This window comes from Shewanella hanedai (assembly GCF_007197645.1).
Classification (GTDB): Bacteria; Pseudomonadota; Gammaproteobacteria; order Enterobacterales; family Shewanellaceae; genus Shewanella; species Shewanella hanedai.
Genome location: NZ_VKGK01000039.1, coordinates 1 through 47054, shown reverse-complemented (window position 1 = coordinate 47054; position 47054 = coordinate 1). Strand labels below are relative to the sequence as shown.

General features: G+C 42.6%; 33 protein-coding genes, 1 rRNA gene and 1 pseudogene. 19 read left to right on the top strand and 16 right to left on the bottom strand.

Translation table 11 applies throughout. The features are described 5' to 3' along the window. Window positions 1–783 precede the first annotated feature (783 nt). From FN961_RS22220 to ampD, 9 genes are all read right to left on the bottom strand, one after another. Window positions 784–2838, bottom strand: coding sequence for a M13 family metallopeptidase (locus FN961_RS22220; RefSeq protein WP_144042354.1), 2055 nt, complete (start codon window positions 2836–2838; stop codon window positions 784–786). 126 nt (window positions 2839–2964) lie between these two features. Beyond that, a complete protein-coding gene (locus FN961_RS22215; RefSeq protein WP_144042353.1) occupies window positions 2965–5181 on the bottom strand; it encodes a patatin-like phospholipase family protein in 2217 nt (738 codons plus the stop codon). A 109-nt stretch (window positions 5182–5290) separates the two neighbouring features. Next, window positions 5291–9748 (bottom strand): EAL domain-containing protein, encoded by a 4458-nt coding sequence (locus FN961_RS22210; protein WP_144042352.1) that lies wholly within the window; start codon window positions 9746–9748, stop codon window positions 5291–5293. A gap of 202 nt (window positions 9749–9950) precedes the next feature. Continuing rightward, window positions 9951–11381 carry a dihydrolipoyl dehydrogenase gene (gene lpdA, locus FN961_RS22205; protein WP_144042351.1) on the bottom strand — a complete coding sequence of 477 codons (1431 nt, stop codon included), beginning with the start codon at window positions 11379–11381 and terminating at the stop codon, window positions 9951–9953. A gap of 180 nt (window positions 11382–11561) precedes the next feature. After that, a complete protein-coding gene (gene aceF, locus FN961_RS22200) occupies window positions 11562–13433 on the bottom strand; it encodes a pyruvate dehydrogenase complex dihydrolipoyllysine-residue acetyltransferase (RefSeq protein ID WP_144042350.1) in 1872 nt (623 codons plus the stop codon). Window positions 13434–13446: 13 nt separating this feature from the next. Then, window positions 13447–16107 carry a pyruvate dehydrogenase (acetyl-transferring), homodimeric type gene (gene aceE / locus FN961_RS22195; protein WP_144042349.1) on the bottom strand — a complete coding sequence of 887 codons (2661 nt, stop codon included), beginning with the start codon at window positions 16105–16107 and terminating at the stop codon, window positions 13447–13449. Window positions 16108–16183: 76 nt separating this feature from the next. After that, the gene (gene pdhR, locus FN961_RS22190; protein ID WP_144042348.1) at window positions 16184–16936 is read right to left on the bottom strand and encodes a pyruvate dehydrogenase complex transcriptional repressor PdhR; all 753 of its coding nucleotides are present in this window, start codon (window positions 16934–16936) and stop codon (window positions 16184–16186) included. Window positions 16937–17241: 305 nt separating this feature from the next. After that, a complete protein-coding gene (ampE, locus tag FN961_RS22185) occupies window positions 17242–18093 on the bottom strand; it encodes a beta-lactamase regulator AmpE (protein WP_144042347.1) in 852 nt (283 codons plus the stop codon). A 72-nt stretch (window positions 18094–18165) separates the two neighbouring features. After that, on the bottom strand, window positions 18166–18720 hold the full coding sequence (gene ampD / locus FN961_RS22180) for a 1,6-anhydro-N-acetylmuramyl-L-alanine amidase AmpD (RefSeq protein ID WP_144042356.1): 555 nt from the start codon (window positions 18718–18720) through the stop codon (window positions 18166–18168). 365 nt (window positions 18721–19085) lie between these two features. Between ampD and nadC the strand changes: the two genes are divergently transcribed. The 9 genes from nadC to mutT all read left to right on the top strand — a co-directional run bounded on the left by nadC (window position 19086) and on the right by mutT (window position 27477). Continuing rightward, a complete protein-coding gene (gene nadC / locus FN961_RS22175; RefSeq protein ID WP_144042346.1) occupies window positions 19086–19976 on the top strand; it encodes a carboxylating nicotinate-nucleotide diphosphorylase in 891 nt (296 codons plus the stop codon). A gap of 883 nt (window positions 19977–20859) precedes the next feature. Continuing rightward, window positions 20860–21273 (top strand): pilin, encoded by a 414-nt coding sequence (locus FN961_RS22170; RefSeq protein WP_185972870.1) that lies wholly within the window; start codon window positions 20860–20862, stop codon window positions 21271–21273. An 88-nt stretch (window positions 21274–21361) separates the two neighbouring features. Further along, on the top strand, window positions 21362–23065 hold the full coding sequence (pilB, locus tag FN961_RS22165; RefSeq protein ID WP_144042344.1) for a type IV-A pilus assembly ATPase PilB: 1704 nt from the start codon (window positions 21362–21364) through the stop codon (window positions 23063–23065). Between the two features lie 53 nt (window positions 23066–23118). Then, a complete protein-coding gene (locus FN961_RS22160) occupies window positions 23119–24387 on the top strand; it encodes a type II secretion system F family protein (RefSeq protein ID WP_144042343.1) in 1269 nt (422 codons plus the stop codon). 109 nt (window positions 24388–24496) lie between these two features. Beyond that, window positions 24497–25408 carry a prepilin peptidase gene (locus FN961_RS22155; protein ID WP_144042342.1) on the top strand — a complete coding sequence of 304 codons (912 nt, stop codon included), beginning with the start codon at window positions 24497–24499 and terminating at the stop codon, window positions 25406–25408. 27 nt (window positions 25409–25435) lie between these two features. Further along, complete coding sequence (coaE, locus tag FN961_RS22150) at window positions 25436–26041, top strand: dephospho-CoA kinase (RefSeq protein WP_144042341.1); 606 nt, start codon at window positions 25436–25438, stop codon at window positions 26039–26041. Between the two features lie 8 nt (window positions 26042–26049). Then, on the top strand, window positions 26050–26784 hold the full coding sequence (zapD, locus tag FN961_RS22145; RefSeq protein ID WP_144042340.1) for a cell division protein ZapD: 735 nt from the start codon (window positions 26050–26052) through the stop codon (window positions 26782–26784). Between the two features lie 72 nt (window positions 26785–26856). Then, a complete protein-coding gene (yacG, locus tag FN961_RS22140; protein WP_144042339.1) occupies window positions 26857–27069 on the top strand; it encodes a DNA gyrase inhibitor YacG in 213 nt (70 codons plus the stop codon). Between the two features lie 3 nt (window positions 27070–27072). Further along, window positions 27073–27477, top strand: a complete 405-nt coding sequence (gene mutT, locus FN961_RS22135; protein ID WP_144042338.1) for an 8-oxo-dGTP diphosphatase MutT — start codon at window positions 27073–27075, stop codon at window positions 27475–27477. Window positions 27478–27554: 77 nt separating this feature from the next. On the opposite strand, the gene FN961_RS22130 is transcribed toward mutT, so the two are convergent. Together FN961_RS22130 and zntR are read right to left on the bottom strand one after the other, a co-directional pair. Next, a complete protein-coding gene (locus FN961_RS22130; protein WP_144042337.1) occupies window positions 27555–28898 on the bottom strand; it encodes an SO_0444 family Cu/Zn efflux transporter in 1344 nt (447 codons plus the stop codon). Between the two features lie 3 nt (window positions 28899–28901). Continuing rightward, the gene (gene zntR, locus FN961_RS22125; protein ID WP_144042355.1) at window positions 28902–29381 is read right to left on the bottom strand and encodes a Zn(2+)-responsive transcriptional regulator; all 480 of its coding nucleotides are present in this window, start codon (window positions 29379–29381) and stop codon (window positions 28902–28904) included. A 417-nt stretch (window positions 29382–29798) separates the two neighbouring features. Here zntR and purH point away from each other — a divergent pair, with 417 nt between their 5' ends. The 3 genes from purH (at window position 29799) to FN961_RS22110 (ending at window position 33277) form a co-directional block, all read left to right on the top strand. After that, window positions 29799–31388: a bifunctional phosphoribosylaminoimidazolecarboxamide formyltransferase/IMP cyclohydrolase gene (purH, locus tag FN961_RS22120; protein WP_144042336.1), complete on the top strand. Its 1590-nt coding sequence runs from the start codon at window positions 29799–29801 to the stop codon at window positions 31386–31388. 178 nt (window positions 31389–31566) lie between these two features. Continuing rightward, entirely contained in the window at window positions 31567–32859 is a 1293-nt protein-coding gene (gene purD / locus FN961_RS22115; protein ID WP_144042335.1) for a phosphoribosylamine--glycine ligase, read from the top strand. A gap of 196 nt (window positions 32860–33055) precedes the next feature. After that, entirely contained in the window at window positions 33056–33277 is a 222-nt protein-coding gene (locus tag FN961_RS22110; RefSeq protein WP_144042334.1) for a hypothetical protein, read from the top strand. 133 nt (window positions 33278–33410) lie between these two features. Here FN961_RS22110 and FN961_RS22105 read toward each other — a convergent pair. Together FN961_RS22105 and FN961_RS22100 are read right to left on the bottom strand one after the other, a co-directional pair. Continuing rightward, a pseudogene (locus FN961_RS22105) lies at window positions 33411–33554 on the bottom strand (SDR family NAD(P)-dependent oxidoreductase); the annotation flags it as partial. A 69-nt stretch (window positions 33555–33623) separates the two neighbouring features. Then, window positions 33624–36236 carry a putative bifunctional diguanylate cyclase/phosphodiesterase gene (locus FN961_RS22100; protein WP_144042333.1) on the bottom strand — a complete coding sequence of 871 codons (2613 nt, stop codon included), beginning with the start codon at window positions 36234–36236 and terminating at the stop codon, window positions 33624–33626. 340 nt (window positions 36237–36576) lie between these two features. On the opposite strand from FN961_RS22100, the gene FN961_RS22095 reads away from it, so the two are divergent. From FN961_RS22095 to FN961_RS22080, 4 genes are all read left to right on the top strand, one after another. Next, window positions 36577–37278: a spondin domain-containing protein gene (locus FN961_RS22095; protein ID WP_144042332.1), complete on the top strand. Its 702-nt coding sequence runs from the start codon at window positions 36577–36579 to the stop codon at window positions 37276–37278. 10 nt (window positions 37279–37288) lie between these two features. Beyond that, window positions 37289–38014, top strand: a complete 726-nt coding sequence (locus tag FN961_RS22090) for a spondin domain-containing protein (protein WP_144042331.1) — start codon at window positions 37289–37291, stop codon at window positions 38012–38014. Window positions 38015–38089: 75 nt separating this feature from the next. Continuing rightward, the gene (locus tag FN961_RS22085; RefSeq protein WP_144042330.1) at window positions 38090–38821 is read left to right on the top strand and encodes a response regulator transcription factor; all 732 of its coding nucleotides are present in this window, start codon (window positions 38090–38092) and stop codon (window positions 38819–38821) included. Then, window positions 38821–40302, top strand: a complete 1482-nt coding sequence (locus FN961_RS22080) for a sensor histidine kinase (protein ID WP_144042329.1) — start codon at window positions 38821–38823, stop codon at window positions 40300–40302. Before FN961_RS22085 ends, FN961_RS22080 begins: the two co-directional genes overlap by 1 nt. A gap of 90 nt (window positions 40303–40392) precedes the next feature. Here the strand turns inward: FN961_RS22080 and hemE are convergent, their stop codons facing one another. Beyond that, on the bottom strand, window positions 40393–41457 hold the full coding sequence (gene hemE, locus FN961_RS22075; protein ID WP_144042328.1) for a uroporphyrinogen decarboxylase: 1065 nt from the start codon (window positions 41455–41457) through the stop codon (window positions 40393–40395). A gap of 501 nt (window positions 41458–41958) precedes the next feature. Between hemE and rsd the strand changes: the two genes are divergently transcribed. Continuing rightward, the gene (gene rsd / locus FN961_RS22065) at window positions 41959–42426 is read left to right on the top strand and encodes a sigma D regulator (RefSeq protein ID WP_144042327.1); all 468 of its coding nucleotides are present in this window, start codon (window positions 41959–41961) and stop codon (window positions 42424–42426) included. A 164-nt stretch (window positions 42427–42590) separates the two neighbouring features. Here rsd and acnB read toward each other — a convergent pair whose 3' ends face one another. After that, window positions 42591–45188 carry a bifunctional aconitate hydratase 2/2-methylisocitrate dehydratase gene (gene acnB, locus FN961_RS22060; RefSeq protein ID WP_144042326.1) on the bottom strand — a complete coding sequence of 866 codons (2598 nt, stop codon included), beginning with the start codon at window positions 45186–45188 and terminating at the stop codon, window positions 42591–42593. 415 nt (window positions 45189–45603) lie between these two features. Here acnB and hxpB point away from each other — a divergent pair, with 415 nt between their 5' ends. Further along, window positions 45604–46353, top strand: a complete 750-nt coding sequence (gene hxpB / locus FN961_RS22055) for a hexitol phosphatase HxpB (protein ID WP_144042325.1) — start codon at window positions 45604–45606, stop codon at window positions 46351–46353. A gap of 182 nt (window positions 46354–46535) precedes the next feature. Further along, the gene (locus FN961_RS26220) at window positions 46536–46667 is read left to right on the top strand and encodes a hypothetical protein (RefSeq protein ID WP_280525072.1); all 132 of its coding nucleotides are present in this window, start codon (window positions 46536–46538) and stop codon (window positions 46665–46667) included. A gap of 275 nt (window positions 46668–46942) precedes the next feature. Here the strand turns inward: FN961_RS26220 and rrf are convergent. After that, window positions 46943–47054 (bottom strand): 5S ribosomal RNA (gene rrf / locus FN961_RS22050); the annotation flags it as partial.

The following is a 47054-nucleotide window of genomic DNA, read 5'->3' as shown; positions in this document are numbered from 1 at the left end:
TTAGGCCTGCCGCCAGCGTTCAATCTGAGCCATGATCAAACTCTTCAATTAAAGTTTTTTTGTTCTACTCCGTTAGAAGTAAAACGGCTCAACGAATTATACTGTTTTTCACAAACCCGAAGATTAATGAAGTTTACATATTTCTATGGTCACTCAGTGGTTCATTGAGATAATTTTTGATTGCCTCAAAAGAGACAATTTCGAATAACTCAACACCTGTGAGTGTCCACACAGATTTCTTGTTTTGAATTGTTAAAGAGCGTTAGCATCAATCTTTCAGATGCTGCCGTTAGACGCTAGGTCGTTGGCTTGAGGAGGCGTATTCTACACTCTCCAGTGTCGGCGTCAAGCGCTTATTTTATCAAGTTTTTCGAGTGGTGATTTCTTAATCACTCTCGTGATAAAGAAGCAAACTCAAAGCTCGTAAAGCGGTTCTCACCTGAATCAAATCTCCGAGGAGTCTTAACTCTCACTTCTTACTGAAAAGAAGTACTGATTAAGCTGCAAGTCCCGTATTATCTAAGCTTTCGTTTAGGTAAGTGGCCTGCTGTGCCGTGTCAGTGGATGCGCATTATAGGGATATCGGCCCAGAGCACAAGCGCTTTTTAGCTAAAAATCGCTATTTTTTGAAATGATTGAATTAACCACATCATACGCACTAGTTACCCCCGAACTTATCCACAACTTCTTATGAATCCGCCTATTTTAGCCGTAATTCATAGGTATAAAAAAGCCAGTTGACGCTTCAACTGGCTTAGATAGAAATTGAGTAAGAAGTGTAACTTACCAGATCTTCACTCTGTCTTCCGGAGCGAGGAACATCTTGTCTCCCTCTTTCAGATCGAAAGCTTGGTAGAACGCTGGAATGTTTCTTGGTGTTCCCATTGCACGAAAATGACTTGGTGAATGTGAATCCGTCATTAAACGACGTCCTAGCTCTTCATCACGGTAGTTACGACGCCACACTTGTGACCAGCCAACGAATAACCTCTGCTCACCTGTTAATCCATCGATCACTGGTGCTGGTTTACCATTAAGACTCAGATGGTATGAACGAGCTGCAACGGTAAGTCCACCAAGATCACCGATATTCTCCCCTAAGGTCAGATCGCCATTTACATGCTTACCAGGTAATGCTTCATATTTTGAGTATTGGGCAGATAGCTGAGCACCGCGTTTTTGGAACTCTTCACGATCGGCATCCGTCCACCAGTCACGTAAGTTACCATCTCCATCATATTTTGCACCTTGGTCATCGAAGCCATGACTAATCTCGTGACCAATCACCGCGCCAATCCCACCAAAGTTAACCGCATCATCAGCATCCATATTGAAAAATGGTGGTTGAAGGATGGCGGCTGGAAATACAATTTCGTTCATGACTGGGTTGTAATATGCATTCACCGTTTGTGGTGTCATATGCCATTCGGTTCGATCGATAGGCTTACCCAGCTTATCCAACATCGTCTTGTATTCGAATTTGGCATAGCGTTGATAGTTACCCACCAGCTCATCAGGTTTAATGCTTAGCTCTGTGTAGTCTCTCCATTTATCCGGATAGCCAATTTTATAGGTAAACTTAGATAGCTTTTCTTGCGCTGCCACCTTAGTTTCAGGAGTCATCCACTCAAGTTCATTGATGCTCACCTCAAAACCTTTAATCAGATCTTGGATAAGTAACTCCATCTTCTCTTTCGCTTCAGGCTGAAAGTGCTCCTTCACATACTCTTTACCCACCAGCTCACCAATAACTTGATCTGCTGAATCAACGGCTCTTTTCCATCGTGGCTTCTGAGCTTCAATTCCCATCAGGGTTTTACTGTGGAAATCAAAATGCAGATCCACAAAATTCTGACTTAGAAGTTCTGCGTAACTGTCAACTAAATGAAATGATAAGTAGTCCTGCCACTCCTCAACAGTAAAGTCATCGAAGTGAGCGCCGAATTTTTCAAAATAGGACTTTTGACGAACAATAACCTCTTTAACTTCGCTGATATCAGCACTTGCGGCAAATTGCACAAAATCAAACTCAGGTGTGTTTGCCTGCAGTTCAGCCCTGTTCATCTTGTTATAACTCTTATTCGCATCGCGAGATTCAACGCGGCTCCATTGGCTCTGGGCAATGAAGTGTTCAATAAGGGCAACGCTCGCCGCTACACGCTTAGCATCTTTGCTGCCAGCCTGAGTCATAATATCAGTCACGTAGGCATCGAGTGCTGCTCGATTAGCAACGAATTTTTCATCATCTTTCAGGTAATAGTCACGATCTGGCAGGGTAAGACCTGATTGGTATAGATAAACAGCGTATTCTGTCGAGTTCTTAGCATCGTTATTGACATAGAAGCCAAATGGGATCTGCACACCACTTAATAGTAAACTCCCCATCAAACTTGCAATGTCATCATGATCTTTTGCTAGTGAAATATCAGAGAGCTGTTCACTCAATGGCGACACACCTAACTGTTCAACAATATCGGTATTCATATAGCTAGCATAGAAATCACCGACCTTTTGCTCACTTGAACCGTTCACTTTATTTGGTTTTGCTGCCGCGTCATCGATGATTTTTTTCAGTGCATTCTGACTACGCTCATAAAGAACTGAAAAGGCGCCATAGTTAGATTTATCATCAGGGATGGGAGTATTGGCTAGCCAGTGACCGTTGACACTGAAGTAGAAGTCATCTTGATGTCGTACTGAGGTATCGAAGTTCGCTTTCTCAACACCTGAAATCTTAGTTTCAATCTGGACTGTAGGCACATTAGCTTCATTGTTACTGCATGCTGTCAGCCCTAGACTTAAGGCAATACTAACTGCCAGCTTACTTACTCTTTTCATTATCATCCCCGTTATTATTATGATTTAGCTAATGAGCTCTCTACTAGCCTGGAGCTTATTTAGTCTGGGTTTACTTTATCATTGAGCCTACAAGCACTATAGCCAGTTTTTGTAACTGTCTATGACTTACCAGCTTTTACCTAAGAATAAAAATAATGTCATTTCACCATCATCGGCCCAACCAAAACCTAATGCCGCTGGCCCCATTGTTGTATCGGTGCCAAAGAAGACACTCCCTGAGTAGATAAGATCATTTAAGTCTATATTGTCTTTGTTCTGCCATACGTTACCCGCCTCTAAACTCCCACCAAGATACAGTGGATAATCAGTCATCCCCAGCACATCGCGGCCGAGATCATATTGATATACGAAAGCTCCAAAAATTTTATGAGCACCCACCAGAGAATTTTTATGGTAACCAGATAAATTCAGGAAACCACCCAGTTCAGCCAAATGAGGATTGAAGATATCTTCTGTATCAATCGTAGATAAAGAAGCAATGCCGACTAAAGCATGATTTCCTAGACTTAGCGCCCCCCGCCAATCAGCTTCTATTTGAAAAGAGTACTTCGAATTAGTCTGTGGCATCAATCCATCAGATTGGTCGCTATCGTCTCTTCTATAAAACATATTTAAAGTGAAACGATTACCTGATGTCGGAAAATTCATACTATTAAGGCTATCGAAACCTAGCTTTAAGTAACCACCATAAGAGTCATAATGATTTGTATCCTTCAAAAACTTAAACTCACCTAGCTCATTTGTGAATCCCAGTTCAATTAGGCCTTCCAAGGTAAAGTTATACCCTATCCCTATATCCCCTCGGTACACGGTTTGAGAAAACTCGATAAACTTGGCATTACTTTCATATAGTTCAAAACTTTTAAGCTCGTAAGCCAGCTCGGTTCTGGCGTAAAAACCTTGGTCATAATCCAACGGTAAATAAAACTCGCTTGAAATTAACTTTTCAAAGCCTATTCTCAGCTCATTACGCCACTCACCGCCGGTATCGGTTAAGTCCGTCATCGTATAAGAGAAATCCAATGACATGCTTGAGTCTTCAGTAAGGTCATCCTCCCAGCTAAAACCTAAACCGAAATAATTAGGGCCCCATGACTTAGCTCTAGTATTTAACGTCAGTATTCGCCCTTTATCTGTATCAACAAACTCTGCATTAACTCGCTCGAACTTATCCAGAGAGTAAACATTAGCAATGGCTTGCTCTAACGCCTCTTGAGTTACAACCTCGCCCTCATGAAGATCGAAGGTTTCCCTCAGCAACGACTCACTCACTTTGGAATCATTATTAAACACGATTTCAACAAGCGGACGCTGCACACTATCCTTCCAACGCTGGCTCAATCTGCGTTTATTATTTTTATATAGCGCATATTCAGCCTCTCCCACACTCAGCCCTTTAAGGCTTAATACATGTTCAAGTGCAGCTTTCTCTCCTAAAGTATACGCTTGCGGCATAATCTCAAAATCAGTAGTGCTCATGTCCCCGACATCAGGGCGAATGAGAATATCATCCTCACTGAGCAATAACTTTTGCCGTTCTGTACTCGCATTAGTCAACATCGTTGATAACTGATTAAGCACAGCAACGGTACTATCTAATCCTTCCTTCTTCACCAAGGACGACCCAATGTCGACGGCAATGACGATATCAGCACCCAGTGCCTTAGCCACATCTACAGGCATATTATTAGCAATACCCCCATCCACTAACAGCTTTCCATCGTGCTTAATGGGCTGTAATGCACCTGGTACCGTTGCAGATGCTTGCATCGCCTTGATGATGCTGCCTTGGGAGAGAATAACGGCTTTGCTGGTTTCTAGATCGGTTGCGACCGCTCGATAAGGTATAGCCAACTCATCAAAATTGCCAAATTGATGCACTAAGCCTGTGGATCGTTGCAGAAGTTGAGACATGGTTTGCCCACGAAGCAAACCATTAGGTAATTTAACGGTTTCATCGCTGTAGCCCATGTTGACAGGAATATTAAAACGGTCTCTTTGTTGCTTATCACGATAACCAAGTGATTCTCTAGGAATGGTATCTGAATAACCATCAGACCATGATTCATTCATCATGATCTCTTCAATCTCTGAAGCACTATAACCAAGGGCGTACATGCCTGCGACGTAGGCACCGATGCTTGTACCCGCAATGTAATCGACGGGCACTCTATTTTCTTCCAATACTTTGAGGACACCGAGATGAGCGGCACCTTTTGCTCCCCCACCACTCAGTACGAGACCTATTTTAGGTCTGACTTCAGCATGGGTAGAGAAAACGGTAAAAGAGAGTAATAAAAATAGTGCAGTTGAACGTATCATTGGATGTTATTTCTTATTATTTTCCTATACAAGAATTATGTATAGTATCAAAAAAAACACAACATAGTTAAAACACAAGAGGATAAGACTTTAAAACATCAAGTTTAGTTCAAGAATCTAATTTATTACGTTCCATATAAGCATTCATATCACTTTCGATTAACGGCTTAGAGAAATAATATCCTTGGATAACGTAGCAGCCTCGACTGAAAACCTGCTCTAATTGCGCTTTAGTTTCTACGCCTTCGGCAATCACATTGAGCTTTAAGTTCCTAGCAAGTTCTATGATACTGCTCGCTATCGCTTGATCTGATTCGTTTGTTGCGATGTCGATAAGAAAAGAACGATCAATTTTCAGCGTATCCACATCAAAATGTCGTAAATAAGCTAGCGACGAGTAACCTGTACCAAAATCATCAATCGCGACTTTTATCCCTAAATGTCTCAGCTCTTTAAGGTGTGACTTGGCCGTGTTTAGCTCTTTCATCAACACACCTTCAGTGATCTCGAACCCTAACACTGAAGTTGGAATTTCAGTTTCTTTAAGAATGGCCTTTATCCCTTCAACAAAATCAGGTTGACGGAAATGAACCGCGGAAATATTCACCGACAATTTAAACGTCTCACCATATATGCGAGACCACTGCGCTCCTTGAATACAAGCTTGACGCAAGACCCAACGATCGATATCGATGATTAGTCCACAAGACTCTGCCACCTTGATAAATGTATCAGTGCGGATCAAACCTTCACTGTGATGACGCCATCGTAACAATGCTTCCATACCCACTAAGCTGTCATTTTTTAAAATATCGACTTGTGGTTGGTAATGTAGCTCAAATTCATCACGTTCAATTGCACGGCGCAGCTCTGCTTCTAGGTGCAGATGATACAAGGCCTCTAAGTTCCGCTCCGAAGAATAATACTGGAAGTTCCCCTTGCCCTCTTCTTTGGCGTGGTACATGGCTTGATCGGCATTTTTAATTAATACCTCTGGTTCAGTTGCATCATCCGGCCACAAGCTAACGCCAATGCTGGTCGAAATAAAAAACTCTCGACCGTAAAGTTCAAACGGCATCTCTATCTGATTTAGCAACTCAGTGCATATATGATTAATCATATCTACATCATTGGCATTTCTGAGTAAAATCAAGAATTCATCACCACCAAACCTGCACATACTATGCTGCTCTGGAATGCAAGATTGTAATCTATTGGCTGCTTCGACGAGTAGTGCATCTCCCATACTATGACCATAGGAATCATTAACGTGTTTGAATCTGTCTAAGTCGAGGAAAACCAGAGCAAGCTTCTCCCCTGTGTGATTAGCACGGTATATTGATTGAGCTAGGCGGGTAGAAAAAAGTGAACGGTTAGGCAAACCTGTGAGTACATCATAATTGGCCAAGCGGCGTAATTCAGCTTCTGAGCGTTTTCTCTCAGTGATATCAGAAAATACCGCGACATAGTGAATGATACTACCCGTTTTCCCCAGCATGGTTGATACATTTAGCCACACAGGGCAACTGGTACCATCTGAACAGATAAACTCTCTCTCTCCCGTCCAAGAACCACTCTCGTCGAGTAGTTTCACAATGTTATCTAAACGGCCCTCTTTTGCCACGATAAGCGCCGAGAATGGACTGAGATTTAACTGTTCAACACCTAACCCAAGAATGGTTTGTGCCGCTTTATTAGAGACTTTAATCCGCTCATTGGTATCTAAGATCAACACCCCTTCTGATGTATTCTCAAATGCTTGGGCTAAAAGCCTCATATCATCTTCTAACTGACGCTGAGCAGTAATGTCCGAATATATCCCAGCAACTCGGGTAATATTTCCCGTTTCAGGATCAAAATCAACAGGACGACCACGAACCCGTGTCCACCCCCAGGATTTGTCCTCACGGCGATAGCGATACTCCACTTCAAACCTATCGCTAATACCATTGATCATACTATTCCAACACGCTAATACACTTTGCCTCTCATCACGATGAACCGGAAAATCCTCAAGTGTTAACAGTAAATTTGCATTGCCACCGGCAAGCGCTGCGCTTTGATTCTCTAAATTAAACATTTGAGTATCGTGACGCCACTCCCATAACTCTGAGCCACTGCCTTTCAAAGACTGACGAAGTCTATCCTCACTTTCAACAAGCGCTTCGTTTACACGTTTAAACGCTGATAACTGACGTTGACGACCGATTAAAATGATGCTGCCGAATAAGAATAAAGCGATCACCAAGAAGCTTTTGAACCAGGTTTTTTGCCACCAAAATTCTTTTACTTCAAAGGCAAAGGAGCTTGGCTCACTCGACCATATTCCATTTTGTGAACTCAATATATCGAGTACGTAATCACCGGCATGAAGCCCCGAAAAGCTAACAAGAGATTGATCCATCAACAATAGATAATTGACGTCTTTTGACTCGCCTTTACGCCGTATACGATATTGTAAAGTGAGGGGGGTATCGACTAGATAATCTAGACTGGTAAACTGAAAGTTGATCATTCTAGCACCCGGTTTGATGATGCTATTGGGTTCTGGCACTAAATTGATTTCAGTGTGTTCGTCATAAAAAATTGACACTGACTCCAGTAAAACACCATCGTGTTGAATTCTATTCTCTAACTTGGCAACATCGAGCAACATTGCCCCATCAGGCGTCCCGACATAGAAGCCTGAATCAGGATCATAGAATGAAGCACCATCGTTAAGCTCTTTACTAATCAACCCATCTTCATGCTCAATGACAAGCACCTCGCCAGATTCAATGTTTTGACGAAGAATAGAATTGAGGCAACCTAATACCCGATACTGGTTAATTTCATGAATAAAGAAGATTGAAGAACAATCTACCTTCCACTCATTGGTTAACGAGCGCGTGACACCCGAGTCAAATTCATACTCAATCAATCCCGCCGAGCTACCTAACCAAAGTACCCCTGGAGAGATTTCTTTAATGTAACTAATCGTGGGTAACTTTGCTTCAGCATCAAAAATATTCAGAGACGAATGAAACAGCCCCTCATCATCAATATAACCAAACGTTCTTGCACCAGCGATCCATAATTTACCATCGAGACTACGATAAGTGACGCGTAAGTCTGGTTTACTCCGAACATTATCCCCACCCTTTATCAAAAATGCTTGTGGGTTGAGCGCGCCTTGTTGCCAAAAAAACAGTCCATTTCCCGTTGCAAACCACCAACGATTTTCAAGTAATGGATCCGAGTAACTCGAAAATATTATCTTATTTTCTAAAGAATATTGCCCGAGAGTCCACTGAGAGAAACGCCCTGATTCTAATGTGAGCTTATTCACCGCAAACAGGCCGTTTGTGGTCGACAATAAGAGGTGGTCACTATCAAGTTCATCAATTTTATAAATGCTGCCATTTAAGGCGAGCTCTTCAGGCAAAATGGTTATACTGTTTTTAGAATGTCTATCTACTGTTATTAACCCTTTGTCACTTCCTAGCCACACCTTGTTCTTATCAGCCCAAATAGACCATATCATCTCATTTGAGATTAAATAAGGCGTGGTTTTAGTGAAACGCTCAAGCATAAAATCAGGCGCTTCAGCCACTACCGCAAGGGCATCACCGGAGCCTCCCACCCAAATGACATCATTGTGATCGATTTCAATGTCATAAATATAATCAATATCCGCAGTACGTTTGACATCCCCTTTATACATCTCAATCATGTCAGTATCAGGGTCCCACTTTATCAGACCTTCTCGACTGGCTAGCCATAAGTTGCCTTGGCTATCTTCCGTTGTTTTACTGATGGGGAAAGGAATAAACGTCACTTTCTCAAACGTTAAATCAACCTTTTTAAACTCATACAAACCGTCACTGGAGCTAACCCAAAGGCGACCAGATGAGTCCTCCATCATCCCTTTTATTGCTCCCATGTCATCTTGCCAATCTAAGCTTCGTTGAAATACTCCGGACTGATCACTCAATTCCAGTTTATTTGAAGAGCCAATTAACAGGTGGCGATCATCCAACTCTGTTAAAAATGACCAAGGATAGTCGAGGTTATAGGGAAGCGTATTGACAGTTGTTAGAGTCATATTTACATAGGAGAAAGTAAGCAGTTCACCTTGCTTACTCAAAAAATAATAATCACCATTATTTTTTTTTATTATTGAGCGGAGTCCGACATTATTATAATAAGGGAACAGTTTAGCGCTGCCAAACCGAGTAAAGGTATCTTGAATAATATCGTACAGATAGGTATCAGTGTAATTACTGACAAGCAGGTGCCTTTTACTTAAGGGCCTAACAAACTGAATATACTCATCGGACAATCGAGTTTTAAATCCGTTTTTATCGATTCTCCTCACTTTGGTATTACTGACGCGATAAAGACCCTCTTGCGTCGCTAACCACGTAAAGCCGTAATCATCGAAACTAATATCGCTCACAGAGCCATTAACCAAACCATCTCTTTCTGCAAAAACACGCTGCACAATATCACTCGCCCTAACTGGTACAAGGCAAGTAATTAACAATACAGTGACTAGCAGAATAAAATGACTGATTCTATTTATCATTAGGCAACTAACTCATAAACTTATACTGAATGTAACAGTTCAACACGTTGAATTCACCTGCTGAGTCTACATTAGGCTCAATTAAGCTTCATTTATGCAGAAGTCCGATGTGTCGCAATAAGGTGCCTTTTATCCCCGTCATTTTTTTAGCCCACAAAAAAGGCGCTCTATGAGCGCCTTTTACTGTTGAATAAAATTCAAATTACTTCTTTTTCTTTGCCTTTGGGTTTGGCAAATCAGTAATTGAACCTTCGTAAACCTCAGCAGCAAGGCCTACAGACTCATGAAGAGTCGGATGAGCGTGGATAGTTAACGCTAAATCTTCAGCGTCACAATCCATTTCAATAGCAAGGCCAATCTCACCGAGTAGCTCACCACCGTTAACACCAACGATAGCACCACCAATGACACGATGAGTCTCTTTATCAAAGATTAGCTTAGTCATACCATCGGCACAATCTGATGCGATTGCACGGCCACTAGCAGCCCATGGGAAAGTCGCAGTTTCATAAGCAATACCTTGCTCTTTAGCTTCTTTCTCAGTAAGGCCAACCCATGCAACTTCTGGATCTGTATATGCAATTGATGGAATAACTTTAGGATCGAAGAAGTGCTTAAGACCAGAAATAACTTCTGCAGCAACATGACCTTCATGCACACCTTTATGTGCAAGCATTGGTTGACCAACGATATCACCAATAGCATAGATGTGCGGTACGTTAGTGCGCATCTGCTTATCAACATTGATAAAGCCACGCTCATCAACATTAACACCAGCTTTCTCAGCTTCAAGTAGCTTACCGTTTGGTGAACGACCAATTGCAACAAGAACAGCATCATAACGAACTGGTTCAGCAGGCGCTTTCTTGCCTTCCATTGTCACGTAGATGCCGTCTTCTTTTGCTTCAACAGCTGTCACTTTGGTTTCTAGAATAAGATTAAACTTCTTCTTAATCTTCTTGGTGTAGACGCGAACAATATCTTTATCTGCAGCAGGGATAACCTGGTCAAACATCTCAACCACATCAATCTCGCTACCTAAAGATGAATAAACAGTTCCCATCTCAAGACCAATAATGCCGCCACCCATAACGAGTAACTTACCAGGCACTTCATTAAGCTCTAGCGCATCGGTTGAATCCCAAATACGTGGATCTTCATGTGGAATGAATGGAAGCTTGATTGGGCGTGAACCCGCAGCAATGATTGCATTTTCAAAGCGAACCACTTTAACAACGCCGTCTTCACCCGTCACTTCAATGGTATTTGGGCCAGTAAACTTACCTAGACCGTTAACCACATCAACTTTACGCATCTTGGACATTCCGCCCAATCCGCCAGTAAGTTGGCCAACTACGGAAGTTTTATATTCACGCAGTTTGGCTAAATCTATTTTAGGCTCGCTAAAAACAACACCATGGGAGGAGATTGTTTTCGCATCTTCAATCACTTTAGCTACGTGTAATAGTGCTTTTGAAGGGATACAGCCCACATTTAAACATACACCACCAAGTGTACTAAAACGCTCAATAATAATTGCATCCAAACCTAAGTCTGCCGCACGGAAAGCTGCTGAATATCCTGCAGGGCCTGCACCTAGTACTACTACCTGAGTTTTGATTTCGTTACTCATCTCTTCCTCTATTTTCTAATCATAGCGCTGACGGATCAATCGTAAAACGGTTAAGAGTCAGCTAATTGAACATCAATGTTCTGTAGGTGGCTGCATTTTAACCTGTGTTTGACACAGATAACAATCATTCACTTACATGCGAAATAGAAAAAGGCTACTTATATTAAGCAGCCTTCAATATTATAAAACCAACGTGCGAATATCTGATAAACAGTCATTCAAGTAAGTGATGAAACGCGCACCTTCCGCGCCATCAACAACACGATGATCATACGACAGTGATAAAGGCAGCATCAAGCGAGGCTCGAATTCTTTACCGTTCCAAACTGGCTTCATTTCAGACTTAGACACACCTAAGATACCGACTTCAGGTGCATTAACGATTGGCGTGAATGCTGTACCGCCAATGCCGCCTAAGCTTGAAATAGTGAAACAACCACCTTGCATATCAGCAGCAGTTAACTTACCACCACGAGCCTTTTTAGAAACAACCTTAAGCTCATCTGACAATTCATGGATGCCTTTCTTGTTCACATCTTTAAAGACAGGAACAACAAGACCATTCGGTGTATCAACAGCGATACCCACATTGACGTACTTCTTCATGATCAAGCTTGCGCCATCATCAGAAAGAGATGAGTTAAATGTTGGGAAAGCTTCAAGTGCTTTAGCTACCGCTTTCATGATGAAAACAAGCGGCGTTATCTTCATACCTGAGTCTTTCTTAGCTTCCGCTGCATTTTGTGCTTTACGGAACGCTTCAAGCTCTGTGATATCAGCATTATCCCACTGAGTCACATGAGGGATTTTCACCCAGTTTCTATGAAGGTTTGCACCAGATATCTTCTGGATACGCGACAATGGCTTAATTTCAGTCTCACCAAACTTGCTGAAATCAATTTTCGGCCATGGCAGTAGATCTAAATCGCTATTGCCACCTTTACTAGCGCTAACAGCACCTGATTCTACCTGTTTAACAGCAGCTTTAACGTAGCTGTATACATCATCTTTAACGATACGGTTTTTGCGACCAGTGCCTTTTACATTTGCTAGATTGACACCCAACTCACGAGCAAGACGACGGATAACAGGTGATGCGTGAGCATAAGCCTTGTTAGCAACGAAATCTTCTTTCGCTGCTGGTGCAGCAGCCATTGCAACAGGTGCTGCAACTGGAGCAGCCTGAACCACTGGCGCTGCAACAGGTGCGGCAACTGAACCGGCGACTTCAAAGGTCATAATTAAAGACCCTGTAGAAACCTTGTCACCTTGGCTAATCTTAATTGCTGTCACTTTACCGGCAAAAGGTGCAGGTACTTCCATAGAAGCCTTATCACCTTCAACGCTGATAAGTGACTGCTCTTCAGTAACCATATCACCGACATTAACCATTATCTCGGTTACTTCAACTTCATCACCACCGATATCAGGAACAAAGATATCTTGAACTGATGGCGCTGCAGATGCTGTTGGGGCCGCGACAGGCGCTGCTACTGATGCAGTCGGTGCTGCAGATGCAGAACCCGCCACTTCGAACACCATGACCAAACTTCCTGTAGATACCTTGTCGCCTACAACTATTTTGATCTCTTTCAAAACACCTGCAAATGGAGCGGGTACTTCCATTGAAGCTTTATCGCCTTCAACACTTAGTAGTGATTGCTCTTCAGTGATGCTGTCACCTAAATTAACTAAGATCTCAGTCACTTCGACTTCATCATCGCCAATATCAGGAACATGCACTTCTTTTAGCTCAGCAGATGTCGCTGCCGCTGGTGCCGCAACTGGAGCAGATTCAACAACGGGTGCAGCCTGAACTGCGTCTGATTCAAAGATCATAATCAATGAATCTGTAGAGACTTTATCGCCGACAGCAACTCTAATCTCTTTCACTATACCCGCTTGCGATGCTGGGACTTCCATCGAAGCTTTATCGCCTTCAACAGAGATCAGTGACTGCTCTTCTTCAACCTTGTCGCCTACGCTAACAAGAATCTCAGTCACTTCAACCTCATCCGCACCGATATCTGGTACATTAATTTCGATTGTCATTTTGTATTGCCTCTTACGCGTATAGCGGATTTGTCTTGTCGGCGTCGATGTTGAATTTAGCAATGGCTTGTGCAACCACTGACTTTTCAATATCGCCACGTTTAGCGAGCTCATTCAATGCAGCTACAACAACGTAACCAGCATTAACTTCAAAGTGACGACGTAAATTCTCACGACTATCTGAACGACCGAAACCATCAGTACCAAGTACTTTAAATGACTCAGAAGGCATGAATGCGCGAACTTGTTCCGCATAGTTCTTCATGTAATCAGTCGCAGCAATAGCAGGCTCAGTACCCATAACTTGGGTAATATAAGCTTGTTTTTGCTCAGCTTCAGGATGCAGCATATTAAAACGCTCAACATCTTGACCTTCACGAGTTAACTCGTTGAAAGAGGTCACAGAGTAAACATCTGAAGCGACATCGTATTCTTCACTTAGAATTTGAGCTGCTTTACGCACTTCATTCATAATAGTACCAGAGCTCATTAACTGAACTTTGTGACTACCTTTATAAGACTCAAGCTTATAGATACCTTTACGTATACCCTCTTCACTGCCTTCTGGCATCGCTGGCATCGCGTAATTTTCATTCATTAGCGTCAAGTAGTAGAACACGTTCTCTTGATCGCCATACATGCGACGGATACCGTCTTGCATGATGACAGCTAATTCGTAAGCGAATGTAGGATCATAAGAGATACAGTTAGGAATCGTATTCGCCTGAACATGGCTGTGACCATCTTCGTGCTGTAGACCTTCACCGTTCAATGTTGTACGACCCGCTGTAGCACCTAATAGGAAACCACGAGCTTGCTGATCACCCGCCATCCACGCCATGTCACCAACACGTTGGAAACCGAACATAGAATAGTAGATGTAGAATGGGATCATTGGTAAATCGTTAGTGCTGTATGACGTTGCCGCAGCAACCCATGAAGACATAGCACCTAGCTCATTGATACCTTCTTGCAATACTTGACCAGATGTCGCTTCTTTGTAGTAAGAAACAACACTACGATCTTCAGGGGTATATTCCTGACCATGCGGATTGTAGATCCCGATTTGACGGAACAAACCTTCCATACCGAAAGTACGCGCTTCATCGGCAATGATAGGAACGATGTTCTTACCAATACCCTTATTCTTTAGCAAAATGTTCAGTGTACGAACAAATGCCATTGTTGTAGAAATTTCACGCTTTTGCTCAACAAGCAAAGGACCAAACTCTTCAACAGCTGGTAAGTCTAGAGGCTTAGTAAAATTAGGCAGACGCTGTGGCGTATAACCATGTAATGCATTACGGCGAGAATGTAGATACTCGTATTCAGCCGAACCTTCCTCTAACTTAAGATAAGGTAGTTCAGATACTTTTTCATCGGTAAGCAAGTCATCAAGACCTAAACGGTTACGTAACTGAAGTACGTGCGTCATGTCCATCTTCTTCACGCCGTGAGCAATGTTCTTGCCTTCAGCTGCTTCGCCCATGCCATAACCTTTAACAGTTTTAGCAAGAATAACCGTTGGCTTACCTTTAGTATCTTGTGCATTTTTAAATGCTGCATACAACTTAGATGAGTCATGACCACCACGCTTAAGCGCGAAAATCTCAACATCAGTCATGTCAGATACGAGGGCAGCAGTTTCAGGGTACTTACCAAAGAAGTGCTCACGTACATAAGCACCATCTTTTGACTTAAATGTCTGGTAATCACCATCTACAGTTTCATTCATCAACTGTAGTAACTTACCTGTGGTGTCTTTTGCGATAAGTGAATCCCAGTTGTTACCCCAGATCACTTTAACCACATTCCAACCAGCACCTCTAAATAAGCCTTCAAGCTCTTGGATGATGCTACCGTTACCCATTACAGGACCATCAAGGCGCTGCAGGTTACAGTTAATAAGGAAGCAAAGGTTATCTAACTTTTCACGAGAAGCAAAAGAGATAGCACCACGTGATTCCGGCTCATCCATCTCACCGTCACCAAGGAAAGCATACACGCGCTGTGCAGATGTATTCTTTAAGCCACGACCGTCTAGATACTTAAGGAATCTAGCCTGGTAAATAGCAGACATTGGACCCAGACCCATAGATACGGTTGGGAACTGCCAGAATTCAGGCATTAGCTTTGGATGAGGATATGAAGGAAGACCTTTACCATCAACTTCTTGACGGAAATTATCTAACTGCTCTTCAGAAAGACGACCTTCAACAAATGCTCGAGAGTAGATACCTGGAGAGATATGTCCTTGATAATAGACTAAATCACCACCATCAACTTCGTTTGGAGCACGGAAGAAATGGTTAAAACATACTTCATAAAATGAAGCTGCTGATTGGAAAGAAGCCATGTGGCCTCCGAGGTCTAAATCTTTTTTAGACGCGCGCAGCACGATCATGATCGCGTTCCAACGAATAATAGAACGAATACGGCGCTCAAGCGTCGTATTGCCAGGATATGCAGGCTCTTGGCTCGTAGGAATTGTGTTGATGTAGTTCGTGGTGATACCAGTCGCCATATCGACACCGTCTAGACGGGCCTTATCAAGTACTTGCTCTAGTAAATATTGAGCACGCTCAACACCTTCTTCGCGTACAACTGATTCTAGAGCAGACAACCACTCGTTAGTTTCTAGTGGATCGACGTCTTGTAGCATATGTTCAGACATTTTGCTGTCCTTCCCTATATACGTTATGAAATTTGGATTTTCAGAATATGTTCTAGCGCTTACCTGTAGTCAGGTTTTAAGCACCACTTTTTAAACGGCGCAAGCTTCGCTGCAACCGACTATCTTCTTCCCTCACAGACAACATGACTTCCTCGATGTAACTTAGGTGTTCATTCGAGGCTTCTCGTGCTGCATCAGGATCACGACGAACGATAGCAGCGAGTAAAGCTCGCCTGTGATCATTCGCCATAGTGGACGCTTCCTCTCTCCGATCCAGAAGTTCCAAGTTCTGCGCCACATTCTTATGTAGCACAGGAGATAAACTTAATACGAGGTGAAGCATAGCGACGTTATGTGACGCCTCTGCAACCGCTCGGTAGAAACACACAATCGCCTTGGCTTGCAATTCAATCTCGTTAGCAGCCTCAACATCCATGATAGTGCGCTTAATATTTTGCATATCAGCATCGGTGCCGCGAAGTGCAGCAAAATAAGCCATCATGCCTTCTGTTGCGTGACGAAATTCCAGTAAGTCATACTGACTCTCAGAATCGCTATGCATCAGTTCCACGATTGGATCAGCCAAACTCTGCCACAATTGCTCTTTCACATAAGTTCCACCACCTTGACGACGCATAAGCAGACCTTTAGCTTCAAGCTTTTGAATCGCCTCACGTAGTGATGGTCGTGACACTTCAAATTGAAGCGCAAGTTCACGTTCCGGTGGTAGCTTCTGACCCGGTTGAAGGCTTCCTTCAAGAATCATCTGCTCCAACTGACCCATAATGACATCGGATATTTTCGGCTGGTTTATTTTGCTATAAGCCATGTGGCCCTCAGCTCCTATTGTAAATTGGTCTTACCAATTTAGTTGACTGCGCGCACTTTATCAAATCACATTTTGAATGTCTAGCTTGTGATCAGAATCATGCAAACCGTCGATGTGTGAGCATAGCCGAAAACGGACCTATTTGCGGTCAGACCATTGTCACCAAAATGAAACTTAAGTATGAGCACGAGCAAAGAAACAGCTATATAAATAGCTTGATTTAAATGAAAAAAGACATGAAAAGTGCGTATAAGAAATATTATAATTTAGTAAAGGAGACCAGAAAGGTCTCCTCAAGAAGTACACTATGCCACAACACCAAATATCGTCAACAACGACAAACAAACAAGCAAAAGAATAAAGTTTCGTTTACTTAGCTGAAGCAAGGCTAATGTAGATTGTGTACAGATAGGGGCTGTTGATGTCTCTGGTTCAGGCTCAGCTGCCGAAGCAACTTGCGTCACTATATCCCTTGCTGTACTGCGAATATTAAAAGCATATTGACCCCAACGAGCAGAAGCCTGTGAGAATTGCCCACTGAGGACATAACCAAAAGCCAAAATCCGACTAGGTAGCCAATCAAGTAACATCAACACATCGTCAACTAAAGGTAGATCGAGTTTGTGCTCTTTATTCTCATCGGAAAAATAACGAGCGGTACAGTAGAAAACAGCCCCCGCTGGCCCTAGAAAAATCAAGAAAACAGCGACAGCGCCATAAAAACGATAGTTTAACCACGCAGCACTTTGACCAACTTTAGCACCTAATTCCGTCTCTGAAACCGCCTCCAAGGAAACACTTGGATCGAGCGCGTCAGCAAAGTGATAACAAGCCTGAGTATCGCCTCTGCACGCTGCCAGCATATAACGCTTAAATAATACTCTCTGCTTCTGATGGCTAAAACATAGTATCGAAATTGCCACCCATAAGATCAGGCTCAGGCCACCCCAAAACATGCCATTTACGGCCCACATCATCACTTGCACAGCAATAGCTGGTAACACTAATGCAAGCGCCATCATGACATCAGAGTTAAGCTGTTTATCACCAAAAAGTGTCTTAGAGTAGAGGTTGAGAATAGAATCAAATTGCCAAGATTGTGGTAGAAGCTTTAACCTCTCTATCAGGATCGCCACGAGTAATGAGAAAAGTGCCATCGTATATTCCTTAAATTCTATTGTTTGTCCCTGATAGCACACCAGAAGTGCAACCCAAACAGTACCAGATGATCAGTTCAACGCTTTGTTCAGACCATCTTTATATGTTACCCAATCGAAGATATCACCTGGATCAGTTTTTCGCCCTGGTGCAATATCACGATGACCAACTAGCTTATCCGTATTTAGCATAGGATATGCGGCGAACAAGGCAAGAGTCAGCTTAATTAGCTCTTGATATTGAGCCTCTGTATAAACCTGAAAATCAGTACCTTCCAACTCTATGCCGATAGCAAAATCATTGCAACCTTGCCGCCCTAAGTGTTCTGAAACACCAGCATGCCATGCACGTTCGTCACAGGAGACATACTGTACTATCTCCCCATCTCTGCGGATCATAAAGTGAGCCGATACCTCTAATCCCTTTAAATCAGCAAAACTGCTATCAGCCTCGAGATCTAAGCAACCTTGAAAAAGTTGATCAACAAAAGGTGTCCCGAAGCAGCCAGCAGGTAAACTAATATTATGGATAACCAGCAGACTCACTTCATTTTCAGGGCGTGTATTGAAATAAGGAGAGGGGCATTTTCTGACTCCTTCCTTAATCCAGCCAGCGTTTACCTTCATCGGATTTTTTATATTTATCGACAACGAGTTAGCCTTTAATACAATGCATCAATGATGAACATTTTATCAGTTAGATCACCAACAGAGAAGAACATTGATAATGACAACACACAGAATGGTAATTCTTAACTAGATCACAAGTGGAGTGAAATAGTAAATCAAGAGCAAACAAAGACTCCCCCCATTAATCACAAACTAATTTAACGTACGTAAACATCCATCCCTCTAACTTGCCCTTTCAGTCTCTACTTTCTGCATCAATGTTGTTATTATCTACGCGCTAACGTCTGCTATGTCATTCGTAGTCGTTAGGAACAACCCAGACTCTTAATCTGTTCATTTGTAGTAGTTCAAGGACATCAACCATGTTGGAAAATGACATAAGACTTGCCGTTAAAATCGCACTCGAAGAAGACTTAGGCTATCAGGATGAGAGTACATCCAATAAGGGGAGCGCTCTAGATAGATCATCAGCAGATATTACCGCACAATTAATACCAGCAGACAGATATGCTCAAGCCAGCTTAATTACTCGAGAAGAGGGCGTCTTTTGCGGCAAAGCATGGGCCGAACAAGTTTTTAATCAATTAGGCGGTGAAGTCGCGTTGCATTGGCATGTGGATGATGGCGATCTTTTAGTGCATAATCAGCTCCTTTGTGAACTTTCTGGTCCGGCTAGAGCGATTCTTACTGGCGAACGTACTGCGATGAACTTTATTCAAACGCTTTCAGGTGTCGCGACATTAACTAAACAGTACACAGACAGAATAGCAGCAACCAATACCAAGCTTCTTGATACCAGAAAGACTATTCCAGGTCTAAGAACCGCCCAGAAATATGCCGTTACCTGCGGCGGTGGTAAAAATCACCGTATCGGTCTATTCGATGCTTTTCTTATCAAAGAGAACCACATTATGGCCTGTGGCGGTATAGCTCAGGCGATATCAAAGGCTCGGGAACTCTATCCAGACAAGCTAGTAGAAGTTGAAGTTGAAAATATTTTAGAGCTTCAGCAAGCATTAGAAGCAAGCTCTGACGTCATTATGCTGGATAATTTCGATGTAACCATGATGATTGAAGCTGTAGAGCTAAATAAGCGTCTTCCTAACGCCCAACAGGCCAAACTTGAAGTCTCTGGTAATGTGACACTTGAGACCATAGGTCACTTCGCTAAAACCGGTGTCGATTACATATCAGTCGGCGCTCTGACAAAACATGTTCGAGCATTAGATCTCTCACTTCGACTTAAAAGCTAAACTCCTACAAAAGTTAAGCCTGTCCAAAAGTGACAGGCTATTACCAACCAAATTATTAAAGCCTAAATAGCCCAGAGGTTATCTTCTCCCTGTATGAAAAATCATCCTTAATACTGAACACCAAGACTGTTTATTATTTGGCCGATGAGCTTGCCTATTTATCCACACACAAGCGCTCAACATTTGAGCAACTTTAACGTTCAATACAAAACATCAAATAAAAATGCCTAGCGGACCTCGGCATAGAATGAGTGACTAAAAATTGACGAACAAAGGAAAATCGTCACTTTTTCATACAGAGACAAAAAAATGTTAGAACCTTTTCAACATAAAAAATACATCTACAGACTAATTTACCACCGAATTAGCACTTTATTGTAAAAATGCATTCCAATCCCGTTAACTTTATACTAACTTTGGACGTAGGCGAGATGGCCATTTCGGTCAGCCTCAACTTAAGCTCACTTAAGTTTCACTTTAAAAGAGCAGCTCAACCTTTCAAAACTGGATAACTATTGGTGCTGAATGGGAGGAGAAACAAGGTACGGTTTGCCGAAATAAAGCTACAACAAATTTACACCGCAGGGTGTAACATACTTACAACAGTTAGCAAATTGACGTAAAACAGAGACACATTAATAACGACATATTTTGACACTCAGTTACCGACCGATTTATAGGCCAATTGAGAGTTCACTGTTTGACCTTAACTGGTGAATTTGATAACAAGCCAACTTATAAACTCGATTGATTCAGGATGAAACAGCTAGCGCAGGAGCACCCAACTAAGTGGTCTATACTACATGTACGAATGATGCTCTATGTTTGTCGACGGAGATAGATAATGAAAGGCACTAATTTTAAAAACAGCTTAAGCAAGAAAATGAACAAGCAAGCTAAGGGTTTTACCCTTATTGAATTAATGATCGTTGTTGCAATTATCGGTATTCTCGCCGCTGTTGCACTACCTGCGTATAAAGATTATGTCACAACCGCACAAGGTGGCTCATCCGTTAAAGGTGTTAATACTTTTGCGACCAAAATTGCAACTTGTATTCAAACAGGTATTGGCTGTGTAGACATACCAGAAGAAGTTAATAAAAATCAGCAATTTACAGCAATTGCTGCAGCAGATGTAGCCCAAGATAAAGGTTTGACATTGGTATGGACAGAGAAAAAATGTGTTCTTACTGCAACATTCTCTACTGCTGGAGCAGTTACGCTAGCTATGGATAAAGGTGCAACCGGCACTGATGCTGACCTTGTCTTGTGTAAAAGTGGTGCCAACATTAAATAAAGCTTGGACATAAAATAGAAAGTCAAATGTAACGTAACGGTTTGACTTTCTATTTCGTTATTGCCCACACGATTTTAAAGGTATTTCAATGCCAACAACAGGCCTTCATCTAGGCTTATCGACGTTATTCATCCGAAAAAATTTGCTAACACAAGAGCAGATTGCTTCCGCTATAACTAAATCTAGACAAACCAAACAATCTCTAGTTTCAACAATTATCACTGAAAAGCTCGTATCAGCTCGAGAGATTGCTGAGCTCTGTTATGAGGAATACGGCACACCGTTATTGGATCTCGATGAATTCGATATCGCCAGCATTCCCGAAGAGTTTCTTAATAAAAAGCTAATTGAAAAACATAAGTGTTTACCACTTTTTAAACGCGGTAATCGACTCTATATTGGCACTTCAGACCCCACGAATATTACCGCCTTAGAAGATTTTCAATTCAGTGCAGGCCTGCATGCCGAAGCAATACTGGTTGAAGATGATAAACTCACCAAAGCATTAGAAAAAGTGCTCGAAGATGATATATCCGGTTTAGACATCAGTGGCATAGATGAAGGTGCGCTGGCGGGGATTGAAGTCGAAGACAAGAGTAATGAAGATACTGCAGGTGAGAGTAGTGATGATGCCCCTATTGTTATCTATATCAATAAGATTCTCACTGATGCAATCCGCAAAGGCGCATCAGATCTGCATTTTGAACCCTATGAGAAACGCTATCGAATTCGTTTTCGTATCGATGGTATCTTACATGAAGTTTCAGAGCCCCCTGTCAATCTGTCTAACCGCATATCTGCCCGCTTAAAAGTGATGTCTAAACTGGATATTGCCGAGCGGCGTGTACCACAAGATGGTCGCATCAAGATGAAACTATCACGAACTAAATCAATCGATTTTCGTGTCAGTACTCTCCCCACCATTTGGGGAGAAAAGATAGTGATGCGTATTCTTGATTCATCTTCAGCACAATTAGGGATTGAAAAACTGGGTTATGAAGATGATCAACGACAACTCTACGAAGAGATGCTGGCGAAACCACAAGGCATGATTTTAGTCACAGGTCCTACAGGCTCGGGGAAAACCGTATCCCTCTATACAGGCCTTAACATCCTTAATACCGAAGAGCGCAATATCTCCACCGCCGAAGATCCGGTAGAGATAAACTTAGAAGGTGTTAACCAGGTTCACATCAACCTTAAAGCGGGACTGACTTTCCCCGCAGCACTGCGATCATTTTTACGACAAGACCCTGATGTGGTGATGGTGGGGGAAATTCGTGATTTAGAAACCGCCGAAATCGCCATTAAAGCGGCACAAACGGGTCACCTAGTGCTGTCAACCTTGCACACTAATTCAGCAGCAGAAACGCTCACCCGCTTAATCAACATGGGCGTGCCTGGCTATAATATTGCCAGCTCAGTCAACTTGATTATTGCCCAGCGCTTGGCGCGCCGACTGTGCCCCGAGTGTAAACAACCGGAAGAGATTCCCGAGCACGAGTTATTACGTCTCGGTTTTAAACAGGCACAAATTGATGAGGGCATGACCCTGTATAAACCGATAGGATGTGATTTATGCTCTGCTGGTTACAAAGGGCGAGTCGGCATCTATGAGGTGATGAAGATGTCAGATGAGATAGCGAGGACTATTATGGAGGGAGGGAACTCTTTACAAATCGCCACTCAAGCCAAAGAACAGGGAATGCGAGACCTACGAGGATCGGGTTTGTTAAAAGTGACTCAAGGCGTAACCAGTATTACTGAAGTCAATCGCGTCACCAGCTTTTAAAAAATAATTCAAATCTAGCTTCCTGTAAATATTGAATAGCAAAGGAACATACCATGGCCACGGCGACAGCGACAAAAAAATCAAAAAGCAAAAAATCAGCCGCAAAAGCCCAACCTAAAGTTTACACTTTCGAGTGGAAAGGCCTTAACCGAAATGGGGAAAAAACCTCAGGTGAACTGCGTGGCTCAACAATCACAGAAATAAAAAGCCAACTAAAATCTCAAGGCGTTAATCCCAAAATAGTCAAAAAGAAAGCTGCTTCACTATTTAAGCTAGGCGATCCCAAAATAACCGCGATGGACATCGCGATGCTCACCCGACAAATAGCGACCATGCTTCAGGCCGGAGTACCTCTGGTCACCACCATCGAAATGCTGGGGCGCGGTCATGAAAAAGTAAAAATGCGCGAATTACTGGGAACGATCGTTACTGAAGTGCAATCTGGCATCCCACTTTCTGATGCCCTGCGACCACACAGACAGCACTTTGATGACCTCTATGTCGACTTGGTTGCTGCTGGTGAACATTCAGGCTCTCTCGATGCCGTATTTGACCGGGTGGCTCTCTACAAAGAAAAAGCTGAAGCACTAAAATCTAAAATAAAAAAAGCCATGTTCTACCCTGCTGCGGTTGTCGTCGTCGCCGTAGGTGTAACGACGCTCTTGTTGCTTTTTGTCGTGCCACAATTTCAGGAAATCTTTGCCGGTTTTGGTGCCGAGCTCCCTGCATTCACCCAGTTTGTCATCGGTATATCAGAGGCGTTGCAGGCCTCCTGGTATATTTTTGCTATCGCGATAATTGTGGCTGCTTTTTTATTTAAGCGAGCCCACCTTCACTCTCAAATTTTTAGGGATAAGGTCGATACTCTTATCCTAAAAATACCAGCCATTGGTCCTATTCTTCACAAGGCTGCCATGGCTCGTTTTGCTCGCACACTTGCAACCACTTTCGCTGCGGGTGTTCCTCTAATTGATGGTTTAGAATCCGCAGCAGGGGCTTCTGGCAATGCGGTTTACCGTAACGCCTTGATTAAAGTACGTTCCGAGGTAATGGCTGGTATGCAGATGAATGTCGCCATGCGTACCACAGGGCTTTTCCCTGACATGCTAATTCAGATGGTCATGATCGGCGAGGAATCTGGTTCTCTAGATAATATGCTTAATAAAGTCGCCAATATTTACGAAATGCAAGTTGATGATGCCGTCGATGGTTTATCTAGTCTCATTGAACCAATCATGATGGTGGTGATCGGCACTTTAGTTGGTGGACTAATTGTTGCTATGTATTTACCCATCTTCCAAATGGGCAAAATTATCAACTAACGTATCAATAATCCAATACCAAAAGCTCAGTATCTAGCAGATAACTTCCATATGAGTAAGTTCGTCAGTTAGAATGACGGTTAACAATTTCAAAGAAAACTTGGAAATCATGTCAGAATTTATCTCAACGATGAGCCATAACCTATGGCTCTTTGCTATTATCGCTTTTGTATTTGCAAGCGTTATTGGCAGCTTCCTTAATGTAGTGATCCACCGCTTACCTGTCATAATGAAGCGAGAGTGGCAACAAGAATGTAATCAGTATTTAAATGAGTATCATGAAAAGCTGATTTCCCCCATCGCTAAGAAGTTAGATAAACCCATTGATGATTACCCTGAAAAATACAATTTAATCATTCCAAACTCTTCTTGCCCTAAATGCGGTACTCATATTAAACCTTGGCATAATATTCCAATTCTTGGGTGGCTAATGCTCAAAGGAAAATGTGCTAAATGTAAAACCCAAATATCGATACGATACCCTGTTGTTGAACTATTCTCAGGGCTAGCAATTGCTTTTCTTGCTATCCACTTTGGTCCCACGATTGAATTTGCACTTGCTACCATTTTGACATTTGGCTTGATCATTCTGACAGGTATTGATCTCGATGAGATGCTACTTCCCGATCAAATAACCCTCCCCTTGCTTTGGTTGGGATTGATCATCAACCTAAATAGTACCTTTAGTAGTCCAACTGATGCCATCATTGGCGCAGCAGCAGGCTACTTAAGTCTCTGGAGTGTATTCTGGGCTTTTAAATTGTTAACGGGCAAGGAAGGTATGGGCTATGGGGACTTTAAGCTCTTAGCCGTGTTTGGTGCCTGGCTTGGGTGGCAGGTACTCCCCATCATCATTTTACTCTCTTCATTGGTCGGGGCAGTTATTGGTATAGGGTTAATGTTGACTAAAAAAATGAACTCCTCAAATCCTATTCCGTTCGGACCTTATATTGCTATAGCGGGTTGGATAGCCATGATATGGGGCTCGAGCATCAATGCTTGGTACCTCTCAACCCTTTAAAACAATACCACTGCAGGTGTCCAGAATATGGCAAGTCTAGTAATAGGATTAACGGGGGGAATTGGTAGCGGAAAAACAACCGTTGCCAATATATTCGCTGAATTAGGCATTGAGCTTGTTGACGCAGATATCGTTGCCCGTGAGGTTGTATCAACAGGCACAAAGGGCTTAGCACAGATAGTAGCACGCTTCGGAAATGACATTTTAAACCCAGATGCGAGTTTAAACAGAGCCAAGTTAAGAGAACTGATTTTTTCAAAGGATGTTGATCGAGAGTGGTTAAATGCTTTACTGCATCCAATGATACGCACCGAGATGTTAAATCAACTCGACAGAACCCAATCTCCATACAGCATTTTAATTGCTCCCTTGCTATTTGAGAATGGATTAGATAGGTTAGTTAACCGAACACTTTTGGTTGATATTTCACCAAAGCAACAACGAAATAGAACCATTATAAGGGATTCTGTATCTGCAGAGCAGGTTCAGAGCATCATTGACAGCCAAGCCTCAAGAGAAGATAAACTGTCAAAAGCTGATGATGTCATCGACAATCATGGAGAGATATCGGCACTGAGAAGCAAAATAATTGCACTCCATAATAACTATTTAAAATTGTCCAATAACGCTTAATCGATGCCATGACAAAATTGACTTATGAACAGCCTCTAAACGAGAAAACCAGAAGTTTTCTACGTTTAGAGTATTTATCACAACAGCTACAGACGAATGTGGAACAAGATCATCAGCATAGATGTTTTTACCCTCTTTTTTCTCTGTGTGAGCTGACTGAGCGCTGTGATTATAGAGGTGAAGTCCTAAACGATCTTGATAAAAAAATAACAACCCTGTCTAACTGGCAATCTCTCCCACATATTGACACCATTCAAGTTGAAGCTTATTTAAATCGCCTAATAACGGCTAAAGAATCTCTTCAAGCTTGTGACCGACCAGGCGCTAAGCTTAAACAAGATCGTTTCATCGCAGCATTAAGGCAAAGATTTAATATGCCAGGTGCATGTTGTAACTTCGATCTTCCCCAGCTTCATTATTGGTTAGCCAAACCTTGGGATGTACGTCAGCAAGAATACTTACAATGGGTCGATAATTTTACCGCTCTATTAAATCCCATTAATTTATTACTCGAACTCACCAGACAAACAACGCAATATTGTGAAACTGTCGCAAAAGTCGGTTTTTTCCAAGGCAATAGTAATCAAGCACTCTCTATGGTTAGAGTTAAAATTGACTCTCAACAAGGTTGCTACCCCACAATCAGTGGACACAAGAATCGCTACGCTATTCACTTCGTTCAATTTGACGAGCAAAAGCACTCAGATCAAACGATAGAATTCCAATTGGCTACCTGTACTTAAAATCAGTATGATTAACCCATCATCAAATTTTTAGTGACTCTACGTCATTAAACTCAGTAGTTGAGCTCTCCCATGCCTACAAGTGTAAAATGCCCTACCTGCCAGACAGAAGTGATCTGGAGCGCCGAATCTAAATTCAAACCCTTTTGTAGTGATCGCTGCAAACTGATCGATCTTGGTGATTGGGCTTCTGAAAAACATGCTATCCCCGTTAAGTCAGAATTCAATATTGATGACTTAGACAGCCTAGGCTATGACGAAACCGGTTTTTTCAAAGAGAATTAATCCATGCCTGAATTAGCGATAAAAAGAGTGCATGTTGCAGTAGCCGTTATCATGAACAGCAAACAAGAGGTCTTACTTGCGAAACGTCTTGACCACCTTCATCAAGGGGGGAAATGGGAATTTCCCGGAGGTAAGGTTGAGCAAGGTGAAACGGTGACAGATGCGCTTATTCGAGAACTAAAAGAAGAGGTAAACTTAGATGTTATCTCAAGCAGTCCGCTTATGGAGATCAGCCACGATTACCCTGATAAGCAAGTTCTGTTAGATATTCATCTCGTCTCTGATTTTGATGGCGAAGCGACAGGGCTAGAGAATCAGCAGATCTGCTGGGTGCCAAAACCAGATTTAGTCAATTATGATTTTCCAGAGGCCAATAAGCCCATTCTTGATAAAATTTTAGCTAATTAGGTGCGGCTTCAGCCACAGTAGCACTAGAACCAAAAAAGCCAGTAGGTGTAACCCACTGGCTTAGTATATTAGTTAATTTATGAGCAACAATCTCTTCGCCACCAATTCTTCGGCAACTTTTCCACCAGTACTTTAATCATCAATATCGCTAACACGACGCCTGAGCTATAGACAATGGCACTTGGTAGTAAGTTATGCTGTTCACCAATTTGTGGCATGACCTCGAAACCAAAAGTATCAACCAAGTAATTAACCAAGATGCCTGAAACCAGCGCCACGCCAAGTACTCCACCGAGATAACCAAATAACGCTCGTTTGCCCAGTTCTTTGGTCACTACACCTAAGGTTGCAATATTGGTTGCCGGACCTGCCAGCATAAACACCAATACAGCTCCAGGTGATACACCTGCTAACAAAAGACCCGCTGCGATAGGAGTCGATGCTGTCGCACAGATATACATAGGAACAGAAACCAACACCATAACTAACATAGCGAGTATGCCATCGCCCCATTTAGCCATGAAATCACCTGGCACATAGGTCTGTACTAAAGCGGCAAAGAACAAGCCAATCAATAGCCAAACAGTGGTGTCACGCACCAAATCAGTAGCAGCGAAGTGCAACCCTTTGCCAATACGACTGAACACCGAGGTGCCTTTTAACTCTGTCGCAATATCTTGTGTCGATTCACAGCAACTTTCTTCGTCATTAGTGTTACCCGATCCACTCTGAGTAGAACTGCAGCATGAAGGTTTACTTTCAACTGGCGTACTTTTACTGCTACAACATGCATCTGCTTTAACGACTGGTGAAGGTGTTAATTTAGCGCTAGTAGCCATCAAGCTCTCACTAGCAGCCATTGGGGTCATCGTCACGGTTGGCTTCACATTTGATTCAGCCTTAGAGCTGCAACACGAACTTTTAGCCTTCTGCTCAACTATTTCACTTTTACTGCAACATGATTCAGATACCACATCTTTTGTCACTGGTTTTTCAGACTGGCTTTTAGCTGAAATAGGATCATCTGGATCATCGCGTCCAACCAATAATCCCGCAACAATCGCACTCGTCACAGCGGCAATCGGCCTTACGATAGCCATAAATGGACCAAGTAGCACATAAGATACCGTGACAGAATCGACCCCAGTTTCAGGTGTTGACACTAAAAATGACGTAGTCGCAGCCTTCGATGCACCAGCACGTCGTAGGCCTACCGCAGCTGGAATAACACCACATGAACATAAAGGTAGAGGTGCACCTAACACAGCAGCTTTAACCACAGTCTTAAACCCATGACCACCGAGTTGCTTCTGCATCCATGCCATAGGCACAAACATTTTCAACATACCAGCTAACACTAGTCCTAGGAGTAGCCAAGGGGCTGAATCTAAAAACAGATCAATAAAATTCGTTAACAACATAAACTACCCCTTACTCTGACAATTTTTTGTATATTCGGACGCATCATGGTCGTGAGCATGATTTTCACATTTGATGTTATCCGTATTTGACTCTAACGCTTCCAAAATAGAGCAATGCTCTGCACTCTCAGGGCCACCACAGCAAGCATCTGACAGACGCTGAAGCGAAACTTGAAAATGATTTAATTCTGTTATTCTCTCATTCACATAAGCAAGTTTACTGTCTACAAGCCCTTTAACATCAGCGCAGGCCCAATTAGATTTATCAAGCTCAATAGAAAGCAGTTCAGTGATCTCAGCTAAGGTGAAACCAACGGCCTTAGCTCTTAATATAAATCGTAACCGCTCAACATCGTTGTCATTATAGAGGCGGTATCCTGAATCACTACGTGACGATGGCGTCAACAGGCCATGCTTTTCATAAAACCTTAATGTGTCAGCTTTCACTTCGCATTGTTTTGCCAGTTCGCCAATTCGATACATGAATCCCCCTTGTTCTACGATCATAACCATCTTGAGTATGACTCAGTATAAACCTTAGAGTTAAATCCAAGGTCAAGGGTTATAATGCAATAAATTTAACCTAGCAGCCTCTATTTGTTGTTAGAATGTGATTTAGCACTGTATTTTAACGTTCTTAACTCAGATCTGGCCCTATAAACGCCAAAAACTAACACTGAATAGTCATTAGTCTTTGTTCGCTTATCCGTATTGTGAAATCACATAGAAAAAAAGCCTAATGGTAGGTTTTAAGTTAAAATACGCGCGCCGTGGCAGAGAGGGTATGCTAAAAGTTAACCTTGAGGGACTTTTGGAAAACAGATTTTAGGCATGATGAATCACAATGCAGTTCTGTTTTCCGAAAGATCCTTAAAATAACTACTGGACACTGTACCCAAAATGAAAAATGCCAGACCCATTCGTCGTGCGCTGCTAAGCGTTTCAGATAAAACCGGAATACTTGAGTTTGCTAAGTCTTTACACGCTCAAGGCGTAGAACTACTGTCTACTGGTGGCACCGCCCGCCTTTTGGCTGATAACGGTGTGCCTGTCATTGAAGTATCGGATCATACCGGACACCCAGAAATTATGGATGGTCGCGTTAAAACTTTACACCCTAAAGTGCATGGCGGTATTTTAGCGCGTCGTGGAATCGATGAGCTTGTCATGGAACAACACAATATTAAGCCTATTGATCTCGTTGCAGTCAATCTGTACCCATTTGCAGAAACCGTAGCTAAAGAGGGTTGTACTCTTGCTGACGCCATCGAAAATATCGATATTGGCGGCCCGACAATGGTTCGTTCTACTGCCAAAAACCATAAAGATACAACTATCATCGTTAACGCGCACGATTACGACCGCGTTATTGCTGAAATGAATGCCAATGAAGGCAGCACAACACTTGAGACTCGTTTCGATTTAGCTATTGCAGCTTTTGAACACACTGCAGCCTATGACGGCATGATCGCTAACTACTTCGGAACTATGGTTCCAGCCCATAGTAGTGATGAGTGTCATGACGACTCTAAATTCCCACGCACTTACAATACTCAGTTAATCAAGAAGCAAGATCTGCGTTATGGCGAAAACAGCCATCAAACGGCCGCTTTCTATGTTGATATCAACTTAGATGAAGCGTCTGTTGCAACTGCAGTTCAACTTCAAGGTAAAGCGCTCTCTTACAACAACATCGCCGATACCGATTCCGCTCTTGAGTGTGTCAAAGAGTTCAACGAGCCAGCTTGCGTGATTGTTAAGCATGCGAACCCTTGTGGTGTTGCCATTGGTGCAGATCTTCTCGAAGCTTACAACCGAGCATATCAAACGGATCCAACATCAGCGTTTGGCGGCATCATCGCCTTCAACCGTGAACTTGATGCAGCAACGGCTAGCGCCATTGTCGAGCGCCAGTTCGTTGAAGTGATTATCGCACCCAAAGTCAGCCAAGCAGCTCGAGACATCGTCGCAGCCAAAGCTAACGTCCGTCTACTTGAGTGTGGTGAATGGGGTTCTAAAACCACCAGCCTAGATTACAAGCGCGTTAACGGTGGTTTATTACTTCAGGACAGAGACCAAGGTATGGTTACTCTAGAGGATGTAAAAGTCGTCTCTAAGCGTCAGCCTACTGAAGCTGAAATGAAAGACCTTATGTTCTGCTGGAAAGTGGCTAAGTTCGTTAAATCTAACGCCATTGTTTACGCTAAAAACAGCATGACGATTGGTGTCGGTGCTGGCCAAATGAGCCGTGTATACAGCGCGAAAGTCGCAGGTATTAAAGCAGCAGATGAAGGACTTGAAGTTCAAGACTCTGTGATGGCCTCAGATGCTTTCTTCCCATTCCGTGACGGTATTGATGCAGCAGCAGCTGCTGGTATCAGTTGTATTATCCAACCAGGTGGTTCTATTCGTGATGAAGAGATCATTGCCGCAGCGGATGAACACGGCATGGCAATGGTGTTTACCGGAATGCGTCACTTCCGTCATTAATCGATTTGCGCGACTTAAGCTATAAACGACTTAATTCGCGCATTAATAAGATTAATTTTTATGGGTTAGCGCAAAGTCATCGTTTATTGAACAAAGAAAACACACGCAGTGTATGCCAATACATGAGTATGTTTGATGCTGTTCAAGGAGCGATGAAGCAGTGATAAAGGATAAAAAAATGAACGTACTTATTATTGGTGGTGGTGGTCGTGAACATGCTTTGGCATGGAAAGCGGCGCAATCAGCACAAGTCGAAACCGTCTTTGTAGCACCAGGCAATGCTGGCACTTCATTAGAGCCAAAGTTAGAGAATGTGGCTATTAATGTAGAAGATATCAGCTCACTCGTTGCTTTTGCGCGCGAGTCTAATATCGAGATCACAATTGTAGGGCCTGAAGTACCATTGGCACTAGGAGTTGTGGATGCATTCAATGCTGCGGGTTTACCTATTTTTGGTCCTACCCAAGGTGCAGCTCAATTAGAATCATCTAAAGCTTTCACTAAAGACTTCTTGGCTCGTCATAATATTCCAACTGCCGCCTACTCAAATTTTACTGACATTGCTCCAGCTAAAGCTTACGTTACTGAAGTGACTGCTACCACAGGCTTCCCTATTGTGATTAAAGCTGATGGTTTAGCGGCAGGTAAAGGTGTCATCATCGCAGAAGACCAACTCCAAGCCGATGCAGCTATCGATGACATGTTGTCTGGAAATAAATTTGGTGAGGCGGGATCTCGCGTCGTTATCGAAGAGTTTCTAAAAGGTGAAGAAGCCAGCTTTATCGTTATGGTCGACGGTAAAAACATTCTCGCGATGGCCACCAGCCAAGATCATAAAGCGCGTGATAATGGCGATAATGGCCCTAATACAGGTGGTATGGGTGCTTACTCACCAGCACCAGTGGTTACACAGGCTGTGCATGACTGGACAATCAATCATGTTATTCGTCCTACCGTTGATGGCATGGCAGCTGAAGGCAATGTCTATACCGGTTTCCTATACGCGGGTTTAATGATTTCGCCAGATGGTAGCGCTAAGGTACTAGAGTATAACTGCCGCTTCGGTGACCCTGAAACTCAACCTATTATGATGCGTCTACAGTCAGACATCGTCGAGTTATGCTTGGCAGCGACTCGTGGCGAGTTAGATAAAGTCACAGCTGAATTCGATAGCCGTGCAGCAGTGGGTGTTGTGCTCGCAGCAGGTGGTTATCCAGAAGCCTATCGCAAGCATGATGTTATCCTTGGCCTAGATCTCGGCAACAATGACGCTAAAGTGTTTCATGCGGGAACTAGTATGATAGATGGCCGTGTAGTTACTAACGGTGGTCGTGTTTTATGCGCAACTGCACTTGGCAATACTGTCACAGAAGCTCAGCAATCCGCTTATCAATTGGTAGATAAAATTCATTGGGACGATGTGTACTTTCGTACCGATATTGCCTATCGAGCCATTTCTCGGGAAAGTTAATTTATCCCTTTAATTAAAAGCCGGTTTTGAACCGGTTTTTTTATACCTGAAACTTGTTACTTATACCGCCTAAATTGCCTCGTATGCTAAACACCAGCACTCGTGGTTTCCAACAAACAAAACATGACTCACATCACACTATTTAATGCCAATGAAGCGCAGTATCTTACGATGATTTAAAGCATTAGGAGTGATAATGAAATATTCAATTGGTGATCTTATCTATCAAGGGGAAGCGGCTGGAGTTCATAACTGGGACACCATGTCGGGGTCTTCATTCTACTGGCACCCTGATTGGTTACATATAGCAGAGGAAGCAACAGGGCTAACTCCAACAGCAGCAGTTATGCCTACATCGAACAAAGCTAACCAATCTGATGCAGAGCAGGCCATTGTTCAGCATTTAAATAAAGTATAACTGGGCGATACCCAATAAATAGATTAGTAGCCTGAAGCTATCGTTTTTCGGGCTATTTTATCGATAATACCTGGCGCAATTAGTTTTACAAAACAGCCTAGTTTTCCTCTTAATGAAGTGATCATCATCCTATTACGGCCAGAGATAGTAGTCTAGACTCATTTCTCACGCTCAACACCAACTTACACCCAAGAGGTGTCATATAGAGCGCCAGTGCACGGCCAATTCCTTCTGAGGCTCCAGTGATAATAATAACTTTACCAGTTAATCCATCCATATTCATTCCTTGAATAATATCCATTTGAATTAGCTATTTACATCGATTTAATAACTTAATTTATAACGCCTACGCACTCAAACGCTCAACTTTAGATAGTAGTTTATCAGGCTCAATTTGACGAGGCCTGCTGCTGATATAACTATTTAATGGCTTAGGTCGACCTATCGCATATCCTTGCGCATAGTTTATACCAATCGTCTCTAGCTTATCGATAATATCTTGATTTTCTACAAATTCTGCAACTGTCTCTATCCCCATCACTCCACAAACATCATGAATCGATTTTACAATGGCAAAGTCCTTGGCATTGGTGGCTAGGTTTTTCACAAAACAGCCATCTATCTTCACATAATCAACGGGCAACTCTTTTAAATAACCATAAGAAGCAAAACCACTACCGAAATCATCTAGTGCAAATGAAAATCCGAGCTTTCGTAAGTGGTTGATCATATCTAAGGCACGGTTGCGATTCTGGATAGCACTGGTTTCAGTAATTTCAAAACAGATACACTGACTCGGGATCTCGAAGCGCTGAACTTGCTCTGCGATATACTCAACCATGCCTTCAGCCCCCAAACTGTTACCAGAAAGGTTGATCGAAATACAGTGGTCGTCCCAAATATCCTCATTAAGAGATAACCACAGGAATGCTTTACGGATCACCTCTTTGTCGACATCATTCATCAGCTTAAATCGTTCAGCGGCTTCGATGAATTGCGCAGGCGCTAAAATGCGACCATTCGGCTCTTGTACTCGCAGCAAGATCTCCATACGTTGTCGACTGACTCCGTCCCCCATTCCTTTAATCTCTTGGTAGTAGAGTAGTAACTCGTTATGTTCAATGGCTTGGCTAATCCTAACTGCCCACATAGGGGCATTGCGTTGGTAAAGAGACTCCTTATCTTTATCATCGTAAAAGTGAATTTGATTACTGCCTTTACGCTTTGCCGCTAAACACGCAATATCAGCATCTTTAACTAACTCTTTAGACACAATATAAGGGGCGCGCGCAATCGCTATTCCGGCACTAATGCCAACGCGGTAGTTGCAACCGTTGTGATGCAAAACTTGCAGTGACACACTGGAGATCACACGTTTTACAATTTGAACAGTCTCAACGGCACTTAGATCTCTAATCGCCAAACCAAATTCATCTCCCCCTAATCTCGCCAACAAATCCTCTTGATTAAGACAAGACTGAATCGCCTTAGCCACCATCGCCAACATTTTATCGCCAGCGCTGTGGCCACATGAATCATTGATCAACTTAAATTGCTCAAGATCGAAATAACAGATAGCAAGAGACTGAGAATTCTGGCCAAAACTCGCTAGTTTTTCTTCGAATGCCCTGCGATTTAGCAAGGAGGTAATGGGATCAAAATTAGCTCTCAGCCTAAGTTGTCGCTTTAACTTCTCCTCTTCGGTTATATCCCTGAGTACGATAACCGAACCAATCACCTCTTGCTTATGATTAAGCAAGTGACTAATACTCCGCTCCATAACCCTAGCATTCTCAGTCTTGAACATATGTTTATTCAACACTGTTTGCAGTCCTTGACTCCCCATCACGCTAAAGAGTGCACTCTTGATACTCGTATCAGCTTTAAGTACTGAATCTATCGAAGTGCCTACCGCACCACAGCTTTTTGTATTCAACATACGCTCTGCTTGCGGATTCAGATAAACCACCTTAGCAAGGGTATCCGTTAAAATCACCGCTTCAGCAATCGATTCTAAAGTGACTTTAGTACGTTCTTTTTGCTGAAAAATACGTTCCAATAAGGTATTAACCTGATCTGCCATCACCACCAATTCTGAACAGCCAGATCCGGCTATCGGCTTATAACTTTGAGCATTAGGATCGATGTCGGCCAATTGTGCCATCAAACAGTGGAAGGGACGAATGAGGCTTAGCTTGAGCCAGATATAGCCAATGATCAGTATAAGTATGCCTAAACCAACGATAGCGAATGGCACCAAATCGTACTTATGCCATACCTTATTAAACATCTCTGTGGAAAAATGAACTTCAAGGTGAGATTGCTGCTGAGGAAATAAACTCGTCACATCAAGATCGACGATATAAGTCGTTCCGTCGATGATGTAATGCTCATCTGCTGGCCCCGATGTGAAATGGATTTTCTGAATAAAGCCATTTAGCCCATAACCTGACAATACATTCTCTGTCAGCTCTCTCACAATGAGTACTGACTTTTGCTCTGTGACCGGCACTAGGCTAACAATAAAGCCACTCTCACCTTCAATATATAACCCGCTTCTAGCTTCAGAACTGGTCAATAACGCCTTAGGTAGCTTATCAAGTTCGAAGGAGAGTACATCCTTATATAACGAGGAAAAGGGCTCTAACTTCCCCTGATTGAGGTAAAACAAACTAAAATTTTCTGAAAGGGCACTGTTACGCCATGCCTCATCGAAAGCCAGTCTGGAAGTTGGACTAAGATCTGCTATCGGCACAGCATAAACATCAGCCAAAAGCATTAATTGTTTAATATCACTGTTCAGTTGTGCAGTGATCGTCATTAATTCAGCGTTAACTGTATCCTTTCTTAAGTTATCGACTCGATGCTCAAACCACATACTTAAACAATAGGAAACGGCAAAGACCGCCGGAAGGCAGCAACCAACAACAAAAACGATTAATTTTTTGCCTATATGCATTTTATCTCGCAGCGACTATTCATTAAAATCAACATCAGTTCAAAACAAAACCAGCTAGAACTATAACTTCGCCGTGCAAAGTAACGCATTTGGAAGTGGGATAATACTCGTTTAAGTTTACTCGTTGCTAAAGTAGTCAATAGTGTGCAAGCTAACGTTTATTTAGCACACAAAACCATCTATAAGAATTAACATCGGCTCTACTTATACTTCAATATCCCACCCTACATGCCTTGTGAAACTTTTGTGATACTTTTAATCGAAACTTGTGATGAATACGAGATACCCTAGTGATCTCGCCTCTCCATACTTAAGCTATACATAAATATGGAGAGAGATAATGAACCTGAACAAAGTAAGCATGATTTTAGTACTAAATGGCTTGATGATCGCACCAACAATGGCAGCTGAACTTGAAATTAGCATCACGAACCTAACTCACGGTAACCACTTTACTCCAATTCTTATCACTGCTCATGACAACATGAGTCACCAATTTCAAGCCGGAGAGATGGCTACTCCCGCATTACAAAAAATGGCAGAAGGCGGCAACATTGCAGACCTTATGTCTGCAGCAACGGGGAATAATGAGCTCGTCGTTGGTAATCCTGCAGAAGGACTTCTAGCGGCAGGAAAAAAGGTTGATAGCATCATGCTAGACACTCAAACCATGACACACTTATCTATTGTCGCGATGGTGTTACCAACAAATGATGCTTTCATTGGACTTGATGCTTGGGAGATCCCTACAACACCAGGCACCTATACCATCAATGTGAATGCCTATGATGCCGGAACTGAAGCCAATGATGAAATCATCAATGGTGGTGGTATGCCGGGTAGCCCAGGCATACCTGCGGCGCCTGGTATGGATGGTGGTGCTAATGGCACTGGCGTGAGTGACACTAGCGGTAACGATAAGGTACACATCCACCCAGGCGTATTAGGCGACACTGATAACGCAGGTGGAAACAGTGATCTCGATAGCCGTATTCATAGATGGCTCAACCCAGTAGCCAGAGTCGTTGTCGAAGTTAAATAGGGGCATCAAGATGAATACATTCAAAACATTAGCCCGAAATAAACTAGTCCTCGCATCAGCGATCACAGCAAGCTTACTCCTAACGGCCTGTTCTGATAATGATAATAAACCTGAGGTAGTGCCTCCCACGCCACCTGTCGTAAACCAAGTTTACACAGTGACCGTGACAAACTTAACGGCAAATCAACCGATGTCACCCATTACCCTTGTGGCTCATGATGACATTTCTGCTTGGCAGGTCGGTGCTCCGGCAAGTTTAGCGTTAGAAACCTTGGCAGAATCTGGAGATGGTTCAATGTTCTCATCAATGGATGATGTCGGTAGCGTCACCGTTGGACAAGGGATCTTAATGCCTGGTATGTCTGAAAGTATTGAACTGAGTTTGGCGCCTGATGATGTCGACTCAGTGTCGATACTCACAATGCTAGTCAACACCAATGATGCTTTTGCTGGTCTCAATGACTTTTCGTTAGATGCGTTAACAGTGAATCAAATGATGAGTTTTAGGTCAATTGCTTATGATGCTGGTACCGAAGCGAACTCAGAAGCTAAAGGTAGCCTTCCTGGCCCTGCTGATGGCGGTGAAGGCTTTAATGCACTGCGTGATGATGTCGATAGAGTTCACGCTCATCCAGGTGTAATAAGCCAAGATGACGGTCTTACGGATTCTGTACTATCAGCCTCTCATCGTTTCGATAACCCAGTGCTAACTATCAAGATAGAACGAACTCAATAGTAGTTTATCTATTGGTGAAATAAAAAACACTCGAAGCGGGTCTATTGTTTACTGATCCGCTTCGAGACACTCAAGATGAATGGAACACGTACAGCGAAGAATCACTACAGTCATAAGATTTTACTGGTTGAAGATGAACCAGATCTCGCTAATTTAGTTAAACTTAATCTCAACACTCTCAATTTTGATGTCATTCAATGTGCAACCATAAAACAAGCAAATCAACATTTAGATCTCAAGAGTTTTGACCTTATTCTAATAGACCGATCACTCCCCGACGGAGATGGAATTATGTTATGTCAGCAGCTTCGCCAAGCAGGAAAAGAGATCCCTTGCATGATGCTAACTGCGAAGGATTCAGAAGCAGATATTGTCCTAGGGTTAGAATCTGGTGCCGATGACTATCTGACAAAGCCTTTTAGCGTGCTAGAGCTCAGAGCGAGAGTCAAAGCCTTGTTAAGGCGAGGACATCAAACTGAACAGGAAGAGCAGCAACTTGATTTTAATGGCATCACAATCAACTGTGATACCCGAGAAGTTATCGCCTTTGATACCCTCCTTTCATTAACTGCCAGGGAGTTTGACCTACTACTCTTTATGGCTAAACACCCTAAACAAGTCTTTAGTCGACTGCAGTTATTAGAAGCTGTGTGGGGTTACTCTTACTCAGGGTATGAGCACACCGTTAATAGTCATATTAACCGCCTACGCGCAAAATTATCTCACTGCACTCCAGCCGCTGAGTTAGTCAAAACGGTGTGGGGAGTGGGCTATAAATTTTCACCTCCAGAAACTCGAGCGCACTAATGAATAGCCTGTTTAGTCGATTATTACTGTCAGCCAGTTTAATCGTCTTCATCCTAATCCTCGCGTTATGGCAATGGTTTCAATTTAACCAAGATTTTAGCCGAGACCAACTTCAGCAATCTCTTCATCAAGATCTTGCCCTTCATATGTCTCATATCAACCCACTGCTATCCCAAGGCATCACCTCTAATGCGGCATTAAAAGAAGCTTTTCATGATTTTATGTTACTTGGGCCAAGTTTTGAGATATACACATTAGATACCTTAGGTAACGTGGTTGCTTATGATGCAAAAGCCGAAAAAATAAAACGCTTAAGAGTGGAAACACCAGCATTAAGGGACTTTATTAACGGGGCAGAGCTACCCATTAAAGGCATAGATCCAAGATCTCATAATAGTAAAAAGATATTTTCAGCAGCATATTTACAAAATGCAGATGGAAAAAAGACCGGCTATTTATACGTGATCATTGGCGGTGAAGAGTTCGATATGTGGCAATCTTTGGTGAGCGAGCATCAAGCACCAAGATTCTGGATTGGTGTTGTCTTAGCTTCAATTGTTTTTGCGTTAGCGTTATTTGCACTTCTCGCTAAATATTTAACTTCTCCATTATCACGATTAGAGCATGACCTCGGAGTGCTTGGCAGTCATAAACTCAATGAGGGACTATCACTGCCCGATGAGTACAGAGGAAGCAGCGAGATCCAGCAACTCAGTTTACATATCAACCAACTCTTAGAAAGAATTAGCCAACAACATCAGGCTATTAATCGTCAGCAACAAGTCCGGCATGACTTCATGTTACACCTATCACATGATTTGAAAACGCCTCTCACCTCACTTCTAGGCTACATAGATACTTGGTTATTAATGCCGGTAAACGAACGGAATAGTGATTTAATTGAGATCGCAGCAAACTCTGGAAGACATATTCAGCAACTTTTAAGCCAAATGCTGGAGTTGGCCGCATTGGAAAATGGTCAGATAACACCTGAATTTAAACGAGTAGCGCTAACACCACTCATGCAAGAGTTGGTGCTTATCTTTGCACCAAGAGCTAAAAAGCAAAATGTGGAACTTGATTTCGATCTTAGCTCAAATCTATTTGTGCTAACGGATCCACAAATTCTGATGCGTGTCCTCAGCAATCTCATCGATAACGCCATTCGTTATACACCCGCCGGTGGCCGTATTACCATAAAACCTTTGGCTCACGAGTCAGAAGATCTGCTTTACATCAATGATAAGCCCATTTGGCTATGTGTATCAGATAACGGTTCGGGGATGCATAAGCATGAACTGCAGGCGCTCAAACAACTAAAATCGAAACCTAAATTTAATCGCACCGATGTATTGCCTCAACTGGGTGTCGGCTTGGCAATCGTCAGACAGTTATTGGGATTATTGAAATGTAATATCGATATTGAAAGTGTTCCCGGAGAGGGCAGTCAATTTCATATTGAGTTGCAACAGATAAAGTAAATCTAAATAGATTAATTTTTGCTAATTATCGCCACAATTAAACATAAAAAAGCCCATCACTATGGATGGGCTCTATTCATAGTAACTGGGTTACTTATGATATTGACCAGACAACTCATGTACTGAATTGATAAATGCACCAGCATGCTCAGGATCAACATGTTGATGGATACCATGACCTAAGTTGAATACATGTCCAGTACCTTCACCATAGCTAGATAGAATTTGACCTACCTCTTGATGAATACGCTCTGGAGATGCATAAAGCACTGAAGGGTCCATGTTACCCTGTAAAGCAACTTTATGACCCACACGACGACGTGCATCACCGATATCAACCGTCCAATCTAAACCTAGTGCATCACAGCCAGTTTCAGCCATAGCTTCTAACCATAGACCGCCACCTTTAGTGAATAAAGTCACAGGTACTTGACGTCCATCAGCAAAGCGAGTCAGGCCATCGACAATCTTTTGCATATAACGCAGTGAGAATTCACGGTAAGCGTGGTGAGAAAGAGCTCCTCCCCACGAATCGAAAATCATCAGAGACTGTGCGCCATTGGCAACTTGTGCATTCAAGTACAAAATCACAGAATCAGCTAGCTTATCAAGTAGCATATGCAGAGCCTTAGGCTCTTCGTATGCCATCTTCTTAATTTTCTCGAATGTCTTGCTTGAACCACCTTCAACCATGTAAGTGGCCAATGTCCAAGGCGAACCTGAGAAACCGATCAGTGGCACTTCACCTTTAAGTTCACGGCGAATAGTGCTAACAGCACGCATTACATAACCAAGCTCATCTTCAGGATCTGGAATTGAAAGCTTCTTGATTGCATCGATAGTGTCTGTTGGGCGCTCGAAACGAGGACCTTCACCAGTTTCAAAGTATAAGCCTAGGCCCATTGCATCTGGTATTGTCAAAATATCAGAGAAAAGGATAGCAGCATCAAGATCATATCGACGAAGCGGCTGAAGCGTTACTTCACATGCTAAGTCCTGATTCTTACACAAAGACATAAAGTCACCGGCTTCTGCGCGGGTAGCTTTGTATTCTGGGAGGTAACGGCCAGCTTGACGCATCATCCAGACAGGAGTTCTGTCAACAGGTTGTTTTAGTAAGGCGCGTAAATAACGATCATTTTTTAATTCTGCCATTTGGCTCTATTCCTAGACTTATTGATTTCCGCTGCGCGTAGTTTAGCATTTACGAGAGTAAAATATCCTCCCTCAGATCATTTATGTGACAAACACCACTACATACAAAAAATAATCAAGATGAACATGCTTAACCTAGCTGAGCAAAAAACAAGCAAATGAAATAGCCTGATAATTAATAAGTGTTAATGTTCCCAATATGACAAAAAAAAGTTGCACACATCCCAAGCCTTTGGTATAAAAAGTCTGCGCTAGCAAGAACAATCAAGAAGCTCGTCCTATCGAGCCTGCAAAACCAATACTCGCCCAGCGATAATCTTTCATCGCTGGGCATTTTATTTTTAGAAAAAAAATCTTAAACCTCTCCCCATATACAAATATAAAAACCAGCCTAAAGCCCTAATTGACTTAATCTTATCAAATCGTCGAATAATGGTTGATTAATACCCTCATTGTCACCTACATTAGAAGTCAGGGAAGAACTCAGAATCGAGAACTATCATGTTAAAACAACTGGAAAAAGCCGAACAAAGATGGGGTGGTGCAAACAGCCTAATCGATCAGTGGCTGAACAATCGTCGTAAACTGCTGGTTAATTACTGCAAGATTGCAGGTATACCTCCTTATGATTCAACCGAAAAATCTCTCCCGCCTGTAACCTTAATCAAAGAGTTTTGCGATCTATTAATGGATTATGTTTCTGAAGGGCATTTTGAAGTTTATGACCAAGTGGTCACCGCCTGTGAACAACATGGTTCATCGAGTAAAACCTTGGCCCAAAATCTTGTTCCTCGTATCAGCGAGACAACAGATTCTGCTCTAGATTTCAATGATAAGTACACAGCATTAGTGGATGATAATGTGTTATTTCAGCTCGACAAAGACCTGTCATCTTTAGGTCATGCAATGGAAACTCGTTTCGAGCTAGAAGATAAGCTATTGGAAGTGTTACACACAAAACACTCCTAGTTAAAAAGTTACTGTAAGTACTTAATTAGGTTGTTTAAAATTTTTTTATGATTCTCCCTATATGTAAACTATCCATTTAACACTCATTATCTTCAAAAAAAAATATAAAAAAGGCCAGCTAACAAGCTGGCCTTTTTACGTTTATATCACCTAGAGATTAGGGATTAAACTGCCGACTGGAAAATAACTTCGCCCGCTTTTTCAGTATAAGATGCGATCTTATCAAAGTTCAGATAACGATATGTGTCAGCTGCTGTTGCATCTAACTCTTTCGCATAAGTCTGGTACTCTTCAACTGAAGGTAGACGACCTAACAATGCTGCAACAGCCGCTAGCTCAGCAGATGCGAGATAAACGTTTGCACCTGTACCTAGACGGTTAGGGAAGTTACGAGTCGAGGTAGAAACGACTGTCGCACCTTCGGCAACACGTGCTTGGTTACCCATACATAGAGAACAACCAGGGATCTCAATACGAGCACCAACACGACCAAAGATAGCGTAATAGCCCTCTTCAGTGAGTTGATCGCGATCCATCTTTGTAGGAGGCGCTATCCACAGACGTGTTGGCAGTGATGTAGCAAACTTATCAAGCATCTTACCGGTTGCACGGAAATGACCAATGTTGGTCATACAAGAACCGACAAACACTTCATCAATCTTGGTGTCTTGAACAGCTGAAAGCAGTACTGCATCATCGGGATCATTTGGTGCACAAAGAATAGGCTCTTTAATGTCATTCAAATCAATTTCGATAACTGCAGCATATTCAGCATCAGCATCAGCTTTCATGAGTTCAGGATTAGCTAACCACTCTTGCATTGCGATGATACGACGTTCAATCGTACGACGATCACCATAACCTTCTGCAATCATCCACTTCAACATCACAATGTTTGAGTTTAGATATTCAATGATAGGCTCTTTATCAAGCTTGATACTACAACCAGCAGCACTTCGCTCAGCAGAAGCATCAGAAAGCTCAAATGCCTGCTCTACTTTCAAACTTTCCAAACCTTCGATTTCAAGTACGCGTCCTGAGAAGAAGTTAACTTTACCTTTCTTCTCTACAGTCAACAGACCCATATCGATAGCTTTAAGTGGGATAGCATGAACAAGATCACGTAATGTGATACCAGGCTGCATTTCACCTTTAAAGCGCACTAGAACTGATTCAGGCATATCCAGAGGCATAACGCCTGTTGCTGCAGCGAATGCCACCAAACCAGAACCTGCAGGGAAAGAGATGCCAATTGGGAAACGAGTATGAGAATCGCCACCTGTACCGACGGTATCAGGAAGCAACATACGGTTTAACCAAGAGTGGATAACACCATCACCTGGACGTAATGAAATACCACCACGATTCATAATGAAATCAGGAAGAGTATGGTGAGTGTTTACATCAACAGGCTTAGGATATGCAGCTGTATGACAGAAAGATTGCATTGTCAGATCAGCGCTAAAACCGAGACAAGCAAGATCTTTAAGCTCATCACGCGTCATAGGACCTGTTGTGTCTTGTGAGCCAACAGAAGCCATTTTAGGCTCACAGTATTGTCCAGGACGAATCCCTGTCACACCACATGCTTTACCAACCATCTTCTGTGCAAGCGTATAACCTTTACCGGTATCAGCCACATCCTGCGGCAATACAAATACAGTAGACGCTTCAAGCTTTAACACTTCACGAGCACGGGCTGTTAATCCACGACCAATGATCAGTGGGATACGGCCACCGGCGCGAACCTCATCCATCAGAACGGCAGTTTTAAGTTCAAACTCAGAGATAACTTCGTCGCTATCATGACGCTTAACAAGACCCTGATATGGATAGATATCAATGACATCCCCCATATTCATCTTGCTAACATCTAATTCAATTGGCAGTGCACCAGCATCTTCCATTGTATTGAAGAAAATTGGCGCGATTTTACCACCTAGACAAAAACCGCCACCGCGCTTATTAGGAACATTAGGAATATCATCACCCATGAACCACAACACAGAGTTAGTTGCTGACTTACGAGAAGAACCAGTACCCACAACATCGCCAACATAAACTAACGGGAAGCCCTTAGTCTTAAGTTGTTCGATCTCTTTAATTGGACCAACAACACCAGCTTCATCGGGAACAATACCTTCTCGAGCATTTTTTAGCATTGCTAAAGCATGCAATGGGATATCTGGACGAGACCAAGCATCAGGCGCAGGTGACAAATCATCAGTGTTAGTTTCACCAGTGACTTTAAATACGGTTAGGGAGATTTTATCTTCAAGTTTTGGACGATTCAGGAACCAATCGGCATTAGACCAAGATTCGACAACTTGCTTGGCATAAGCATTACCAGCCTGCATCTTTTCAACAACATCATGGAAAGAGTCAAACATCAGCAAGGTTTTTGATAAAGCGACAACCGCTAATGGCGCTTGAGCATCATCATCTAACTGTGCAATCAAAGGGTCAATGTTATAACCGCCTTGCATAGTACCTAACAGCTCAACAGCGCGTGCTGATGATAAAATCGATGATGTTACTTCGCCTTTAGCAACTGCATCCAAGAAGCCTGCTTTTACATAAGCAGCCTCATCTACTCCTGGTGGAATTCTGTTCTCAAGTAGATCGAGGATAAGCGCCTCTTCACCTACTGGCGGGGTTTTAACTAGCTCAACTAACTCTGCCACTTGCTGGGCATCTAGTGGCTTAGGGACTACGCCCTCTGAAGCACGCTCTTCGACGTGTTTACGATATGCTTCTAGCACGGCAACATTCCTCTTTGTTTGGCGTTCTTACAACGAAACTGCACTGCTTCATTAATAAAGCTCACAGTTAAGCAGGCTCGACCCTTATTTCTGGTCGTATTATACTACAGCTTTAGAAAAGTTTGAATCAGATCACACTCTTATGGTTCACAAACAAGAGATGGATCATCAGCATAACTCACGCTGCACTGTAATTTATTCCATTACATCCATCAATGTAATTAGACAATAGTTTAGAAATATTGTTAATACTATTGCCAACAGATAGTTACATCGTAATTCACTTAAGTAAATTACGCTAAATAACGGGTAAATATTCTCTCATACATACACTATTTATCTCACTACATTGATTATAATAGCCACAATAACGCAGTACTATTCACCTTAATTATATCGAACATACTGGAACACTATGACATTACCATCGCTCAAAGCTGTAATTTTCGACATGGATGGCGTTTTGATTGATTCAGAACCTCTGTGGCAAAATGCTGAGCATGAAGTCTTTAAAAGCCTCGGTCTACAACTTAGTTATGACCAAATCTTACAAACTACTGGCCTTAGAATTGATCAAGTAGTCAAATATTGGTATCAACGTTTTCCATGGAATGATTATGATAACGCTCAAACATCAACGCTAATTATAGATAGGGTTATAAATCAGATTTTAAACAGCGGCAGGCCGATGAATGGTGTTATGGATGCATTGGTTTTTTGCCAGAAGAGTGGTTTAAAAATTGGTTTAGCAACCTCTTCATCTCATGCCATCATCGAAACCGTTTTAAACAAACTCAATATAATGCACTTTTTTGACTCTATTCATTCGGCAGAACACTTGGCCTTTGGTAAACCTCACCCTGAGGTCTACCTTAATTGCGCTGACGCCTTAAATATAGCACCATCAGAATGTGTAGCAATCGAAGACTCATTTAATGGCCTTATCGCAGCAAGAGCGGCCAACATGCATACAATAGCCATACCTTCAATCGAACAACAATACGATCCTAAATGGATCATCGCCCACAAGCAGTTAGCATCACTCACGGATCTCCCCGGATATCTGGCAAATCTTATAGAGTCTTGGAGCAATAAACATCCACACAGCACTAGCCGATGCAAGATCGTAGAAGTGATTAGAGTCATTGACAAATTGCAGACGTAAAAAAGCCCGCTGCTTAAATACTAAATAGGCGCCTGTCATGGCCAGCTACGCTAAAGCTTCGCGCTCATAAGCACATCGCTATCGCAATATTCGCCCTACTCTTTATTATCCCCGAAGGGGACACATGTGGGCGAAAAAGTAGTGTATTGGATGCGCAGCATTCAGCTGCTTTGTAGCGAGAAGTGACGAAGTCGCTGAACTGGGGAGGCTGCTTAGCGGAAATTGTTCTCGGAAGTAGTGATTTTGTAGCCTACAGCGAAGGCGCCTTCCAATGGTCTAGCTTCGAGCATGCCGCCATGGATGGCGGTAATTAGAATAACGCAGGAGCAGTTATCGAAGCTCTCCGCGCTCAACCCATGCATCGAGCTCCGCTTGATAAGCGCAAGGGCTTCACCCTACGACCGCCAAGGATGGCGGAAGTGTCGAGATTGCAGGAGCAAATCTCTACCTATCACATGAAGGGAAGCATGCTTCGCATGCGCTATTTTCTTTTCCCATGTTCGTTCCGTCATTTTCCCAGGCTTAAACGAAAAAATCCCTAGTACAAAGTACTAGGGATTTATCGCTTCTCTTTCGAGAATAAATAGGCGCCTGGAAATGACCTACTCTCACATGGGGAGACCCCACACTACCATCGGCGCGATTGCGTTTCACTTCTGAGTTCGGGATGGGATCAGGTGGGGCCACAATGCTATGGTTTC

What these genes read in the sequence shown, in the direction of transcription:
- aceE (WP_144042349.1), bottom strand. Translation starts at nt 16,107, where the DNA reads ATGTCTGAACATATGCTACAAGACGTCGATCCACTAGAAACTAACGAG.
- coaE (WP_144042341.1), top strand. Translation starts at nt 25,436, where the DNA reads ATGGCAAGTCTAGTAATAGGATTAACGGGGGGAATTGGTAGCGGAAAA.
- FN961_RS22090 (WP_144042331.1), top strand. Translation starts at nt 37,289, where the DNA reads ATGAATACATTCAAAACATTAGCCCGAAATAAACTAGTCCTCGCATCA.
- FN961_RS22220 (WP_144042354.1), bottom strand. Translation starts at nt 2,838, where the DNA reads ATGAAAAGAGTAAGTAAGCTGGCAGTTAGTATTGCCTTAAGTCTAGGG.
- hemE (WP_144042328.1), bottom strand. Translation starts at nt 41,457, where the DNA reads ATGGCAGAATTAAAAAATGATCGTTATTTACGCGCCTTACTAAAACAA.
- FN961_RS22085 (WP_144042330.1), top strand. Translation starts at nt 38,090, where the DNA reads ATGAATGGAACACGTACAGCGAAGAATCACTACAGTCATAAGATTTTA.
- FN961_RS22100 (WP_144042333.1), bottom strand. Translation starts at nt 36,236, where the DNA reads ATGCATATAGGCAAAAAATTAATCGTTTTTGTTGTTGGTTGCTGCCTT.
- FN961_RS22215 (WP_144042353.1), bottom strand. Translation starts at nt 5,181, where the DNA reads ATGATACGTTCAACTGCACTATTTTTATTACTCTCTTTTACCGTTTTC.
- yacG (WP_144042339.1), top strand. Translation starts at nt 26,857, where the DNA reads ATGCCTACAAGTGTAAAATGCCCTACCTGCCAGACAGAAGTGATCTGG.
- pilB (WP_144042344.1), top strand. Translation starts at nt 21,362, where the DNA reads ATGCCAACAACAGGCCTTCATCTAGGCTTATCGACGTTATTCATCCGA.
- ampE (WP_144042347.1), bottom strand. Translation starts at nt 18,093, where the DNA reads ATGGCACTTTTCTCATTACTCGTGGCGATCCTGATAGAGAGGTTAAAG.
- mutT (WP_144042338.1), top strand. Translation starts at nt 27,073, where the DNA reads ATGCCTGAATTAGCGATAAAAAGAGTGCATGTTGCAGTAGCCGTTATC.
- hxpB (WP_144042325.1), top strand. Translation starts at nt 45,604, where the DNA reads ATGACATTACCATCGCTCAAAGCTGTAATTTTCGACATGGATGGCGTT.
- FN961_RS22130 (WP_144042337.1), bottom strand. Translation starts at nt 28,898, where the DNA reads ATGTTGTTAACGAATTTTATTGATCTGTTTTTAGATTCAGCCCCTTGG.
- FN961_RS22110 (WP_144042334.1), top strand. Translation starts at nt 33,056, where the DNA reads ATGAAATATTCAATTGGTGATCTTATCTATCAAGGGGAAGCGGCTGGA.
- FN961_RS22210 (WP_144042352.1), bottom strand. Translation starts at nt 9,748, where the DNA reads ATGATAAATAGAATCAGTCATTTTATTCTGCTAGTCACTGTATTGTTA.
- nadC (WP_144042346.1), top strand. Translation starts at nt 19,086, where the DNA reads ATGTTGGAAAATGACATAAGACTTGCCGTTAAAATCGCACTCGAAGAA.
- purD (WP_144042335.1), top strand. Translation starts at nt 31,567, where the DNA reads ATGAACGTACTTATTATTGGTGGTGGTGGTCGTGAACATGCTTTGGCA.
- aceF (WP_144042350.1), bottom strand. Translation starts at nt 13,433, where the DNA reads ATGACAATCGAAATTAATGTACCAGATATCGGTGCGGATGAGGTTGAA.
- lpdA (WP_144042351.1), bottom strand. Translation starts at nt 11,381, where the DNA reads ATGAGTAACGAAATCAAAACTCAGGTAGTAGTACTAGGTGCAGGCCCT.
- purH (WP_144042336.1), top strand. Translation starts at nt 29,799, where the DNA reads ATGAAAAATGCCAGACCCATTCGTCGTGCGCTGCTAAGCGTTTCAGAT.
- rsd (WP_144042327.1), top strand. Translation starts at nt 41,959, where the DNA reads ATGTTAAAACAACTGGAAAAAGCCGAACAAAGATGGGGTGGTGCAAAC.
- FN961_RS22170 (WP_185972870.1), top strand. Translation starts at nt 20,860, where the DNA reads ATGAACAAGCAAGCTAAGGGTTTTACCCTTATTGAATTAATGATCGTT.
- ampD (WP_144042356.1), bottom strand. Translation starts at nt 18,720, where the DNA reads ATGAAGGTAAACGCTGGCTGGATTAAGGAAGGAGTCAGAAAATGCCCC.
- FN961_RS22155 (WP_144042342.1), top strand. Translation starts at nt 24,497, where the DNA reads ATGTCAGAATTTATCTCAACGATGAGCCATAACCTATGGCTCTTTGCT.
- FN961_RS22160 (WP_144042343.1), top strand. Translation starts at nt 23,119, where the DNA reads ATGGCCACGGCGACAGCGACAAAAAAATCAAAAAGCAAAAAATCAGCC.
- FN961_RS22080 (WP_144042329.1), top strand. Translation starts at nt 38,821, where the DNA reads ATGAATAGCCTGTTTAGTCGATTATTACTGTCAGCCAGTTTAATCGTC.
- zapD (WP_144042340.1), top strand. Translation starts at nt 26,050, where the DNA reads ATGACAAAATTGACTTATGAACAGCCTCTAAACGAGAAAACCAGAAGT.
- FN961_RS22095 (WP_144042332.1), top strand. Translation starts at nt 36,577, where the DNA reads ATGAACCTGAACAAAGTAAGCATGATTTTAGTACTAAATGGCTTGATG.
- zntR (WP_144042355.1), bottom strand. Translation starts at nt 29,381, where the DNA reads ATGTATCGAATTGGCGAACTGGCAAAACAATGCGAAGTGAAAGCTGAC.
- pdhR (WP_144042348.1), bottom strand. Translation starts at nt 16,936, where the DNA reads ATGGCTTATAGCAAAATAAACCAGCCGAAAATATCCGATGTCATTATG.